Here is a 56747-nt window from a genome sequence, read left to right as displayed (position 1 = left end):
CCCCGCCGTCGGTGCTTTTGAGGAGGCCGTCGTCCGTCCCCACCCAGAGCGCGCCGGGCGTCGTGGCCACGGAGAGCACGTCCACGCCGGGGCGCAGCACGCGGTCGGGGTCGGCGCGGTCGCGGAAGTCGATGACGCTCACCCAGGTCTCGCCGCCGTCCTCGGAGAGGAAGAGGCCGTCCTCGCGTCCCGCCACATACACCGTCTCGCCCCGGAAGGCGAAGTCGATGGCGCGCACGCCCACCAGTTTTTGTTCGAACGTCTCGCCCCCGTCTCGTGTGACCGTGACGCCGAACTGCTGGTTTTCGCCCACCTCGCCCGCGTTCCAGGTAGCCATCCACACGGGGTTGCGCCCCGCCAGCGGCTGTTCTTCGATGGAGACGACCCAGCTTCCGGTGAGCGAATTCGCCGTGCCCTCGGCGCTGAAGCGTTGCCAGCTCACGCCGCCGTCGGTCGAGCGGTTGACGCCGCGCGGGGTGCCGGCCCACACCGTGCCCGTCTCGTCGACGAGGACCGCAAAGCCCATGTGGTTGAGGTTGCCCCGCCCCCCGCGCTGGGGTTCGAGGACGAAGTCGTAGGCGACGTCGGGCCGGATGGCGTCGAGATCGTCGGGGGGAAGGACGACGCGGCGCCACGTGCGCCCGCCGTCGTCGGAGCGCCGGATGCCGCTGGCCCACCCGGCCACCCACACCTGGTCGCGCACCGGGTCATAATCGATGTCGAAGGGCGGGCTCTGTTGGGGGACGATGACCGCGAGCGCGCCGAGCGTCGAGACGCCGTACTGTTCGAGCGTGTCGGTCGGGGCGTCGAGCTGGGGGAAGCGGTACGTGAAGGAGCGCCCGCCGTCGGTGGAGACGAGGAAGCCGCCCGCCGACTGCACGGCGTCGCCCGAGGAGTTGTCGTTGAAACCGAGGCCGACCCACACGACGTCGCCCTCCACGTCGATGGAGAAGACCCGGTTCGGGGTGCCGAAGAGCGAGTCCGTCGGCGCGTCGTGCCACGTCCGCCCGTCGTCGTCGGTCGTATTCAGAAAAGGGCCTACCCACAGGGTGTCGCCCTCGGCATGGAGGTTTGACACGCTGTTGCTCAGGATGGTCGGGAGCATCTCGGCCACCCGCTGCGCATCGGAGAGCTGCGCCTGCGCGCGGGGCGCGGCGAGCGTCAGAAGGAGCAGGGCCGAAGGGAGAAAAGATCGAGGCATTTATTCCACGGTGATCGTGCGCGTGACCGTTTCACTTTCGAGGCCCGCGCGGTCGATGGCGCGAAACTCGAAGGTCGTCTCGCCGGGCGCGTTCGAGCTGTCGAGCTGAATGGTGAGGGTGAAGCGTCCGTCGTCGGCCGTCTCGTCGCCGCTCGAGCCGAAGCCGGGGTTGCACGCGCCGTCGCCGCCGTCGTCGCACAGTTGAAGGACGATGCCGGCGGAGACCACCTCCATCTCCACCCGCGCGACGTTGGCGAGTCCGTCGGGATCGGAGACGGTGGCGACGATGGGGATGAGCACCGGATCTTCGCCCGGAGCGGGGCGCGTCACGCGTTCGGGCAGTTCCACGTCCTCGATGACGGGCGGCTCGCCCGTGGCCTCGAAGGCGAAGGCCCCGCGCGCCTGATTGCTCATCTGCCCGGCCCGGTCCACGGCGAAGACGATGACGGAATACACGCCCACGTCGCTCTTCGGGATCTCGACGGTGGCCGTCGCCGTGAAGCGCCCCTCGCCCGCCGGCGTCATCTCGCCCGCCGCCACGGTCTCCGTGCTGGAGAAAGGGGGCTGCACGAGGAACCGCACCGACTCGAGGTCGCCGTCGAGGTCGCGCGCGGCCACGCTCAGTTCGAGCGGCACCCGCACGAGATCGCCCGCGACCTGCTCGGGCGGGAGTTGTTCGAAGACCACGCTTCGGGGGGAGAAGTCGAAGTCAAAGAGGACGGGCGGGCGCTGGTCGGGCGAGGGCGGTCCGGGCGCGCTGTCGCACCCGGCGAGCACGCCGCCGAGAAGGCACAACCCCGCCGTGGCGAGGACGAAAAGCAGACGCATCAATACGAGCACAGGTGAAGAGAAGCGAAACCGTCAGAGACTGCCGGAAGTCACGTAGTCTGTCAACAAAAAGGGTTGTCAGTAGCAAACTACGGCCATATCGTGCTCGTTTGGAAGAAGTTTCGAAAAAAGCTTTTCCCGGACGCCGGCGCGCCGGATCGTGCGAAAAAGCGGAGCGTGAACGAAGATACACCTTCCGATGATCCCGAACAGGCCCATTTTCGTGCCCTTCGGATACGACCTCCCGACGGGCTTTCGTCCGGCCGTTACCGCGCGTTGTTTTGAAGGAAGTCGATGATCTTCCCGATGGTTTCGTCGCCGGGATCGGAGACATCCATCTCCTCCATGTGCCGCCGCATCCGGTCGACGACGGCGGGCCATTCCTCGGCGGTATGCTGGTCGGGACTCGGGAGCGCGTGACACCGGGCGCAGGTCTCACTGAAGGCCGCCGCCCCGGGGGCTTCTGCCGCCTCGGGCGGCAATTCGGCGAGCGGTTGGAGCGCGTTCGCCTGAAGATAAGCCAGCATGATCCGCTGCTCTGCGACGGTCGGCGCGGCGGCGCCGTGCATCCCGCGCGGGCCGTGCATCCAACGTCCCCGTCCCATCATCCGCCCCATGCGCGAGGAGTGCTCCATCCGCCGGACCATGCGCCGGAAGGTCGGAACCCACTCTTCGGCGCTGTGGCGCGCCGGGGAAGGGATGCCGTGACATTGTGAGCAATACTTCGCCACGAGTCGCGCGCCCTCCGAGTTCGGGTCGGGAAGCTCTTCCGCCGGAATGCCCGTCGGCATCACGAGCGTCTCGTTCCACCGCGCCGTGAACACTGCGTCATCCCCCTCCGCTCCACCGTTGTCCATACATCCGGGCGAGCACAGCGCGACGAAAGCCAGCGCCGCCAGCGCCGAAACGAAGTCATTTCTCTTGACAGGGTGCATGGGTTTGCCTCCCGTGAAAGGTGAACGGACGCTCAAACCGCAATCTTAAGGCGCTCCCGCTCCGGGAGCAACGGTGCTCAAACGAAATAGAGCGGCGTCAGGCTGAAGCACCCGAAAAAGATGGCGATGCACAGATAGCCGAGCACGCGGCGTCCCGGCGTGAGCGGCTCGGCATACAGCACCGGCGGATGTTCGACGCGGACCAGGAAGGCCAGCAACAGGGAGAAGACGAGCCAGCCGGTATAGCCGAACTGTTGCATCGGCGGGCCGACCCACTGACTCAGGGCGACCAGCAGGATGATGCCCAGCAACACCGGCGCGATGACGCGGTGCTCGCCCTTGAAGACGCGGTTCAGGTACACGAAGAGGATGGCCGAGAGGAGAAGCCACGTGAGCGCGGGGCCGCCCCACCCGTGGAGCCCTTCGAGAAGCGCGTCCTCGGTGTTCATGAAGCCGATGGCCCCGGAGACGAGCAACAGCATGAAGAAGCCGTGCGCCAACCGGCTATGCCACTTCGGCCCGACGAGCGCATAGAGCACGTGCCCGCCGTCGAGCTGACCCACGGGGAGCAGGTTCAGCGCCGTGAAGAAGAGTCCGAGCCAACCGGCAAAAAGCACCGGATAGTGGTACAGCTCGTACATCGGCGGGACATTGGCGAAGAACTGTGAGAGGAACCAGAAGAGCGGCGTTTGTCCCACCACCAGGCGCAATCCCTCCGTGCCGGGATCCGCCGGCAGGATGTGGTCCGGGAACGTGCCGTATTGCCGGATATATGCCTTGAGCCCTTCGTGCCCGCCCAGGTCAAAGATGTAGTCCGGCGGGGGGAGTGTCGCCAGGGCATAGAGGAGGATGCCGAGCGCCACCACGAAGCCGGCCAGCGGCCCCGCCGCGCCGATGTCGAAGAGCTTGCGGGTGCTCGGGATCGGCTCGCGGATGCGGATGACGGCCCCGAACGTGCCAATGCCGATGAACGGCGCAGGGATGTAGTAGGGCAGCGACGTGTCCACCCCGTGACGGCGCGCGGCAAAATAGTGTCCGAACTCGTGCACCGTGAGAAAGAGCAGCAGCGCAACGGCGAAGCGAAGCCCGTCGAGGATGAAAGCGCTGAGGCCCACTTCCTCATAGACGAGCGTGCGTCCGGCCCACGTTCCGCCCGCCTGCACGGTGGCCGCAAGGGTCAGGAAGAAGAGCAGGAGGTGCAGCCAGTACCGGTCGCGGGGCTTTTTCACCGGAGGCGTTTGATACCGGGCATAGCCGCCGCCGTTGGTCCGGAACAGGCGTTCGGAAGGAAGGGGGTCGGGTTCCACGTACACGCACTTATTTTGATGAGACGGAAGCGCCCGCCCGCAGCGGTGGAACGCCGCGCGGAAGCGTCCGGTCTCTACGCTTCCTCACGGGTTATGTTCACCCGCGCCGGGGCCTATGCTTCCTAAAGCGCCGGGATCAGCTCGTTGAGCAATTCGTCGTTCGAAGACGTTTTCTGGAGGTGCCGCAACAGGGCCTGCATCGCCTCGATGGGCGGGCGGCTGTTGAGCGCGCGGAAGAGGCGATTGTGCTGGTGCACCTTGTCTCCGAGAAGCAGTTCTTCGTTCCGCGTGCCGCTCTTGCGCAGGTTGACGGCCGGGAAGATGCGCTTGTTCGCCATCTCACGGTCGAGCACGATCTCGGCGTTGCCGGTGCCCTTGAACTCCTCGAAGATGACCTCGTCCATGCGGCTGCCCGTCTCGATGAGCGCCGTAGCGATGATCGTCAGCGAGCCGCCGCCCTCGATGTTGCGGGCCGCCCCGAAGATGCGCCGGGGGATCTGCATGGCGCGCGCGTCGAGACCGCCGGAGAGGGTGCGTCCGCTGCCTTCGGAATACAGGTTGAACGTGCGCCCGAGGCGCGTGAGCGAGTCGAGCAGAAGCACGACGTCGCGCCCCATCTCCACGAGCCGCTTCGCATATTCGAGCGCGATGGTGGAAACGCGGACGTGGTTGTCCTCCTCGCGGTCGTTCGAAGAGGCGAAGATGGTGGCGGGCGTGGAACGTTTGAAGTCCGTCACTTCCTCGGGACGTTCGTCCACCAGCAGGGCCACCAGTTCGACCTCGGGGTGGTTCTGCGCCATCGCCGCGGCCATTTGCTTGAGAATGTACGTCTTGCCCGTCCGGGGCGGCGCCACGATGAGCGCCCGTTGCCCTTTCCCGAGTGGAGCCGCCAGATCGATGACCCGCATCGTCCAGTCGTTCGGAGCGGTGACGATCTCCAGCTTCTCGTTCGGATACACGATCTGCCCCTGATCGAAATTGCGCATCTTCGCCCAGGTCTCGGGCGGAAGGCCCATGACCCGGTGCACGCGATGCACCTGCATATCGCCCTTGCGTCCCGGACGCAACGTGCCTTCGAGCAAGACGCCATCGCGCAGATTGTGCTTCCGAATCAAGGGTGGCGGCACGAAGGCGTCCTTCTTCCCTTTCGGGACGTCGTGACGAAATTCGCGGATAAAACCAAATTTTTTGTCTCCAATCATTTCGAGGAGACCAGTGAAAGGTTGCTCTGCCATAAAACCGTACTGGATGTTTGTTTACCGTATGCCCACCGTCCTGTCCCACCCCGGCGGATGCGCCTTTCGAAACGGCGCGCCCCGTCGAAAAGGGGCGAGGGAGGACACCGGGCGACTGTTCCGCATCTGTCGACGAGCGGCCTCTTGAGCCGCCTCTCGGAACGATTCCGGTGATGAATGAAAAGAATGCTTGCTGCGACGCCACCGAACGGGTCCAAGGACGCAGATCGGGAGGGACGTCAAGGTGAATGTTCGTTCTGCCAAATGGGTGAATCCCGGAGCCTCCGGGAATGCCTCCTTGCGACCGGGCGCCTCTGTTCAGAGCACGCCCTGCGCCGCTCACGTACGCTCGCCCCGGCTTCTGTGCCGCATCTCGCGAGGTTGGTTTTTGAAGGAACCGATCGGTTCACAACCACGGTTTGCCGACCCTCTCCCCTCGATGCAATCGCTGCCCGCTCGGGAACGACCTGCACGCGCGCCCACAGACGAGCATGCAAACTTTGCTCAAGCAGTGCCCTGACGCGGGAACGCTTCCAGAGCGCCCGAGCATGCGCAGGTGTCTCTTCATTCTCGGGATGACAACCGGACCATCAGGTGCGCCCGCCAAAACCGCATCCCCGCTCCACTACCGTGACGCAAGAAAAGCATCAAGAACGACGCTCGACCAACCTGAAATCGGTTCCGAAAAGAACTCGGGAACGACCAACACTTCGTCTGTCTTCCACACCGGGAGGGGGAGGCACGGGGGGAACTTTGTGACAAACGATCGAATATCGGCCGGGAGAGAAGCGCCGATTTCTGAGTTATTGGAACGACGGCCGGGCGGGATGGTTTCCGTCCCTGCCGCATGAACGGCCCATTTGCCTTATGAGCCGTTTTTCAACCCTTTCCCACCCACACCCATCCTTTCGGTATGCCCGACGTCGCTGCCTTCGGCCATGACCGGCTTCACCGCGAGACGAGCGGCCCCGAAGACGGGGAACCGGTGCTCCTGCTCCACGGCTGGGGTTCGAGCGCCGCGCTGATGCGTCCCATCGCGGAGGCGCTCTCCGACCGCTGGCGCGTGGTCAACGTGGACCTGCCCGGCCACGGCGCTTCCCCGCCGCCGCCCGAAGCCTGGGGCGTGCCCGAACACGCCGCTCTCGTCCGCACGCTCGTCGACGAAACCTTCGGCGCTCCGGTGACCATCGTCGGCCACTCGAACGGGGGGCGAATCGCGCTTTATCTCGCCTCCGACCCGGAATCCGCCGACCGCGTCCGCCGGCTCGTGCTCATCAGCCCTTCCGGCATCACCCCCCGGCGCACGTGGAAGTATCACGTCCGGAAACACCTCGCGAGAGCGCTCAAGCGGCCGTTCGAGCTCCTCCCCACCCCCCTCTCCGAACATGGCCTCGACTGGCTCCGGCACTCGCTCGTATGGAAAGCGCTCGGCTCCTCCGACTACCGCGCGCTCGACGGCGTCATGCGCGAGACGTTCGTCCGGACCGTCACGTGCCACCTCGACGACCGCGTGCACCGCATCACCGCGCCGACGCTTCTCTTCCGGGGCGAGCACGACACGGCCGTCTCCCGGGAACAGATGGCCGTCCTCGAGGCGCGGATCCCCGACGCCGGCCTCGTGACGCTCGAAGGCGCAGGCCATTACGGCTACCTCGACGACCCCGACACGTTCGTCGCCGCCACCCGTTATTTTCTCGAACATTCGTGATCGGATGCGCGCTGTCCTAATTTGAAGCTTTCATCCCCGCACGCCTTCCGGGGCGCATTCACGCCGGAACCCGACTTCCCCACATGGCTCTTCTGTACGTTCTCGCACTCTTCGCAACGCTTTTCGCCGGCTGGCGAATCTGGCGGAGGCTGAGGTATTTCCTTCACATCTTTCAACTCGAAGGCTACAAGTCCGGCGAGTTTGTCGCGTGGCTTCGCGCGCGGAAGGGCCGCGTCATCTTTCGCCGCTCGCACCTCGCGGGGCTCATGCTCCTGGCGCTCGGCGGCCTCGGAGTCCGGTTTTTTTCTCCTTTCTGGACCCTGTGCCTGGTGCTCCCCGCATGGGCGGTCGCGTTTGCGTCGTCGCGCTTGTACCGGAGCGCGCGGGTGAAGAAACCCCTCGTCTTCACGAACCGGATGCGTCGCCTGCTCGCCGCCGCCGTTGTCTTCGCGGCGATGCCGGTGGGCGCGGGGCTTGCGCTTGGTCTGCGTATGCACGGACCGGAAGGCTTTCTCCCGTACCTCGCGGGCCTCTTCGTCGCCGACCTCGGCGGTCCGCTGTGGGTGCTCCTGGCCGCTTTCGTCATGCGCCCCGTCGAAACCGCGCTGCAGAACGGCTTCAAGCGCGAGGCCCGCCGCCGCCTCGCAGCCCGCCCCGACCTCACGATCGTCGGCATCACGGGGTCGTATGGCAAGACGAGCGTCAAGTTCATCGTGGCCGAGATCCTCTCGCAACGCTTCCACGTGCTCGCCACGCCGGGCTCGTTCAACACGCCGATGGGCATCTGCCTCGTGGTGAACACCCGCCTTCGTCCCGAACATCAGGTGCTCGTGCTCGAATACGGCATGCGGCATCCGGGCGACATCCGGGAGTTGTGCGCCATCGCCGCGCCCGACGCGGCCGTGATCACGTCCGTCGGGGTGGCGCACCTGGAGACGATGGGCAGCGTGGAGAACATCGCGCGGGAGAAGCGTGAGTTGATTGCGTGCGCGAAGACGGGCAGTCCGGTGGTGCTCAACGTGGACGACCCGCGCGTGGCCGCGATGGCCGAGCACGCCGGCGGACGGGTGTGGCGCGTCTCCGCTGAAGGCCGCGCCGACGCCGACCTCATCGCCCGCGACGTCCGGTACGGCCCCGAAGGCGCGACGTTCGTCGTGCGCGACGAAACGGGCAACGAGGCGACGATCCGCACACGACTGCTCGGCAAGCACAACGTCCTCAACATCTTGCTCGGCCTGGCCGTCGGGCGCGCGCTCGGGCTCCGGCTCCGGCAGATGGCCCACGCCGTCGCCCGCATCGAGCCGGTCGCGCACCGGCTTCAGCTCCGCCGCGAAGGCCCCGTGACCATTATCGACGATGCGTTCAACTCGAACCCCGTAGGGGCGCGAAACGCCGTGGAGATCCTCGGCAGCTTCAAGACCGGCCGCCGGATCATCGTCACCCCCGGCATGATCGAACTGGGCGAGCGGCAGTGGGCGGAGAACCGCGCCTTTGGCGAACACATCGCGCGCCATGCCGATCTGGCCGTCCTCGTCGGCGAACGTCAGACCCGCCCCATCCGCGAAGGCCTCCGCGCCGCCGGCTTCCCGGACGACCGCGTGAAGGTAGTCGCCTCCCTCTTCGAGGCCCGCGACTACCTGAAGCCCCTCCTCCGCCCCGGCGACGTGGTCCTCTATGAGAACGACCTCCCGGATCAATACGACGAAGCCGCCTGATCCCCCGGTAAGACTCCTTCCGGACGAAACGGAGAAAGACGTGCGGGACCTCCGCGATGCCTTGCCAACATGCGCCACGAGATCCACACCCCGCTTTCGGTGATCCTCGTCGGCGCTTCGGTGCTCTAGGACAACGCGCTCCCCGAACAACTCGAACTCATCTCGGACATTCAGGACAACGGCAAGCGCCTGCTCGAAATGCTCGATTCCATCCTTCCGTTTGCACAGATCGAAGAAGGAAAGACCGAGCTTCACCCGGAGACGTTCGACGCCGATGAGCGCCGCCTCCGGCTCCACGTGCACGATACGGGCGTGGGCTTCTCCGCCGCTTTTCTCCCGCACGTCTTCGAGGCTTTCCGTCAGGAATCCTCGGGGATGCGCGCACCCACGAGGGCGCGGGGCCCGGTCTCACCCTCGCGAAACAGCTCGTCGATTTGATGGGCGGCGCGATCACCGTCGAGAGCAAGAGAGGCGTCGGCACGCTGTTCACCGAGACCCTCCCCCGCGCGTCCGCCCCCGCCGACCGGCCGGCCCTGAGACGACGGCGCAACGAACCACAGGGCGTTGAGCCGGTGAAACGTTGAACCCTCGCGCCCGCGGCGTATATTCAGAGCAGGAGAACCCCTGAGACGCGCCACGAGATACGGAGTCCGCACGCCCCTGATGCCGCCGACGCTTGAGACCGAAGAACTGCTGTGGGCCGAGGGCTATCGCCGCCTCGCCGGTGTGGATGAAGCCGGACGCGGATGCCTTGCCGGTCCGGTGGTGGCCGCCGCCGTCATCTTCCCGCCCGGCGTCACCGTCGGCGGCGTGCGCGACAGCAAGAAGATGAGCGCGGCGCGGCGCGAGGCCGTGCTCGCGGAGATCCGCGCGAAGGCCGAGGCCATCGGGGTGGGACTGTGCTCGCCGGAGGAGATCGACCGGCTGAACATCCTGTGGGCCGCGATGGAGGCGATGCGCCGGGCCGTCGAAGCCCTCGCCCCCGCGCCCGACTTTCTCCTCATCGACGGCGACCGGTGCTTCCCCGATCCGCCGTTCCCTTTTCGCACCCTCGTCCGGGGCGACGGGCGGAGCCACAGCATCGCGGCCGCGTCCATCGTCGCCAAGACCACACGGGATCATTTCATGCGCGACCTCCACGAAGCGCATCCGGAATACGGATGGGATCGCAACGTCGGCTATCCCACGCGCGAGCACTATGCCGCGCTCGCCGCACACGGCCCGACGCCGTATCATCGCCGCTCTTTCCGCCTTAGCTGAAGTCCCCGCCCGGCATGACGCCGAGGGCGCGAAGCACCTCCCGGACCACCGCTCGCGCGTCGCGCTCGCCCGCCTCGACGACGACGTGCGCGCGGCGATAGAACGGCTCCCGCCGCGCGAGCATCGTCTCGATCTTTTCCCGAAGCGCGGCCGGCGGGAGCGGCTTCCCCCGGCCGTCACAGAGGAGCGGGCGTCCGTGCTGACCCGCGCCGAGAAGCCGCGCCGCGAGCGTTTCCGGCGGGACGCGCAGGTACACGACGGTCCCGTTTCGAAGCGCCCACACGAGGTTCGCTTCCTCCGCGAGCGCCCCGCCGCCGAGCGCGACGACGACCCCCTCGCGCGTCCCCGTCTGCCGGAGCATCCGGGCCTCGCGGGCACGAAAAGCCGCCTCTCCTTCTCCACCGAAGATCGCCGCCACCGGCTTCCCGGCGTCGGCCGCAATGGCTTCGTCGAGATCCACGAAGGCATAGCCGAGCGCCGCCGCCACCTCCGGCCCGACGGTGCTTTTGCCGCTTCCCATGAAGCCGGTCAGATAGATGCGGGAGGCTTCGATCATCGCGAAAAGGGTGAGGAAAACGAAAGACGCCTGTGGTGAACCTGAGGGTCGCGTCCGGGTTTCAGGGGACGCCCGTTTCCCGAAAAAGCCCGACGCCTTGCCCACCTTTCGTCTTTTGATCGCCTACGACGGCACGGACTTCCACGGATGGCAGGCTCAGCCGGACCGTCCGACCGTTCAGGCTGCGCTCGAAGCGGCCGCGACGACGGCGCTCCGCACCCCCGTGACCATCGTCGGTTCGGGGCGGACCGATGCCGGCGTGCATGCGCGCGGACAGGTGGCCCACTTCACGACCCTCGCCGAGGTGAACCCGAGCCGCCTCCGGAACGCGCTCAACGGCATCCTCCCGAAGAGCATCGGCGTCCTCGACGTCGCCCGGGCGCCCGACGGCTTCCACGCCCGGTACGACGCGCGGCGGCGGCGGTACCACTATTACGTGTCTCTCGGGCCGCGTCCCCTCGAACGCCGCTGGCGGCGCCTCATGCATTCCGCGCCCGACTTCGATCGCATGAACGAGGCCGCGCATGCGCTGCTCGGCACGCGGGATTTCAGCGCTTTTTGCCGCACGAAGTCGGAAACGAAAAACCGCGTGTGCACGGTGGCGGAAGCGCGATGGGTGGCGGAGGAGCGGGAGGGCGACCGGCATTTCCGGATCGTCGCCGACCGGTTTTTGCACGGCATGGTGCGGGCCATCGTCGGCACCCTCATCGAGGTCGGGCAGGGCCGCCGTCCCGTGGACGATCTCTCACGCGTGCTCGCCTCGGGCGACCGCCGGGAAGCCGGACCTGCCGCCCCGGCGCACGGCCTCGTCCTCGAACACGTCGGCTATGAGTGACACGACCCGCCCGCCCATGAGGCCCCGACGCCTGCCGTTCCTCTCTGCGCTGCTCGGCGCGATCCTCCTCGCCGCGACCGCGTGCGAGCGTCCGTTCATCGAGGAGCGCGCGCCCACGATCGAGGTCGTCTCGCCGGACCTCTCGACGGTTTTCGTGAAGCCGGAGGCGACGCTCCGCGTGCGGGCCGTCTCGTTCCGTTCGGTGGAGCGGGTGACGGTCAACGACACTCCGATGCACTTCGCGCCGGAGCGTGGGACGTGGGAAGCCTCGGTCCGCTTCGAACGGGGGCTGAACGCGCTCGTCCTCTCCGCCGTGGACGCCGGGGACGTCGAGCGGCGGGACACGGTCTTCGCGGTCTATCTCCCCTTCCGCGTCAGTTCCGAAGCGCCCGCGCTCGAGGCGCCGCTTGCCGGGCATGCCGCCGTGCTCCTCTCCGACGGCAGCCTCCTGCTCACCGGAGGGGTCAGCCGCGCCGACGGCGAGGCGCGCCGGGACGCGTATCTGCTCCCGCCCGGCGCGGCGCGTTTCGAGCGGCTCGACGCCCGGATGGTGGAGCCGCGCACGGGTCACACGGCCACGCTCCTCCCCGACGGGCGCGTGCTCCTGCTCGGCGGAAGCCGCGCCGACAGCCTTTCCTCGACGGCATCGCTCGTCGAAGCCGCCGAGGTGTTCGATCCCGACGCGCGCGTCTTCGCTCCGGTCCCGGTCCTCGGCGAGCCGATCCGCCGGACGCATCACACCGCCGTCCCCCGCCCCGCCGCCGACGGCGTCCTCATCGACCTCTACGGCGGGCGCGGCGACGTCCGGTATCGACCGGAGCCCCGCCTGGGCATCCGCGACGACCTCCGGGGCTTCCTCTTCGCCCGCGACACGCTCTTCGCCCTGAGCCCCGCCCCCGGCCCGCTCATCGAGCCCGTGACCGGCCACACCGTCACCCCGCTCGACGCCGCCGACCCCATCGCCGCGCGGCGCTTCCTCGTCCTCGGCAGCTTCTTCGACGACGGTTTCGTCGAACAGACCCACTTCGTCTTCGACTACCGCCCCGGCGTCGGCATTCTCATCGACCGGGCCGCGCCCGCCGCGATCCCGCGCACGCTCCATGCCGCCGTCCACGTTGCGCCCGGCATGGTCCTGCTCCTTGGCGGACACCAGGGCACACCCGCCTCGGCGCTCGACGTCCCGGAAGTGTACGTGGAACCTGCCGGGCGTTCCTTCCGTTTTCCCGCCACCGAAGTTCTGCCGAGCAAGCGATTTGCCTTCACCGCAACAATTTTACCCTCGCGCCGAATACTTCTCACGGGTGGTTTCTCCTCCGACGGCATCCTCATCGAGTCGGAGTTCTTTGACCTCGATTTTTGACCCTGACCGTAGTTTACAACCATGGATCTTCAGCAAATCCTCCGCTGGATCGTGATCGCCATCGTATTGATGGTGGCGGTCGTCGTGCTCAGCCTCATTCTCAAGGTGGCGGGGTTCCTGCTTGGCTACGCGATCAAGGTCCTGCTCGTGCTCTTCCTCGTCGCCGTCGTCCTTCGCTTCATCGGCCTCCTTCAGCAACGACGGCGTTGATCGCCCCGCATCTCTTCGTTTCGTAACTTCCCGCCCGTTCCCCCCTTTGCCCCGGCTCCGCACAGACGTCTCGGCGGCGGACGCTCTCGCGGCAAACGTTCCGCTCCCTTTTCGACGATGAGCCTCTCCGCCCTCCTCTCTCCGGACCGACGCTGGATGAAGCGCGCCCTCAAGGAAGCCGAACGCGCCTTCGAGCTCGGCGAGACGCCCGTAGGCGCGGTGATCGTGCGCGAGGAGCAAATCATCGGGCGCGGGCACAACCTCGTGGAAAGGCTCAAGGATCCGACGGCCCACGCCGAGATGATCGCCATCACGGCCGCGTGCGAGACGCTCGGCTCGAAGTTTCTCGAAGGCTGCACGCTCTACGTCACGCTGGAGCCGTGCCCGATGTGCGCCGGAGCCATCGTCTGGGCCCGCCTCGAACGCCTCGTCTTCGGGGCTTTCGACGAGAAGGCGGGCAGCGCTTCCACCCTCTACAACATCCCGCAGGATGCGCGCCTGAACCACCGCGTCGAGGTCGTCTCGGGCATCGAAGCCGAGCGCTCCGCCGAACTGCTCCGCGCCTTCTTTCGGGAAAAGCGGAACCGGCGAAGGTGAGGCGGGAGCGCAACGCCCCACGATCTTCGCGGTTTTTTCCACCGTCTACGATTCGAGAACACTCGAAGCGCAGTTCGGCGCGAGGTGATCACGTCCGACGGTCCGAGCCGTCGCGCTCCTCCGGAGTTTCCAGGCGACGCCGGAGGAGTTCGGCGAGTTCGCGGACGTACGGCTCGTCGAGGAGCCGGTGTGGACCGGCGACGTCGTGCGTTTCGACGCCGCCCTGTGCGAGAGCGCTCCAGCCGAGGTCGGGCGACAGGTGGCGGAGGCGCTCGCTCCGGAAGACGACGATCCGGCCCGGATATGGCCCGCCCTCCCAGGCCCTCAGCAGCCGCCGGTTGGTCTCCATGATATAGGCGAATTTGAGCCGTTCGGGGACGGGCCGTCCGAGCGCCAGCCACGCCCGCGCTTCGAGCCACCGGCGGCGTTCCCACAGCCCGCCGAGACGCGCGCGCGCACCCGCGAGCTCTGCTCCCCGCGACGCCTGCGCGCTCAGGTGCCCCCCGTACACCGCCGCCCGCTCCGCCGAGCCTCCCCCCGGCGCAAGGGTCGGGCTGACGCCGTCGATGAAGGCAAGCAGTCCCACGCGCTCGCCCGCTTCCGTCAGGCGCTGCGCCATCGCGAGGGCCAGACGGCTGCCGAGACAGAAACTGAGCAGATGATACGGCCCCCCGGGCTGCACGCTCCGGATCTCTTCGACGTAGACCTCGGCCATCTCCGCCACGCTCCGGAACGTGATGCGGTCTCCTTCGAGCCCCTGCCCGCGCACGCCGTACACCGGCTGATCCGGGCCGAGGTGACGGGCAAGGCCGGCATAGAGCAGCACGGTGCTCCCGAGGTTGTGCACGCAGAAGAGCGGTGGGCGCGTCCCTTCCGGCTGCATCGGGACGAGGTGGCGATGCGTCGCGGGCACGGGCCCTCCCCGTTGAAGCAGCCGCGCCTGCGCCGCCACCGTCGGCGCTCCGAAGAGCGAGGCGAGCGGCATCCGCACACCGAAAGCAGCCTCGATCCCGGCGAAAAGCTCGATGGCGCGGAGCGAACGCCCCCCGAGATCGAAGAAGTCGTCCTCCACACCGATGCCCTCCACCCCGAGCACCCGTTCCCAGATCTCGACGAGACGTCGTTCGGCCCGGTCACGGGGAGGCGTGCTCGGGTCGCGGCGCACGCGCACCGGCGCTTCCTCGTCCCCCCCACACACCGGCGCCTCGACGAAGGCGGAGCGCTTCCGGTCCGGCGCCTCAAGCACCCCCGCGAGGACGGCGCGATACCTATCGATCATCGCCCGCACCTCCGAGCCGTCCCAGAGATCCGTACGATACCGAAACTTTCCGACAAGCCCCCCGGACGTCTCTTTCATCGTGAGCCCGAGGTCGAACTGTGTCCCGCCCGCATCAGCCTCCACACGCTCGACGCGGACGCCGGGCAGGCGGAGCGGCCGTGACGGCGTGTTCTGCCAGGCGAACATCGTTTCCATAGCCGCCCGGCCCGGCGCGCGTACGGGCGGGATGAGTTCCATGAGCACCTCGAAAGGCATTTCCCGGCGAGAGAAAGCCTCGACGGCGCTTGTCCGCACCCGGTCGAGCAGTTCGAGAAAGGACGGGTCGCCGGAGCAATCGACGCGGAGGGCGACGGGGTTGACGAAGGGGCCGATCAACCGCTCATACCGGCGCTCTTTCCGAGCCGCCACGGGCGTCCACACGAGCGCGTCCGGACGCCCCGTCAGGCCGAAGAGCACGAACTCGAAGGCAGCGAGAAGCGTCATGAAGGGCGTGACGCCGTGCCGGGCACAGAAGACCGTGAGGGCTTCGGACAGATCGGGCGGCAAGGTGAACGCCTCGACCGCCCCGGCGTCCGCCCGCATCCGCCGCGCCGGGACCGTGGGCGGCGTGTATCCGGCGAGCGCCCGCCGCCACCACGCGCGCATGTCCTCGAACGCGGCGCCTCGCATCCACGCGCGCTGCGCCCGCGCATAGTCTCCATACGACGCCGAGAGCGCGGGCAGTTCGGGCGCCCGCCCCTCCGTCCGCGCCGCGTAGGCCTTCCCGAGATCCTCCGCAAAGACGCCGAGCGACCCCCCGTCGGCAGCGAAGAGGTGGATGCTCACGTGTAGCGTATGGTCCTCGTCTCCACTTCGAAAGAGCCTTGCGCGGATGACCGGCCCCTTTTCGAGGTCGAACGGCCTCCGGGAAGCCTCCTGGAGCGCCGCGCGCAGCCGCCCGGTGTCCATGCTCCCGAGATCGACGGCTTCGAGCCCCGAAGCAGGCTCCTTCGCCGTCTCCGGGACGGGCTTCCCCCCGCGCACGGCGACGGTCGTGCGGAGCGTCTCGTGCCGCCGGACCACATCGGCGAAGCTTTCCGCAAGGGCGGCCGCGTCGAGCGGGCCGAGCAGCCGCCACGCCGCCGTCACGTGGTAGGCGGGATCACCGGGACGCAACTGATCGAGGAGCCACAGCCGCTCCTGTGCGAGCGAGAGCGGAGCCGGTCCGGGGAGCGCGCTTTCCGACGCTTCAGCCTCCCCCCGATGCCGGCGGAGCCGTTCTTCGAGGAGCGCTCGTCGTTCGGGCGAGAGCGTGGCGAGCCGCGCCCGGAGTTCGGGCGGCAACGCCTCGTCCGGAGCGGGCGGATCCGTGCCGTCGTTCGGGTGGTTCATTCAATCGAGCGGAAGGGCGAGTCCGCGTCCTTCGAGGCGGAGCCGCCGGGCGACGGCAAGCACCTCGGGCCATACGGCCGTCAGTTCCCCGAAGCGCCGGACGAGCCGCCGGAGCGTCGCGCGGGCCGCCGGAGCGTCGCGCCCCCGCCTCAGATCGAGGGGGACGTCGTACTCGGGTGCGTCCATCGCGCGCGCAAGCATGCTCCGGTATCGCCGGAGGTTTTCGGCCCAGAACGGCGCTTCGGGACCGTCTTCGCGGAGCCGTTCGTCGAGACGCCCGAGGAAGCGGATGTTCATGGCCCGGAGGCGCTCGCGCACGAAAGCGTCGAACTCCGGAAGCGGTCGTTGGCCGATCTCGACGAGGTGCGCGCCGAGCGCCCGCATCGCCGCGGTCGGGTCCGCCGCCTCGCCTGCGAAGCCGTCGAGACACGCCATCATCACTTTCGCTACGTCAACGCCCGCGGCCGTGCGAAAGATCTCGCCGGGCCAGAACCGCCGCTCTTCCACCGGACGATGGGGCAACACCCAGGGCAGATGCAGGAACGAGACGCCGGGCGCGCCCGCATCCACCATGCGTCCGAAGACGAGGTCCTGCCCGCGCGCCACGGGCAAAAACGGCGGCAGGTCGGCGCGGAGATCATACCCGGCAAAGGTGGTCATCGCGAGCGTGCCGTCGCTCACCGTCGGCCGCCGCACGGCGCGGATGAGGTTCCGGCTCGTGACGGCGGTGCGATACGCCGCTTCGGAGCGCACGAGCCGCCGGTGCGATTCGCCTTCGAGGAGGAGATACCCCATCGGCGCCCCCCAGCAACCGAACGGCGCGCCCCACCCACAGTCGCCCGCGAGACCGTTGAGGGTCACGCCCACCCGCGCGGCCCGCATCCGGCGAAGACGCGCTCCGGGCATCCCCGAGCGCACGGGCGCGTGGTCGTCGATCAGACGGGAAACGTCCGCACCGAGATAGGCTTCATGCAGCGCCAGGAGGTCCTTCTCGACGAACGTGACGGCCTCCATCGCCGCGTCGGCGTCGGGAAAAAACCAGTACGCGCTCGGATCGCGCCCGGCGCTCACGGCGAGGCCCTCGTCCCACTCCGGGGGGCGCGCGGGACGCCCGAGGGTGTCGTCGTCTACGCAGAGGAGTCCCGTCCCGGCGGCGTGGAGGAGCATCGCGTTCCGGTTGGCGCCCGGCGTATGGCCGACGCCCTCCTCATCGAAGAGCGCAAACCGCACCGCCTCCTCCGGCAGCCCCTCGGCGATGAGCGTCTTTGCATACCTCCGTTTCTCCTCGAAGCCCGCATAGTGCACCGGCACGCCGTGGGTTTTGCGGAACTCCCTGAGCATGGCCCGATACCGCTCACGCACGGCAGGCCGGATGGAGTCGTCGATCACGACCACGTCGGGCGTGCGTCCGAAGCGGCGGGCGTTTTCCACGTACGAGGTCAGGGCGCGGCGGGCGGCCGCCACCCGGTTGCGCGTGACGAGGCCGAGCGTCGTGAGGACGGCGGCGGAAGACGGCGAGGAGGCGGCGGAAGACGGCGACGAGGCGGCGGGCACGGGCGCAAGGACCCGAGCCGGCGGCGCACCCGCTAGCCCGTCGAGCTGAGCCTGCACCTCTTCTTCCGAGAGGGTTTCGATCTCGTCGAGGAGTTCGGAGAGGAGGGTCGCATCGGAGCTTCGAAGCGGGGCATTCCGGATCGCCCCGGCCACCTCCGCCACGGTCGGGTGACGGAAAAAGGTCTGGAAAGAGAGGTCTGCGCCAAAGCGCTCCCGGATGCGCGCCATGATCTGTGTGGCGGCGAGCGAATGGCCGCCGAGGGCGAAAAAGTTGTCGTGCACGCCCACGCGGTCGAGTCCGAGCACCGCGGCCCACATCGCCGCGACGTCGCGTTCGAGGGCGTCGCGGGGGGGCTCGTACGCCGCCGGTTGCGCAGGCCGTCGCCGGGCGGCGGCCGCCTCCACCTCCGCGCGGATGTCCGCCACGCGCCCTCCCGTGGCGGCCACGTGCAGCATGCGCATGGAGGGCGCCGCCCCGGTGGTCCGCCCCCCGCTGCGCTTCGTCTCCGCGGGGCGCTCCGCCGGACGCTCCACTTCGGGCGCATAGACCAGCTTCGTCATGGGCTCCGCCCGGAAGCAGAAGCCGTCGGGCTCCGGTTCGAGGTCGCTCGGGATGCTCCGGAGAAAATCCTCCACGGGCCGGTTGCGCCCCGAGCCTCGGAAGCGGACACGCACGAAACGGAGGCCGTTCGACCGGGCGTATGCGCCCAGCCACGCCATCATCCGATGCTCGACGCCGCGTCCGAGCACCCGGCAACTCACGAGAAACGTGTCCACGTCGAGCGTGTCGTGGTCGAGGCGCCACGTGAGCAAGCCGGTGCGCCCGTACGCGCCGAAGCGGTCGCGGACGGAGACGATGCGGCACGCCTCGCCCCGCGCCCGAAGTTCGCCCTCCGAGCGGGGCTTCGGCCACGCATTGAACTGGTTCGTCCTCCGGGTCAACTGCGCCGCGCGGGCCCAGGCCCCCTCCTCCGGCACGGCGATCTCCACTTCGAGCGCGAGCCCCTCGATGAAGTCGCGGAGGCTCGGGGCTGCGCTCATCGCCTCCGCCCGCCGCGCTTCCCGGCGATAATGTCCGGCGCGGAGGGCATCCTCGGCCGTTCTTTCCGGCGCATCGAACGCCCACACATGTTCGAGAAAGGCGGGAAGGTGGCGGGGATCCGAGGGGAGCGGGAGCACGAGCGTCTCCGGGCACCGGGCGGCCACCTCGGCACATTCGATGGGGTTGTCGTCGATAAAGATGAAGCTGTCGAGGCCGAGGTTGAGTTCGCGGGCCATCGCGCGGAGGTTCTCCGACTTCGGCCGCCAGTTGATGCGTCGAGCGTGGAAGTGCTCCATCCGGAGCGGCATCTCGGGATGCGCGTCGAAGACCGCCGCCACGTCCGCCGGATCGTTCTTCGTGCAGAGGGCCAGGAGCATGCCCGCCTCGCGTCGCTCCTTCATGAACGCCTGAAGCGCCCGGTGCGGTTCGTCGAGCACGACGTTCTCCGGCCCGTCTTCGCCGCACACGCCCCGCCAGAGCGTCTGATCGGCGTCGAGGACGATCACCTTGTACGGCTTCCGCCGGAGGGCGAGCATCCGCCGCGCCGCAAAGGTGCCGAGGGCCGTGAAGAAATCGGGGGTGAACGGGACGTGGCCGAGCGCGTCGGCATAGTCGTCGAAGATCGCCTCGACGGGATAGGCCGCCAGCACTTCGGCGGCGTCGGCGACGTGCACGGCCGGCATCGCCGCCGCCGCCGTTCGGATGCGCGCCTCCATCGAAGCGACCTCATCGGCGGCGGCGGCGGAGGGACAGAGGAAGACAAGGTGCGGGACCACCGCGCGCCCGGCGGCGGCGCGAAGGGCGTCGAGGAAAGCGTCCACGTTGGCCCGGAGCGCGGCGTCCGGACCTTCCGCGCCGTCCGGCTCTTCCGAGGAGTCCCGCCGCCAGTCGTCGAGGCGGACGAACACGAGGTTAAAGCCTGCCTCGTTCCGCCCGAGGAGGCTTTCGGGATCGAGGAGCTGCTGAAAAACCTGATGATACGGCGCGAAAGTGATCGCGTGCGACACTCCGAAGACGTCGAGCCAGTGCCCGAGCGTCGCGCCAAGCGGCTCCGCCGTGAACGTCGCCGCCACCGCGATCGTCTGTGTCTCTGTTTGCTCCATGTACACCCTTTCGCGCGCGGCTTCGTGAGGTCAGGTTTTCTCCCCCGAGAGGACGGCTCCGACGGGGGTGTTTACTTCAGGCACGCGGCATCGATACGTGATATTTCGGCGAATCGGGCGATGGGTTAATTCCCACGGGCAAAAGGTCAGGGGCGGGTCTTCACACGGGCAAAAGGTCAGGGGCGGGTCTTCACACGGGTGAGACGCTCGTACAGGTTCTCGCGCCAGTACGGGGAGCGCACGTGTTCGACGAGCGTCATGCGGTAGCGCCCGCTCGCCCCTTCGAGGCGGAGGAGGAGCCGGCCGGGCCCGACGCCGCGCCAGTACGTCTCCTCGCGATCCGTCTCCTCCCCGACCGGTGAGGGCACGCGTTCGTCATAGACGAGCGTGACCCGTTCCGCTTCGAGCGCGCCGCCGGGCAGTTCGAGCGTCTCTCTCCCCCCGAATCGGGCCACGACGCCGACGAACCGTCCGTCTTCGAGCGCCACGGTGAAGGCTCGCTGCGGCTGCGCCGTAAAGTCGAGCGCGCGCACGAGCATGGGCACGAGCGCCACCGGATAGGCGTTCGGACGATAGCGAAAGCGTCCCTCGCCGTTGCCGTAGTCGTCGCTCCGCCGGAGCATGGTCACCTCGCCGTCGGGATGGAAAGCCAGTTCACGGTACTGGTTCGAGCACCAGTCGAAGCTCGTGAACGAAGCCTTGAGCGGCATCAGGTCGGCCTGTGCGGCATTGGTCACGTAGCTCCGTTTGAACTGATACGAGCGACTTTCGAACTCATAAAACAGCGCGTATTTGAAGGCCGGGACCCGAACTTGTGCTTCGCGCCCCGCCTTGGCCATCGCTTCCGGGTCGAAGTCGTGCTTGACGAGGTACGAGCCGGCGAGAAAGCGCTGCGGCACGTCTTCGCCATACTGGTTCCGGGTGCGTTCGACCTCGTAAAACGCCACCTCCGCCTGCCCGTCGTTCCACAGGTCGGCGGTCAGGTAGGCGGCGTCGGTGATCGGCTCGGCGGCGGCGGGCGGTTCGGACGAAGCCGCGCACCCGGCCGCGAACCACCCCCCGGCCAGGAGGATCGACAGAAGAAAGAGTCGTTGCATGGCGGTTTCGATGCTGGAGAGGATGAACGAAAAGATACGACGGGCGTGGGGCTTCCCGCTCCTCTCCTGCTAATTCCGAAGCGGCGACGATGTTCACCATCGCCGCCCGCCGCACGGATCCTCCATACCCTTCCGGGCGTCCCATCGCCTGCCAGACGCGTGATCCACACATCCATACGAGCAATCCCATGACGGCAGAAGAACTCGCGACACAGGTGGAAAAAGAAGGGCTTGTGGTCTTGCCCGAAGCGACGTGGAACGCCCTCGCTCCCGCCTTCGAGGAGGTCGAGCGTCACCCTACGTTCATCGCGGGGGACCTCGTCCTCGTGCGCCTCGGCGAGACGCTCGCCGCGGTCGAGGAGCCGAAACCGGGCGAGCGCGTCATTCGTCGCCTCCCCGACACCGACGCCGCGCACGCCTTCGTCGAAGAACGCATGGCGACCTATGACCGCATGTGGGACGGCTGCGGCTGCCGCGTCGACTATTACGCCCCCCCCGATGCCGGGGAAGCTCCGGCCGTCTGCGAGATTCCGGCTCCTTCCGACGCGCGCTCATAAAAATGCGGGGAGCCCCGTCCGGAGCCCCCCGCATCGCCGAGAAAGGGGGCTTCGCTCCAAAGCTGCCTTCATGCGAGCCTGCAAGCGCGTGTACGGAGCCTCGCCCGACCAAACGCGCCGCGCACCCGGCTGAAGCAAACAAAAAAACCGCCGAGGCTCATTTGGAACCTCGGCGGCATTCGGGGCGCCCTCCCTCAAGGCTGGTTCTCCAAAGACGGCCACACATCCATAGCGAACCGTGCGTTCGAAGTCCGGAGGTAGTCAAAAGACTCCGGCCGCACCTACACCCCGATGTTTGAACTCCTTACGCAAAACGAGGCCGTTTGTGACGGGAAGGATGATTTTTTATCGAATGACCCGATCCGTTTCGCACAGGTTCATCGACTCAGCCAGTACGTGAGCTTGACCATGAAGATGTTGTCGGCCTTTGCGTTGAAGATCCGGCTCACGGAGCGGTTGAAATCGAACGCGCCCGTGTTCTCGAAGTCCGCCCGGTTCTGGGTCCACACGAGGAAGAGCGTCGAGCCGGGTTTGTATTCCCACCGAAGCACCGCCGTGCCGCGCAGCGAACTGAAGCTGAAATCCTGATCCGGAAGCCGGATCGCCGCCGCCGGACCGTCGCCGTCGGGATCGGCGGTGAGCGTCTCGGCATCGAAGGTCGTTCCCTGCTCGCCATAGTTGATAAAGTCATAGCTCCTGGCTCGCGCGAGCTCTTTATACGTGTCGTAGTCCCCCGAGGAGACGAACGGTTGTGCGAAGAGCTGGAAGCTGAGCGTCGGGGTGAAGGTCCAGTTCAAGCGGATGCTGGTGGAGACCGTCACCTGATCGAGTTCGGCGAAGACGTATCGCCGCCCGAAGGTGCGCGTGGCGAACGGATCATCGTACTGCCCGACGTATTGCGCGAACGTGCGGTTCAGGCGGAGCTGCGGGCTGACCCGAAGCGAGACGTTCGGCGCGGGGTTCCACTGCACGCTCGGCCCGATGTTGAAGCTGCCCTCGTCCCGCTGCCGGTACACGTTCCCCCCGAGCGAGAACACGAACGCTTTCCGGCTGTCCGTATTGAACTCGAGACCGAACTGAACGCCGGGCGGGTTGAGCGTCAGCGGCCCGCCGCGCGTCCGGCGGTTGTTCACCGTTTCCGGGTTGACGGCCACGTTCATCCATATGCCGTAATAGTTGAGGAACTGGAAGAACGCGCCCGTCCACAGCCCCGTCCACGTGGTGTTGCCGTCGAAGTCCAGGCTCCGGAAGGCCGCGGCATTCCAGAAAATGCTGCGATACCACGAGGTCGGATCGGTCCATCGATAGGAGGCGGCGAAGTGCCAGTTGATGACGTTCGTCTGCCACATGAAGCCGAGGTCGTTCACATCGAAGCCGGGGCTGATGAAGCCGAGCGCCGTGTTGATGGTGAGCTTGCCGCGCTGTTTGTTGAGCATCACGCGCCCGGAGAGACCCGAGAGCGAGGAGGCGCTGCTGTCCACGTCGGCGGCGTCGAAGTCGGGGCGCTGGAAATAGTGGAGCGAGCTGCGCTGAAGGTCGATCATGCGCTGCTCGGTACCTCGCACGTGCGTCCCTCCGAGCCATCCGGTAACCACCCACGTTTTCTCCCCGTCGAGGAACGTCCATCCATCCACGCCAAAGGTATACGCCTCACCGTTGATCTGATCTCTGAGCCTGTCCTCCCGGAAGTCCCGTCGGGTAATGGTGGACATGAAGCCGACCGCCTGCCGTCCCTCGTTGAATTCTTTCTGCCCCCGGAAGATGCCGTAATAAGCCAGCGGCTCCGCTTCCGCGCGAAAACGTTTGCCGTTGTATGCGAGATCGGCCATGCCGCGTTCGGTCAGCGCCTGAATGGCGCCCACGTTGATCGAGCCGATGCGCCCGGTGAGCTTCGTCGCGCCGAGGATGCGCACGCCTTCGCTGACGTCCGCATAATCGCTGTTCGGGAGCCGTCCCTGAGGCGCGCGCCCGATGCGACGGCTGTAGAAAAAGTTCGGGTTCCCCCAGTTGAAGCCCCAGTTATTGTTCGAGCCTCCACGCCCGAAACTGAAGACCGAAGCGCCCTCGATGAAGAACGGTCGTTTCTCGGGAAAGAACGTCTCGACGTCGCTCAGGTTGACCACGGCGGGGTCGACCTCCACCTGCCCGAAGTCGGGGTTGACGGTGGCGTTCAGGGTCAGGTTGCTCGTCAGCCCCACCTTCAGGTCCGCGCCGAAGCCCGGCGTGTATCGGGAGCCGTCGTTGAACGGGTTGCCCGGCGGCTGATCGGTAAACTCGGCGCGCGTCGTCACATACGGCATCAGTTCCACCTGCCGGTGCGGGCTGATCTGCTCCATCCCTACGAGATCCACGAACCGAGAGACGAAGCCGCTCTCCTTTCGCGGGGTATACACGAGATAGTCCCGCTCGTTCTTCCGCGAAATGTCTCTCCGGAAGTTGATCCCCCAGACGTACTCGTCGCTCTTCTGGAAACGAAGCTGCGAATACGGGATGCGCATCTCGACCGTCCACCCCTCGTCGTCGATCCGAGCCTTCCCCACCCACACGCCGTCCCACGAGTCGTCGTCCCAGTCGTCGTTCATGAGCACGCCGTCATACAGCGTTCCGGCGGCGTTGACGCCGAAATAATAACCGGTGCGTTTGTCGTGGAACGGATCGACGAAGAAGACAAAGGCGTCGGACTCGAGCTCGGCGTCGCGACGTCCCAGGCGGGCGACGATGGAATCCGGGGCGCTGTCGTACATCCGGGCGGAGACGTAGAGCGCCTCGTTGTCATACACCACCCGCACCTCCGTTCGCTCCGAAGGCGCGGCGCCCTCGTGCGGGTCCCGTTGCACGAAGTCGTCGATGACGGGCGCATTGCGCCAGTCGGCATCGGTGAGATGCCCGTCGATGGCCAGGTCCTGAAGGCGGCGTATGGTCGTCACGCGCCGGGGTCGTTCCCGAGACGGCGCGGCGCGCGGCGGACGGTCCGCCGAAGCGATCGTCTGCTCCTGCACGTGTGGCCGCGCCGTCGTGACGATGAAATGGTGCAATGACAGGTTGGATCGAACGGGATGACCGGATACCCCGCCCGCCCCTATCAGACCACAGAAAAGCAGCAGCATGACCCTCCTCATGGCGCGCTCTACCTCCGGGATTATTGTGATGGGATTTCTGAGAAAACACCGGCGCACAGGCACGTCGTTGCCCTGGTCTCCCGCGGCTCATGCCCTCCTTTTGCGCCGATTCGAGGCTACGCTAATTTTTTAGCAGTGTTGCGCACCGTTGAGAAAAAATATCGCGGGCCGCAGGCGACCGAGCACAGTTCGGCCCCAGTGCTCTCCCCCCGCACGCTTCGCATACCTCGATGACCGGCGTGATCGTCGTAAGGCCCCGCTGCTCTTGCGGTAGGCCGTCAAAATGCCTATCGTTCTTCATCACCGTGTCTCTCCCATCCTCTCGAGAACGCTCATGCCTGCGCCCCTTCGCACTGCTTTTCGGATCGCCTGCGTTCAGGCCAGCCCGGTATTTCTGAATCTGGAGGCCACCCTGGACAAAGCTTGCCGCCTCATCGAGGAAGCGGGGGCGGCAGGCGCCCGACTCGTGGTTTTCCCCGAATGTTACCTGCCGACGTATCCGGTCTGGGTCTGGTTTATTCCCCCCTATCGCACGAAGGATCTGAGAACCCTCTATACCGAACTCGTCCGCAATGCCGTCACGATTCCCGATGGGACCACCGACCGCCTGTGTACGGCGGCCCGGGAAGCCGGTGTGCACGTTGCCATCGGCGTCAATGAGGTCAACGCCGAAGCCAGCGGAACCACGCTCTATAACTCCATCCTCTTCATCGACGACGAAGGGCGCATCCTGGGCAAGCACCGGAAGCTGGTTCCCACCACGGGGGAGCGTCTCGTGCACGGCATGGGCGACGGCAGCACACTGGCCGTCTACGATACGCCGATCGGGCGACTGGGCGGCCTCACCTGTTGGGAGATGTACATGCCGCTCGCGAAGTATGCGATGTACACGTGGGGCGTAGAAATCCTCGTCGTCCCCACCTGGGACCGGGGCGAGCCGTGGATCTCGACGCTTCGTCATACCGCCAAAGAAGGCCGCACCTACGTGGTGGGGTGCTGTTCCACCCTGCACCGGGACGACATCCCGGATCACTTCTCCTTCAAATCGGACTTTCTCCCGGACGTGGAATGGCTCAATCCCGGCGACAGCACGATCATCGATCCCGACGGAAAGTTCATCGTCGAGCCGGTGCGTCACCGGGAGGAGATTTTATATGCGGACATCGAGCCGGATCATTTCATCGGCCCGCGCTTTCAGCTCGACGCAGCCGGCCATTATGCCCGACCGGACCTCTTTGATTTGACCCTCAACCGCACCCCGCGCCCGATGATGCGCGTCATCGAGGAGCACACGACCGAACCGTCCATCACAGAAGCGCTGCACCCCGCACCCGAGGAAGCCTGAACGAGCTTCAAAAGCGGAAGACCAGCGCGGCAGCGTTGGCCCCGAGTTCGATGCGCACCGGCCCGGTCGAACGCTGGTGACGCCGCGTGAGAAAGTAGGCTGTCGCGAAGCCGATGGCGCTCCCGGCCAGCACGTCCGTCATCCAGTGGACGTTGTACGCCAGACGCGAGAAGGCCGTCCCGCCGGCGAGCACAACGAGCGCGGAGGTTTGCAAACCCGGATAGTACAACAGCCACGGCGTCAGAAAGGCGAAAGCCGTGGCAGAGTGACCGGAGGGGAAGGAGGTGAAGCCGGGGGTGAAGGGGCGGAAATCGGAGGCGTCGCCCTGGGGAGGACGCGCCCGACCGACGGCGAATTTGAGGGCGTTGGCGAGCGCGCCGGCGAAGAGGATGGCCTCGAAAGAGGTGAAGGCCGCGTCCTGGAAGCGCTCGTTCCGGGTCAGGAGCGAACCGGCAAACAGCGCGAAAGCCGCCGCCGGCGCAACCGTGCGGTTGCCGAAGCGTTCGGCGAGGCGCATCGCGGAGCGATCGCCCCACCGGGAAGCGCGGTCCTCCACCTGCTCGTCGAAGACGCTCAGGGCGACCAGCCCGCCGCCTGCCCCGAGCGCATACAGCGTCGTCCGCGAGGGCACGACCCGGAGCATCTCCCACACATCCTCGTACATCCACCGGGCGAAGCGCCCCCGCCCGAGGTGAACCCGCGTCCCGGTCGCCGCGTCTCTTCCCGGATCAACCGCACGGGCGGACACGGAGTCGAGCCGCACCGAAAGCGAACCCGGCGCGTGACCGGCAGGCTGGGCCGGACTGGAGGCGCTCAGAAAAAGGGCGAAAACGACAAAGAAACCAAACTTCCTCACGGGCTTCTATCCTCCCGACAGACTGCTTGCTTGCGGGTGACGGCTCCGTCAAAGAATCGCCCCGCTCATGGGAGAGATTAACCCGATGCCCCCGATATTTTCTTCGAGCGCGCGTCCCCTCCCCGGAGAAGGGGGCGTGTTCGAGTCGTCGGGAGGGCCTTTCTTCTGCGAGGTATTTTAAGTACCATGGGCGTGTGATCCCTGCCGCGACCGTCCTCCGATCCTTCTTTCTTCCGCCATGTTTGCCCGGTTCTCGATGCGTCTGAGTATGATCTGCCTCGCCCTCTGGTGCATGCCCGCGCAGGCGCAATCGCCGGAGGGACGGGCGCGTTTCCTGCACTGGATGATGGACGACGCCTCGGCGCTCGCGCAGGACGTCGCCCCGCGCGCGCCAATCCTGCTGCTTTCCGGAGCCGCCGTGCTCTTCCCGATCTCTTTCACCGACGCATCCGTCAGCGAAGAGATGCAGGAGGCCTATCACGGCGCCTTCGGTGACTTCCTCGACGTCGCCAACGAGTTCGGGAGCCCGCGCATGAGCCTCTACGTCTCCGGCGTCTTCGCCGCTTCCCTGCTCACGCGAAACAGCCGGTTTCAGGATGCCGCCTTCACGTCGCTCCAGTCGCTGCTCTATGCCGGAGCGATCAGTTATGGGCTGAAGACGGCTTTCGGGAGGGAGCGTCCGTTCGAGTCGGACCAGGTCCACGAATTCGAGCCGTTCTCGGGACACTCCTCGTTCCCATCCGGACACGCGACGGCCGCCTTCGCCGCTCTGACTCCCTGGGTGCTCTATTACCCGCACCCGCTGACGTATGGCCTCTTCGCCCTCTCGACGGGCACGGCGATGGCCCGGCTCGCGCTTCAAAAGCACTGGACCACCGACGTGCTTGCCGGAAGCGCCATCGGCTTCGCCACGGCGTATTACCTCAGCCGTCGCCATCTTGGAGCCGGTAGCAACCTCGCGATCACGCCGGTCATGACGCCGGATGCCTTCGCGCTCTCCCTTCGCCTCAGCTTCTGACCTCGCCCGGCAGGGGGGCCGCCGTGTGGTGGTACATGTTCGGCGCCGGAGGGTGGAAGAGCCCCGCCGTGTTGTACGGCGCGATAGCGTTTTCCACGAACCGTTCGTACGCCGCCGCGCCCGCCTCGTCTCCCGCATCGATCCCGGCCAGGCGCTCCTGCGCTTCGGCCACGATGGCGTGCAGCCGCCGGTCATCCGCGCACAACACGTATCGTTCGCTCGCCCGCCCGCTCGCTCGCGCCTGCTCATAGGCGATCGTCGCGGCGAAATAGAGCATCGTCGAGGCCGAGAAGAGCCGAAAATCCGGCATCGAGGCATAGCACACGGCGACGAGCCGGTCGATGAGGGCGAGTTCGGCGAAGACGGCGCGCTCATAGACTTCGAGCGCCGGGCCGAAGGAGGGCCGCCCCCAGTCTCGCTCGAAGGCACGCATGAGCCGCTCGATGCCGGCGAGCGTGTGGGCGATGCCGGCGCTGTGGAGCGGATCGACGAACCCCGCCGCGTGCGGCAAGGCGGCCCATCGCGGCCCCACGGCCCGGGCGCGCCGCCGCTGAAGCCGCCCCGTCCGGATCCATCGCCCCGGGGGGTCGGCGAGACGGGCTTCGGCGAACTGGTCGGCGAGCGCCGGATACCGGGCCAGCCACCGCGCCCACTCGTCCCCCGGCGCGAGGCCCGGATCGAGCGGATGGCGGCGCGCATCGAAGACGAGCCCGGCGCTCACGAGGTCGTTTTCGAAACGGAGCATCCACATCCACGCGCCGTCGAGGACGTGGTGAAGGGCGGCGGCGTCGCACGGATACGGGTGGTCCGTCAGGCGCCCGCCCCGCGCGGTCATCATCGCGTCCCACCGCCGGACACCCCGGAAGTGGGCGTAGAGCGCGCGCGAATGCGTGTGCAGCCCCGCGCCCTCGTCGGGGACTCCGAGCGCCTCCGCCACCGCGCCCGCCGCGCCCGTCGCATCGAGGACGAACGCTGCGCGGACCCGCACCGGCTCGCCCGCGCGCCTTCCTTCGAGCCGCCACCCGCGCCCCGCGCCCTGGAGCGCAACCTCCGTCCGGTCGAGCAAGGGAACGCCCGCCCGGCGCACCTCGTCCGCAAAAAAGGCGTCCACGTCGGCGCGGAGCCAGTGGGTATCGCTCAGGGCATCCTCACGGCTTGCCGCCACGAGAAGTTCGTTCGCATGATCCGCACGGGGCGTGAAATCCTCGCCGGGGCGATGGTGGAAATAGCTGAAGCCGCGTTTGAGTCCGTTGACGAGATCGGGGTATGCGGCCCGCCACGAGCCGTACTTCCACAGCGGCAGGATGCGGGGCAGCTCGTACCGGAGCGCGAGCTCCCGAAGGATCATGTCCGCCACGGGCGTCGACGACTCGCCGATGGCGAAACGCGGATGGGCGTCCCGGTCGAGGAGGACCACCCGGAGGCCGAGACGGTCGAGGATAAGGGCGCACAGGCTGCCGCCGAAGCCGGAGCCGAGCACCGCCACGTCTGCGTCGTGTTCACGCATGGCCTTCCTCCCGGCACGCGCACACCACCGGCGGCGCGAGGGACTGCGTGCGGTTCATCCGGTCGAGTCGTGCCCGGCGCGCCGGTCCGCATCGCGGGCAGTCGAAGAACGCCTCGATGCCCCAGAGATCCATGAACACGCGCCCGCGCCCCATCCGAAGCCCCGCCTCCATCGTGGCTTCGACCGACGCGAGCGACGGCGGCAGGAACCATCCGTCGCGACGCAGCCGCTCCATGATCCCGTTGCCCCCGCGCGTCGGCACCACGGAACAGCACTGCACGCCCGCTTCGAACGCGAAGGCCATCGACCGCACGGCCCATGCCACCCCCTCGGCTTCCGACAAGAACGGCGGGCGAAGAAGGATGAAGGTGCGCACGTCGACGTCGTTTTTGCGAAGGAACGCCACGGCCCGGCGGAAGTCGGCAAGCGTCATGCGTTTGTTCAGCCGCTCGAGCACCTCCGGATGGACCGTTTCGAGGCCGAGCGCCACTTCGAGGCGACCGTCGAGGCGATCGCGGAAACGCAGGCAGGCGTCACCGGTGAGCTTCGGATGGTTCTCGACGATCACCGTCTCGAAGCCGCGCACGCGCGCGGCGACGGCGGCATGGTCCTCGGCCGGGACGGCTTTCCGGTCGAAAAAATTGCCGTTGTTGTACAGCTTCACGTGTCGGGTGCGGGGCAGCCGTTCGAGCGCGTGATCGATCTGCGCCGGGATCATGCCGGGCGCCACCGGAGCATCGGTGGTGTGCCGCCAGAGGTCGCACATCAGGCACCGGAACGGGCACTCACGATTCGTGAGGAAGATCGTCGCCACGTCCTCCACGCGTCCGGCGGCAGTACGTTCGGGCTCGACGAAGAAGGCATACGGACGGCTCGGATCGACGGCGGCTTTCGGGCCGCGCGCCGCCGTGACGTCGGCGTCGGAGAAACGCGGCCATGCGCCCACGGCGTATCTCATTCGAAGAGGTCTCGGAAGGCGGCCCGGTACGCGGCTTCGCCCTCGGGGAAGAGCGCCTCGAAAGCATCTCGCTCGAGGGCGCCGTGCTGAAACCGCCGTTTTTCGAAGACCGGCATATCAAGGCCGGTGACGGCTTTGACGCCGCGCCGCACGACCTCCCCTTTGAGCGCATACAGCCGTTCGTGATCCCACTGCGTCAGTTCGACGAACGGAATCCCCTCTGCCACGGCGATGACGTTCGGGAGCGCGTACGGGCTGAAGCCCCGGAAGCCGAGCGCGCGGCCCGGTGCGTACGAGCGGACGTGCCCCCGGCTCTGCCCGCCGGAATACGTGAGCGAATGCTTGATCGCATGGACCCCCCACCCTTCCTGATAAAGCATGAGGTTGTTGAGGACGCTCCGGATCGTCAGTTCGGGGTTCTCCTCGATGGGGTAATCCTTGAGGTTTTCGTCGCCGCCGTCTCCGTCGACGAGGTAGGTCCAGTCGGGATAGCGCGCCCGGATGCCCCGGCAGAGCGCGAGCGTCATCGCGGCGGCCTGCACGTCGAGGGGCTTATAGTCCTCCACCACCTGGATAGCGGCCCGATAGTCCACATCCTCCATGGCCGCCTCCACGACTTCGAGAAACATGGTGAGTCCGAGGCTGTCGAGGAAGCGGTGGGCCTGTTCGGCGTCCGGTCCGCCCTGTACGGAGAGGGTGAACGCCTTGAGCCGCGTCGGCGCCTCACCGCGCGTCAGGAGCAGGTGATAGAGGACGAGGAACACCGCCCCGCTGTCGATGCCGCCCGAGAAGAGCACGCCGATGGGCGCGCGCGCGTCGATGCGGGCGAGCCACCGGTCGCACTCATGCGCGAGCGCGCCGACGTATGCGCGACCGATCTCGTCGAGGTCCGCGGGCAGGCGATTGCGCTCCGGCGTGAAGAAGCGCGTGTACGCCGGGTTCGGATCGGGGCATCCGACGAGTTCGATCTCGACGAGGTGATGCGCGGGGACCATGCGCGAGTACGACGGATGGAACTGGTCGCCAAGCCCCTCGGCATCGAGGAACGCCCGAAGTTCATCGATGCGCTCGGCCACGACGAGGCACGGCCCCTCGCTCCGCTTTGCCAGGAAATAGCGCATCGGCCGCCCGATAGAGCGCGCCATGCGCACCTTCCTGCCTACTTTTTGCACGAGGGCGAACTGCCCGTCGAGGGCGCGCACCCGATCCGGATCCCCCGAGGCCACGGCGGCGGCGGCTTCTTCGGGCGTGACGTTCAAAAAAACGTTCGCTTCCGGATCGAGCAGATCCACGAGGCGCTCGATGTACGTCAGGTGAGGCATGGAAAAGCACCGTTTCGAGGATGAAAAGGATGGGGGGGAATCATGCGGCGTGCGCATCCCGGGAGGACCGGCGGGACTCCCTAACTTACGAAATACGCGCGGTGAATCCTCACGACCGGTCCGGCGAACACACGTCTTTGAACGCGTCCCCGGTCGTATCTCCGTCGAGGGTCATTCCGCTCATCGTGCAGGTGAAGCTCTGCCCCTCGCACGTGGCTCCGATCGTGCCGTCGAGCGTGACGGTGGCCGTGCGACTGAGGGTGTTCGTGGTCACCTGTTCGCTGAAGTCGCTGAACTCGAGGACGCACCCGTCGGAGACCGAGCCGTCGAGCAGAAAGTCGAAGGTGCTCTGATTTTGCGCAATCGAGCCGTTGCCCGAGACCGCGAGCATCCCATCGATGCCGTTGCACCCGTCGAAGGTCACGTCGAGATCGAACGTGAGTTCGGGGCCGCTTCCGAAGTCGCCGGTGACGTCGAGTTGCCCGCCCTGCGGGCAGGGCACGACCTCTTCGGGCGAGAGGGTCGCGGCGGAACGCGCGGCGGGGACGTCGGCCTTCCCGACCCGGGTGACGGCCAGCGTGAGCGCGTCGAAAACGTCCCCCAGCATCGTGGAGAAGGTGTTCAGGGCCGAATCGCTGATCTCTCCATCCTTATCGCCGCCGCTGTCGCACGCGGAGAGTGCGGGGAGGAAGAGCAAAACGATCACAAGAATGGCGGGAGAACGACGGGCTGCTTTCATCTGAGGGTTCCATTTCGTGCAATTTTCAGGGATTCAGGGAAGTCATTTTTCGATCATCGTAGTCCGGAGGCGGGGCCTCCTTTCGCACTTTCTATTTCACTCCCGAGAACCCCGAGGTTCCACATGCTTTTCCCGACCGCAGAAAGATGGGAGCTTTTTTCCGCCCGCCCTGCTTCGTTTACCGGCCGAACGCGTGTGGGAGCTTGTATTGGCGCAAGGCGTCGACGGCACACCCTTTGCCCGAGAGTCCGCATCGCATCCCGGCCGTACCTTTTTCCCTTCGATTGTCATGCGCACCCCTGTCGCCGGACTTCTCGCGCTCATCCTCTTCCTTCCTGCCGCCCATCCTCCGGACGACGTGCCCGAACGCCTCCGTCGGCTCACGCCCATCGAGATGGATGAAGTGCTCTGGCTGGCGCGGTGCATCTATTCCGAGAGCGACCGGCCCGAGGAACAGCGGCTTGTGGCCTGGGTCGTCCGCAACCGAAAAGAGACCGGCTATCGCGGCGACACGTACCGGGAGGTGGTGCTCGAACCCCGGCAGTTCAGCGCCTTCAACGAGCCGTCGGCCCGCCGCGCGTACATCCTCGGCCTCAACCAGAACGCCGATGCGCCCGGCTGGCGTGAGGCCCTCGGCATCGCGCTCGACGTCTTTCAGGCTCCCCCGAAGGACCGCCCCTTCCCCGTCACCGTACGGCATTTTTACAGCCCGATCTCGATGGAGGGCCACACCCCGCCGCGATGGGCCCGCTTCGCCGAGCCGCTCGACCCCGCGCCGACCGGCATCGACCCCGAGCGCTTTCTTTTCTTCGACGGCATCGACGAGGCCCTCGACCCTCCCGGTGCGACCGTGACGGAGCACATCGAGCAGAGGCATGCCACCGGCAGGGCAAAGGTGGGCCGTCTCCGGGAACGGATGCGCTCGCGGCTGAGCGGGCGGGTCCGGCGACCGGCGCGCCCGCGCGTGGGTCGCCTCGGGAGGAACTGACGTCGGCCGACGGAACCCACACCGGCGACGGGGATACGAGGTCTATCGTTCCACGTCTTTCCTCCGACCCGCGCCATGCTCCGCATCCTGCTTCGGCTGCCCCGTCTGCTCCTCATCGGGCTGGTGCGTTTCTATCAGCTCGCCGTCTCCCCGTATTTCCCGTCGAGTTGCCGCTATACGCCGACGTGTTCGAGCTATGCTCTGGAGGCGCTCCGGAAGTACGGCGCGGTGAAGGGGACGATCCTGGCGATCCACCGCATCGGGCGGTGCCATCCGTGGGGCGGACACGGCTACGACCCGCCGCGCTGGTTCGGCGAGCCGCTCCCCGGCGACGTTGAGGCCCCCGCCGCGCACGAGGACGCCGCGCACGAACACGAGCACCCGCATGAGCTACGCAGCGCATAAACGCCTCGCGCGCGAGCAGCCCGTACGCTGCGCCGTGCTGACCGTGAGCGACACCCGCACCGAGGCCACGGACCGGAGCGGCGCGCTCATGAAAAGCCGCCTTGCGGAGGCCGGACACGAGGTCATCGCCTACCGCATCCTCCCCGACGAGCCGGAACGCATCACGGCGCTGCTCGAGGAGTGGGCCGACGTCGCCGAGGCGATCCTCATCAACGGAGGCACGGGCATCAGCCGGCGGGACACCACCTACGAGGCCGTCGCCGCCCGGCTCGAAAAAACCCTTCCCGGCTTCGGCGAGCTCTTCCGGATGCTCTCCTACGAAGAGATCGGCGCGGGCGCGATGCTCTCGCGCGCCATCGCAGGCGTCTACCGCGACACGCTCATCTTCTCCACGCCCGGCTCCACGGGCGCGGTCCGCCTCGCCCTCGACCGCCTCATCCTCTCCGAACTGAACCACCTCGTCTGGGAGATCGTGCGGCAATAGAGTGCGTTAGCGCGGTTGACCGTTTAAACGCTGCTCGCACCGGATAAACGCTACTCGTACCGGAGGGCCTCGATGGGATTGAGGCGCGCCGCCTTTCGGGCGGGATAGAAGCCGAAGAAGATCCCGACGGCGGCCGAGAAGAAGAGCGCGAGCATCACGGTGTCCATCGAGATGGCCGTGCTCCATCCCGTCAGACGCCCGAGGATCTCCGTCCCCCCGAAGCCGACGAGGATGCCGACGAGCCCGCCGAGGACACTCATGACGATGCTCTCGACGAGGAACTGCGTCAGCACGTCGGAGCCGCGCGCGCCGATGGCCATACGGATGCCGATCTCTCGCGTGCGCTCGGTGACGGAGACGAGCATGATGTTCATGATGCCGATGCCGCCGACGAGCAGCGAAATCGAAGCAATGGCAAAGAGGAGCATCGTCATCACCTCGGTCGTGCCCTGAGCGGCTTCGGCGAGGTCGGTCTGGTTCCGGATGGTGAAGTCGTCATTCGCCCATTCCGCCAGGTCGTGCGACTCCCTCATGATAAGCCGCATCTCCTCCTGTGCCGCCGGGATGTCCGCAGGCGTAGACGTGCTGGCGAGGATCTGGAAGATGCGGCTCCAGCCGCTCAGCCGGTTCTGGACCGTCGTGTACGGGGCCAGGATGACGTCGTCCTGGTCCGTCCCGCCGGCCGTCTGTCCTTTCTCGGACAACACGCCGATGATGCGGAAAGGCACGTTGCGGATCCGGATCTGTTGCCCGACCGGGTCCTCGCCCGGAAAGAGGTTCTCCGCCACGGTCTTCCCGAGCACGGCCACTTTGCGCATCGACCGCACTTCGCTCTGATCGAAGAAGCGCCCGGAGACGACGGGCCAGTCCCGGATCAGTTGAAAATCCGTGTCGACGCCGTTGATGGTCGTGCGCCAGTTGCCCTGCCCTCCGATGACCTGACTGCGGGTGAACACGACCGGTGAGACGGCCGAGAGATACACGCTCTCTCGTTTGAGCTTCTTTGCATCGTCGACCGTCAGGCGGTTGAACGTTCCGGCCCCCTGACTGACGCCGCCCTGACTGCTCGATCCCGGCGTGATGACGATCATGTTCGTCCCCAGGCTGTTGATCTGGCGCTGGATCTGCTCCTGCGCACCCTCGCCGATGGCGACCATCATGATGACCGCTCCAACGCCGATGATAATGCCGAGCATCGTCAGGAGCGTCCGCATCTTGTTCTTCCGGATGCTCTGTCCGGCCACTTTGACGAGCGTCATCGCTTTCATAGGACTTCCTCCTCAAGAGAGGTCAACTGTTCGAGGTCTTCGGCGGCCCTCCGACGGTCGGTGACGGGATGATCGCGGATCACCAGCCCGTCCCGGAGTTCGACGATGCGTTTCGTGTACTGCGCGATGTCGTGTTCGTGTGTGACGAGCAAAATGGTGATGCCCTGTTCGTTGAGCGCCTGAAACAGCGCGAGCACTTCCACGGAGGTGCGGCTGTCGAGGTTGCCCGTGGGTTCGTCGGCGAGGAGGATGGCCGGGTTGCCGACGAGCGCCCGTGCGATGGCCACGCGCTGTTGCTGTCCGCCCGAGAGTTCGCTCGGTTCGTGGTCGAGCCGGTCGCCGAGGCCGACGCGTTCGAGCGCCGCCCGCGCCATCTCCTTCGTATTCAATTTGCGCCCGGAGCGGTCGTAGAGCAACGGCAGTTCCACGTTTTCGAGCGCCGTCGTGCGGGCCAGCAGGTTGAACCCCTGAAAGACGAAGCCGATTTTCCGGTTCCGAATGTCGGCGAGCTGGTTTTTGGTCAGGCCTTCGACGCGGATCCCGTCGAGGTCGTACGTCCCGGCCGTGGGGTAGTCGAGGCAGCCGATGATGTTCATCAACGTCGATTTGCCGGATCCGGAAGCGCCCATGATGGCGATCATCTCTCCGCGCTCGATGCTCAGGTTGATGCCGCGCAGGGCGTGCACGTGGGTCTTGCCCATCGTGTAGACCTTCGTCACGCCCTCGACGTGGATGACCGTGTCGACGGTCCGTTCGGCTTCGTTCACAATGCTCTCCATGCTTACTTTCGACGCGATCAGAAGCCGCCGGGACGGCGACGGGTGGTGTTGCTCTGGAAGGGGTTGGCGGTTCCGGCGGAGGCGCCCGTCTGTGTGACGCCGGCGATGACCTGCATGCCGGGCTCCAGGTTGCGCCCGCGCACCTCGGTCATCTGCCCGTCCGTGATGCCGGTGCGTACGCGCACGGCGTTCACGTGGCCGTCTTCATCGAGGTACCACAGCATGGCCACGTTCGAGGGCCGCCTCCCCGCACCGGAGAAGCCACCGGAGCCGCCGCCCGGGCGCTGACCGGCAAAGCGGCTGCGCACGGAGTCCGGGGCATTCGCCCGCATCTGCGCCATGCGCTCACGGAAAGCCGTCATCATGGCCTCCGTGGGTCGGAATCGGAGCGCCGCGTTGGGCGCCTTCAAGACGTCGCTCGCCTGCTCGATGATGAAATCCACCGTGGCCGTCATGCCGGGCAGCAAAAGTCCATCCTGGTTGTTCACGTCGACGACGACCGTATAGTTGACCACGTTCTCCTGCGTCTGAGACTGGAGCCGCACCTGCCGGACCGTTCCGGTAAACGTCCGGTCGTCGTACGCCTGCACGGTGAAGCGCGCCTCCTGCCCTTCCTTGATCAGCCCGATGTCGCTCTCGTCCACGGAAGCCAGGATCTGCATCTGCGAGAGATCCTTGGCGATGAGGAACAGCTGGGGCGCGGAGAAGCTGGCCGCGACGGTCTGCCCCACGTCCACGTTGCGTTCGATGACGACGCCCGAGATCGGCGCGCGGATCGTGGCATAGGCAAGGTTCCGGCGGGCCCGTTCGAGGTTGACCTGCGCCGACTGGGCCGAGGCGCGCGCCACGTCGTAATTGTACTTCGCCGTGTTGTATTCGACCTCTGTGCTGAAGTTTTTCTCGAACAGATCGCGGATGCGTTCGAACTCCTGGCGGGCAAAGGCGAGCTGCGCCTGGTTCCGTTCGAGGTTCGCCTGAGCGTCGCGCACCGCGCTGACGAGCAGTGTCGTGTCGATCAGCGCGATGACCTGCCCTTTTCGCACCCGGTCGTTGAAGTCGGCGTAGATCTTGGAGACGATCCCCGAGACCTGCGTGCCCACCTGCACCGTGACGACGGCTTCGAGGTTGCCCGTGCTCGAGACCACCGACTCCAGATCCCCCCGCTCGAGGGTGACGAAACGGTACGGGCTCTTCACTTCTTCCCCGTTCCTTGCAAAGTACCACCAGCCCGCGCCACCGAGTACGACCACGAGCAGGAGGGGAATAATTTTTTTCATAGCGGCAATGAGCGCTTGGGTTATCATGAGAAAACTACGAACCGGAAAGAACGCATCTTTCCTTTCGCAGCAGCCAATTTAGGGTCAGAAGTTCGAAAATCCCGTGTCATTCCTCCTGCCTCACCAACAAAGGTCATCGTTCCGGCAGGGAATCCGGCGGGGGCGCCGGGGGATGGGCCCGGTCGACACCGGGACGTCTTCGCCACCGTCTGGTCTTCAACCGCTCCCGGTCGCGTGAAAACCAGGCTTCGAGGCGTTGTCGTTGCTCCGGGGTGAGGATGGGGTCGAGGCGTGTCCGCGTCGAGTCGATGATCGCCTTGAGTTCGGTGAAATGGGAGCGGCGCAGTTCGGCCATGCGCGCGCCGGCCTCCTCCAGAATGGCGCGGATCTGTTCGCGCTGCGCCTCATCTTGCGGCCGGATCACCCGTTCGAGCATCAGAGAGAAGCCGGTCGGTCGTCTCAATTCGGCCAGTTGCTCCATCCGGTGGTTGATGACGGCGCTCGTCGCCAGCGAGCCGATGAGGATGCCGACGGCCAGCGTGACGAGGAGGATGAGGGCAGATTTCGTCCGCGCAGTCATGGTTTTTCCGAAAGGGTTTCGTAAGCGGGATCGTAGGCCGCGTCGAAGGCCGTCGCCACAGTCAGCGGGGGCAGCCCCAGCACCGCTTCCGTGGTCGACGGCTCGACCTCATACGCATAGGACGAAACGTTGTAGCCGACGAGCATCGCGATGATGAGCAAGCCCGCGAGCGCCACCGGACGGAAAAAGGCGGCGAGCGAGGTCGCGAACGCCTCGGCGCGGGCGGCTGCCGGGGGCCTGAGCCGGCGCATGAGGCGATCGGTGAAGAAGGGCCGGAGCGCCTCTTCCGCATCCTCGCGCACGGTGGTCCGAAGCACCCCCTGAAGAGCGCGCCACTCGTCGCGTTGTGCGCGGAGTTCGGGCGAGGCGGCCACGCGGCGGTCCCACCGCTCGGCTTCCTCCGGCGTCATCCGACCCTCCAGGCGGCGAAGCATCTGTTCCGTGTCTTCGTGTTTCATGGTTCCATCTCCGTATCCGGCTCCCTCCGGGGAGCCTCTGACGGCGGGTTTTCGAGATAAGGTTCGAGGACGGTCTTGAGCCTGGCGCGCGCCCGGTTCAGCCGCGAGAGGACGGTCCCGTAGGCGACGCCGAGTATCTCGGCGGTCTCCTCGGTCGAGTAGCCTTCGATGAGGCGGAGCACGACGACGGCGCGGTGTTTCGGCGGCAGCGACCCGATGGCGCGATGCACGAGGACCCGGCGCTCGCGTCGTTCCACCTCGTCGTCCCCTTCCACCCCCGGCTCCGGCACGGATGCCGAAGCATCGTCGCGGCTGAGGAAGCGGGCGAGCATCCGTTTGCGCTTCCGCAGTTCGTCGAGCGAGCGGTTGATGGCGATGCGTTTGAGATAGGTGCTCACCTTTGCCTCCCCCCGAAACTGCGGGAGCGCCTCGTAAAAGCGAATGAACACCTCCTGCACCACGTCGTCCACCGCCGCGCCCGGGCCGAGCATCGCCACCACCGTGGCGGCAACGTCGCGTTCGAAGCGTTCAACGAGTGTCCGGAAGGCCTGCCGGTCCCCGGCGCTCGCACGAGCAACCAGCACCCGCTCCGCCCCGTCATCCGGCGGATGCGTACCCGTCATCGTGCTTTCCTTGCGAGACACCGGGAGGCCCGTTCCGTGTTTCGTATGACCGTTTCTTTGCCGCTCCCCTCCTGCGCGCGTTCGGGGAAGGCAACATACGAAAGAGGAAGCGCCGAAGCCCGACGCTTCCTCTTTCGCACGTCGCGTCGCGTCATCCACCGTTCCGTCGGCCGGGGCGGTGTTGTTGCCGGAGGCTGCCCTCGCCAGCCCCCCGGCGTTTCGTCATCACCTTGGCCGCGAGGATGCGATGCAGTCGGACGATCTCCTCCTGCCGGTCCGTCAGCACGTCGGCCATCTCTGCCCGCTGCGCGGCGCGCAACTCGGCGAGCGCGGCGCGGATCTCTTCACGGTCGCGCTCACCGGCTTTGGCCTCCTCCATGAACGCCTTCATGGCGGCGCGATGGGTCTCCCGCAGTTCACGGAGCTTCGCCTGCTGTTCGGGCGTCAGTTCGAGCGCCTCGGCCATCGCCTCCAGCCGCTCCCCCGCGCGGGCGCGTCGCGCTTGCCGACCCTCGTCGCGACGGGCTTCGAGCGCCGCCTTCTGCTCATCCGTGAGCAACGCCCCCACCTCGGCCTTCATGCTTTCATTCAGGCTCCTCATCTGTTCGCGAAAATCCTCGGGTGCGAGCGTTCCTTCCCGCTTCTGGTCGATCAAGGCGCGCATCGCTTCCCGATGACGGGCCCGCAGTTCTTCGAAGGCCGTCTGCTGTTCTTCCGTCAGCCGTTCGGCGAGCGGTCCCTCCAGGGCTCCCCGGATGAAGCCTCCGGCGCGGCGCATCCGCCCCTTTCCGTTCATGCGTCCGGGCGCGCCTTCGGCCCTACGCGCTCGGAACGCGTCACGTCGCTCGGCGGCCCGCGCGAAGAGGCTCGCTTTCTGCTCTTCCGTCAACTGCTCTTGAAGCTCCGCCGCGACGAACCACAACGCACCCGCCTCTTCGCCTTCATGCGTGGCCAGGACCCCGTTTATCTCCTGCGCCTGCGCCGCGCTCAGGTCAAGTTCCGTCTGCAACGCCTCCGCCACGGCCTGAAGGGTCTCGTCTTCGACGGCGGCTTCCTGCGCTTCGGGCGTCGCCGTATCGCACGCGCTGATGAGAAAAAGGGCGAGCACGAAAAAAACGCCGTGACGCCATAGGCTCCCCTCTCGATACTCCTTATATGTTTTCATGGCTCTGTCCGTCTACAGGTTCGTGGTGTCGAAGTACGCATCGGCCCGATGTCGTCGCCGGATTGGGATGCCCCGGCAGGACGCCTGCCGGCCCCGATCCCTCGCAGGAGTCGGCGGCCTTCCCCGGCTTTCGGACATTAGACGCCTGCTCCCGGCGCCCCATTCCATTCCCCTCATCTATCCCCGGGCACAATGGGCGATTTTCCTATTCAATTCCGCGCCCCTGCGCCGATGATAACCAGAGAGAAAGGGAGCCCGATTGGACTTTTTTCGGGAATAGAGGAGGAATCGCTATGACCAGGCTGTCACTGACCGAGATGATTCGGTCCTGCCTCCTTGAAATCGATGCGCTCGTACGAGCGCTCAGCGCGCATGATCTGGAAGATTCCGGGCAATGCCACGAAGCGATCGAAGAGATCACCCAACTCTATGCTTCCGTGGCGCTGTGCCGGTCCATGCTCGGACAACTGGAAACCCTGCACAAGGAGGCCGAAGGCAATCTCCGGCGAAAGGGGCCGAGCGCTTTTGCCATGCCTGTCTGAAGAAAAACGAAAGCCCGACGTATCGTTTTACGCCGGGCTTTCGTCCATGCATCCGGGAGGTAAACATCACGCTTACCACCGGCCCGAGAAACGCAGGCTCCCCTCCGAGGTTGCCCGTCTGCTTCACGCCCCCCCCTCTTTCCACAAAATCAGGACAATTTCACCATTAAAAATTAAACGTTCGGCCCAGGGAGATCTGGAATCGCCAGCCGCGCGACCCGTCGTGACCGTCGAGCGGCGCGTAGGTGTCGAGGTTGGTTCCATAGCTGAACTCGACGAGGCCGAGGATGGGCAGGCGCACCCGCATTCCGATGCCGGCGGCGCTGAAGAGGTCGGTCGGCCGGTAGTCGTCGAAGCCGCGCCAGGCGTTGGCGGCATCGAAAAAGAGATACGGCATCACGGTCAGCTGTGGTTTCTGCACCGCTCTCCATCCGAGTTCGAGCGAATACTTGTTCAGCACCCGTCCGCCGGCGGCGCTCCCGTCTGCCTCGCGCGGGCCGATGACCCGCGAGGGATACCCGCGCATGTAGACGATGTCCTGGCCGAAGAACGGCTCGAAGCCCTGCGCGTCTATGGGCGAGCCTCCGACGAGGAAGCGCTGAAACCCGACGTCCTCGCCCGTGAGGGAGCCCGTATAGCCCCAGTCTGCCGAGAGGCCGAGGCCGATCGTCTTCGTGAGCGGGATCTGCCATTTGCCCCGTAGCCGCCATTTGTGGTATTGCACATTGCTCAACGGCGGGGCCACCTCCACGCTCAGCTGGGCCATCGTGCCCCGATGCGGGAAGAGCGGATGATCGAGCGTGCTCCGGGTGAAACTCTGAGCAAATACGAGTTCGAGGCTGGAGCCCTCGGGCAGAAGGGTCGTCCACCCCCTGTTGTCGTACGAGCGCAGCCGGAGCCCCGTCGACATCGAGAAGCGGCGGCCGAGTTGGCGGTCGTGGAAGGTGCGGACCGACCAGGAGTCGAGCGAGCCGCCCAGGTCTTCGTCTGAGCGAAAACCGTCGGCGATGTGCGCGAAGGAGGCGGAGAAGCCGAGCGGGTTGGGCTTTCCCCGAAACCACGGCTCGGTGAAATCGAGGCTGTACACCTGAAAGTCGGCGCCGCCCGTCTGCACCCCGAGGGAGAAGCGCTGCCCGTCGCCCGTCGGCAGGGGGTTCCATCGGGAAGGGCGGACGAGATTGCGGAGAGAGAAGTTGTTCAGGTTCAGCCCGACCTGAAGGAGCAGACCGCCCGAATAGCTCCCGCCGAAGCTGACGGGGTTCTTGTGCGCTTCTTCCACGCGATAGATCAGATCCACCGTTTTGCGCTCGTCGTCCACACGGATCTCCGGCCCGGCGGCGAGCGCTTCGGGGCTGAAATAGCCGGTCTGCATCAGCCGCATGAGTGATTCCTGAATGGCCGCGCGGCTGAACGGCCGGCCCGGGAGCGTCGCCAATTCGCGGCGCACGACGTGCTCGTTCACCCCCCGGTTCCCCGCGATTTCGATGACGCCGAAGGTGTACACCTCGCCCTCGAAAAGGTCGAAGTGGAGATCGAGCGAGTCGCCTTCGACCACGCGGACGTCGGGCGTGACGTTGAAGCGGAGGCGTCCCTGATTCAGGTATCGGCTCGCCACGTCCGTGCCCGCCTCGTTGAAGTAGAGGTTCTCTTCCAGTTTCCGACCGTTGTACGGATCGCCGGGGTGGAGCCCGAGCGTCTCGGTGAGTTCCGCATCCGAAAGCACCGTATTGCCCGTCCATTCGACGCGGCGAACGTGATAGCGCGGCCCCTCTTCCACTTCGACCTCGATCACCATCTCCGGGTCGCGTTCATCGTTGTGGACGAAGCTCGTATCCCGCACGATGCGGGCGTCATAATAGCCCTGCTCATTGTAGTAGGCGACGATGCGGTCGAGGTCGGCGCGATAGGTGGCCGGATCGAACGTGGCTTTCCGCCAGAACCGCCACCAACGGCGGGGTTTCGTGGCCATTCGTTTGCGCAGGGCGTCGTCCGAGAGCGCCTCGTTGCCCGTGATCTCGATGTCCGCCACCTCTACCCGCGGTCCCCGCTTCACCACGAAGACGAGCGTGACCCCGCCCGCCTTTGCCGCCGTCTGCCGCGTGGTCACCGCGGCCAGCGGATAGCCCCCGGCGCGGAGCATCCGTCGCACCGTCTGCCTCGCCCGCTCCACGTCGGCGGGCCGGAGGATGCTCCCGGGAAAGAGCATCAGTTCCCTTTCGAGCGCGCGCGCGTCTTTCTCTTTCAATCCCTCGAACGTATAGCCGGCCAGACGCGGGGCTTCCGTCACCCGGAGGATCAGCCGGAGATCCCGACCCTCACGCGCGGCTTCGAGGATCTTCACGTCGGAGAAAAGACCGACCCGGTAGAGGGCGCGCACGGCTTCGGCGATCGCGACGTCGTGGGGCATCTCGACCTCCTGTCCGACTCGCAGGCCGCTCACCTTTTTCACGAATGCCCGAATCGGGCCGTCCTCCACCCCTTCCACCGCAAGGTCTGCGATGATGAAGGGGCGCGGACGCTCGGTGGCCGTGAAGCCGGACGGCGAGACCTCGGGCGGCCGCGTGGACTGCGCAAACCCGGACGCGACGTTGCCGAAGATCAGTCCAAAAAACAAAAGCAGGCGAACAGACATAGGGTATTTTTCAGGCAAGACGGGCCTTCTTCGAGGATCGCCCTGCGGGTATGGTCACACGTCGTACGTTTTCGTCTGAATCAATAACGCCCGTTCTGTCCGTTTATTTCGCCTGCGATGCGGCATCTCCCCGCATCGGCGTATGGTGAGGTGCATGGTGTTTTTGAGCAGGGATCAAACTCTCCCGGGACGCGCCTGTTTCCACGGGGGATCGGCGGAGAGGCAAACCAGGTCCCGAGGGCTCCAATGCCTTGTCTCCGTCTGCCCCTCCCGTCCGTCGAAGCGGCGTCCGGCTGAGGGGAGCGTCACTGTCCTCTCCGGGGGCCGCCTCGCCGGGAGGCCCGCTTCTCAGCGACGATTTCCCGGTACTGCTCCATCTGTTCTTCGGAAAGCACGCTCGCCAGTTCCGAGGCTGTTTCCTGCTCCAGTGCCATCATCTGCTCACGCATGGCTCCTCTTGCGCCCCGGTTTCCCTCGCCCTGCTTCCGCATCTTGCGCGCTTCCTGAAAGAGCGCCAGGCGCTTCTCGATGCCGGCCGCGAGGATCGTGCGCACCTTTGCCGTCGTCTCCTCGTCGAGGCCGAGCCGGGCGAGCGTGTCTTCCATCTCGGCGGTCATGCGCTCTTTCATCTGCTCGGGCGAGAGCATGCCGCGCTGGGCATGCGCGGGGGCGGCCAGGCCGACGCCGAGAACAAGCGCCGCCCCGAACAGGAGACCGAAGATCTTTGAATGCTTTTTCATGTGGATCTTTTTTTTTGAAGGGAAACCGTATCGGGCGTTTAACCCGCGGCGTCGTCGGGCGAGGCGAGGCGCACGGTGGCCCACACGTCGAGCCGGTCCGGGGTGGCCGGACGCAGCCGGCCCGCCTGACCACGCGCGCCGCGTCCGCCGAGACCGTCGCCGAAGCCGCCGCGCCTGCCGCGCCTCCGGCTCCCGTCGTCGAGGTCAGCGCGCGGCTCCCGGCGTTCGATCTCGGGCGTCTCCAGCCCGACGGCCACCGTCTGCCCGGGCGTCACGCCGAGCGCATAAGCGCGCCCTTCTCCCCCGGCGAGCGGAACCTTGAGTTCGTACACGAGCAGCCCGTCGACATACGACATCGAGACCATGATGTCTTCGGAGGAGACCCGGAGCCGTCGTTCGAGCGGCTCCCCGTCCGAGGCGACGATCTCGAACGCCTTCATCTCCGCCTCGATGCGCGGCCACCGCTCTTCGAGGTCGCCGCCGTCGCGACGGGCACGCTGGAGCAACTTAGCGCCGCGCCCTTCCATGCCGAGCGGAAAGCGGATGCCGATTTTTTTCGACTTGTCGCCGCCGGGGGCGAGCCAGACGGTGAAACCACGCCCGAGCATTTGCGCCTGCAGGGCGCGGTCGCGCGTCTCCACACGGACGTAGAGGTTCGCATCGTCGTTGACCGCACTGAGCAACACCTTTTTATCCTTCAACGGAAGGCGATGCGCCGACCACTCCTCGTCGTGCCCGTCCACCACTACCGGGCGTTCGGGCCACGAACTCTCGAGCGTTTTCGTGCTTCCACAACCGCTCACCGCCAAGGCGACGAGCGCCAGAAGTCCCGCCGTGAGGGACCGGAGTCGAGAAACTGTGATGTTCATTTGCTTACCGGGCTGGGGAGATTAGACGACGAACCGGACCGCGCCATTCCACCGGCAGGCGCACACCGCTCGTCTCGTTCGAAAAAATACGCGTCTGTTTCTTAATTCTCTCTGAATGTCACGCCCGGACTGCAGGATGCGGCACATCCAAGTCCGGCGCTGGTTATACTCCGCACGCCGAGACGCTTTCGGCTCCGTCACGGAACCAACCGCCAGCGACATGAACTCCGAGAAAACCTTTCGGTTGTACAATACCCTCACGAAGACGGTCGAGCCGGTGATCACGAACGAGCCGGAGCACCTTCGGTTCTATTCGTGTGGGCCGACGGTGTATTCCTATGCCCACATCGGCAACTTCCGCTCGTTTCTCACCTCCGACCTCATCCTCCGCACGGCGCAGGCCATCGGCTGGCGGACGACGTACGTGACGAACATCACCGACGTGGGGCATCTCACCGAAGACGATCTCTCCGACCCGAGCGGAGAGGATCGCATGGTGAAGGCGCTTCGCTCGAAGGAGGGCCGGCGTTTTGCCAATATATGGGATCTGGCGCGGTATTATGCGAACGTCCTCATCGAAGACTGGCACACGCTCAACCTGCGCGAACCGGACGTACGCCCCCGCGCCACCGAACACGTGCGCCAACAGATCCTCGCCGTCGAGAAGCTCATAGCGAACGGACACGCATACGAGACCTCGCAGGGGGTCTATTTCTCGGTCGAGAGCTTTCCGGAATACGGTAAACTCTCCGGCAACCGGGAAGCGGCGGAGCTCGAGCAGACCGTCCGCGACGTGGTGGTCGATCCCGAAAAACGGGATCCGCGCGACTTCGCCCTGTGGAAGAAGGACGAGAAGCACCTCATGCAATGGTACAGCCCCTGGGGATGGGGCTTTCCCGGCTGGCACATCGAGTGCTCCGTGATGTCGATGGAATACCTCGGCGAACAACTCGACCTTCACGCGGGCGGCGAGGACCTCATCTTCCCGCACCACGAATGCGAGATCGCGCAGTCGGAGAGCCTCACGGGCAGGAAGCCGTTTGCCCGGCACTGGGTGCACACCCGTTTCCTTCAGGTCGAGGGAGAGAAGATGTCGAAGCGGCTGGGGAATTTTCTCACGGTACGGAGCCTCGTCCTTCCCGAGAGCGAGGGCGGCAAAGGGGTCGATCCGCTGGCGTTGCGGATGACGCTCCTCTCCGGATATTACCGGAAGCCGTTCAACTTCACCCTCAAGACCCTCAAGGCCAACATCCGGCACGTGACGCGCTTCCGTGAGGCGGCCGCGCACGTGGCGGCGGCCCTGGTCGCCGGCGCTCCGGGTGAGGACCGCCTCGGCCCGCGCCTCGACGCGCTCTACGAGGCCGCGCTCGACGCCATGCTCGACGATCTCAACACCCCGGAGGCGCTCGCGAAGACGCTCGAAGGGGTGCGTCTGATCCTCGGCTTCAAGGCCAACCTCAACGAAGCCTCGGCCCGAAGCGCGCAGACGTGGCTGGACCGGATGAACGCGCTCCTGGGCATCCTTGCCCCCGAAGGCGAAGCCCCCGCGCCCCTCGCTCCGGCCGCCGACCCGCTCGCGGAGAAGGTCGAAGCGCTCCTCGCCGAGCGGCAGGCCGCCCGCAAGGCCCGCGATTTCGCCCGCGCCGACGCCATCCGCGAAGAACTCACGGCCCTCGGCATCGAGGTGATGGATACGCCCGAAGGCCCGAAATGGAGAAAGATGATCCGGGTCTGAACGTTTGAGCCTCGGACCGGAACGATTGTGTCCCGCCCCCTTTCACCCAGGATAAACCCCATGCCTCCTCTCGACGTCCCCCCGCTCGACTACAGCCACTTCGACGGCGGCCTCGTTCGCATGCTCAACCGGTACCACACCGAAGGCGTCCTCACCGGAGACCCCGAGGCCGACCAGTACCTCCGCGACGATCCGAACGCGGCGCTCCTCGGGCTTCTCTATGACCAGCGCGTCCGCGCCGAATACGCCTTCACCGGTCCGCTTCGCCTCCGCAACCGCCTCGGCCACCTCGACGTGAAGAAAATCGCCGCGATGGATCCCGACGAGCTTCGGGAGCGCTTCTCGGAAAAGCCCGCCGTGCACCGCTTCACCAACGTCATGGCCGACTATACGCACGCCATCGCAAGGATGCTCACGGAAACGTACGACGGCAACGCGGCCAACCTGTGGAACGACGGGGCGGATTTCCCCGAGATCGAGCAGCGCGTCCTGGCCCTGCCCGGCTTCGGCAAGCAGAAAGCCATGAAGCTCAAGTACGTCCTTCACTACTTCGGACACCGGGATTTCAGCGACGATTGACCCGGCTTCCGCACCCCGTCCCGCTCAGGCCGCCTTCGCCAGCGCCCGCGTCAGCGGTTCCATGCACAGGCGAAAGACGATCATCCCGTCGTGGCTGAACACGTCGAGGGCCGGGCGTTCGAGCGCGCCGGAAGGCATCAGCCGATCCCACGCGATGTCGACGGCGGCGTCAACGAGCGACACCGGCTCGAAAACGGTGACCTCCGTAAAGGCGAGCCGTTCCCAGGCGATGCTGTCGTTCGAGATCCAGCGGAGATGTTTTTCCAGGTATTCTCGGGCTTTCATGGCTCATATACTGGTTAATCGCTCTCGTGGGACCGGTTCGGGTTCATCGGGGATGCCGAGCACGGCGTTGATATGGCGGGTGATTCGGCTCGCCTCGACCGCCCCGATGACGCGTTCGCCCCGGCCCCGCTCTTTGAGCAGAATCTCTCCGGTGAGCGAATAAGTGACGACGATCTCACAGACGCCGTGCCGCCGAAGCACCTGGCGGGTCTGTCCGAGCGCATCGAGGTAGGTGAGCAGGGTATAACTGTTGGCGTCGTTGTGTTGCACGGAGACGAGATCGTCGCGTTCATAGGTACGAACGACGTCGGTCGCGGCGCATGCACTCAACACAAAAGACATCACGATCCATATGATGGCATGGCGTTTCATGGCTCCAACCTCTGAATAAACTTTGCCTGTCGCAGCGAACGCTCCGGCCTCGCGAAGAGGGCCCATCCTTCATCTGTACTCTTCTGAGCCGATGAGGCCTCACTCGGGGTTCATCACCCAACCCGACGTCGGATCGGTCGCTATATCTGGTTTCGACAATTTTTCATCCGCTTAAACCCTCTCATTGATTTTTATGCATTTAGAGAGGACGTCCGGGGATGCTTTCGGAACGGAGGGAGGGAGAATGCTTGCCCGCTCCGTTGCGGTGCGCACAGACAAGATATGCTTCTTTTCCGCCGCGCAAGCCCCTCGAGACGCCCCTTTCGGCGGTCGGAAAGGCCCGTTTTTCGGGGGCTCGGGTTCCTACGGGCGATAGGAGAGACGACGCATCGCCCACGCCTGCCCGGCCGCCTCACCGCCGCCAGAAGGCGGGCACGAAAAGGATGAGCACCGTGAAGATCTCGAGCCGTCCCGCGATCATGAGCACCGCAAGCACCCACTTCCCGAGCGCAGGCACGTGGGCGTAGTTCTCGGCGGGTCCAAAGGCGCCGAAGGCCGGCCCGATGTTGCCGATGCACGAGATCGTCGCGCCGAAGGCGCTGAGCAGATCCATGCCCAGCAATCCCATCGCCAGGGTGCCGAAGACGACGAGGCCGAAATAGAGCACCATAAACGAGAGCACGTTGCGCATCACGCCCTGAGGCACGACGCGTTCCCCGAGGCGCACCGGCATGATGGCCTGCGGGTGGATGAGTTGCTTGACTTCCTTGAAGGAGTTTTTGAAGAGGAGCACGTGCCGCACCACCTTCACGCCGCCGCCGGTGGAGCCGGCCATGCCGCCCACGAAGAAGAGCGCGAAGAGCACGCCCACGGCCAGCGGCGGCCAGATCTCGTAGTCTGCCGTGGCAAAGCCGGTGGTGGTGATGATGGAAGAGGCCTGAAACGCCGCAAACCGCAGGGCTTCTCCGAAGGACGTAAACCCTTCGAAGCCCGCCGAAGCCGGGTCTTCATTCGGCAGAAGCGCCATCGTGGGCGCCCACAGGCTCAGCGTGATGACCGCCGTCGCCGCCAGAATGATGCCCAGATAGACCTGAAGTTCGGTGTCCCGGATGACGGTGATCGCCTCGCCGCGAAGGAGCCGGTAGTGGAGCGCGAAGTTCATCCCGGCGAAGATCATAAAGACCGTGACGACCCAGTCGACGTACGCGGAGCCGTACTGTCCCACGGAGCCGTTTTCCGTCGAGAAGCCGCCCGTGGCCATGGTGGCGAAGGCGTGGTTGACGGCGTCGAAGAAGCTCATGGCGGGCAGGAGCAGGAGCACCTCCACCACGGTGATGCCGACGTAGATGAGCCAGAGGCGGCGGGCCGTCTCCCGCACGCGCGGCGTCAGCTTGTCGGCCGACGGGCCGGGGACCTCGGCCTTATAGAGCTGCATCCCCCCTACGCCGAGGATGGGTAAGATGGCGAGCGTGAGCACGATGATGCCCATGCCGCCGAGCCAGTGCGCAAGGCTGCGCCAGAAGAGAAACGCGTTCGGCAGCGCCTCGATCGCCGGCGTATGGCCGCCCCCGAGGATCGTCGCCCCCGTCGTCGTGAAGCCGCTGATGGTCTCGAAGAAGGCATCGGAATACGAGTCGAGGACGCCGCCGAAGACGAACGGCAACGCGCCGACGAGCGCCAGCACGAACCACGCCAGCGCCACGATGGCGAACCCTTCCCGCACGCGCAGGTCCTCGGCCTCGCTCTTCATGGAACGCCAGCCCAGCGCGCCGACCGTGAGGCTGATCAGCGCCGTCAGGCCGAAGCTCCACCAGGCCCGCTCTCCATAGAACAACCCCACCGCCATCGGAAGCAGGAGCGCGATGCCGAGAAAAAAGAGCAACGCGCCGAGGGTGCTCAGGACCGCCTTGACGTTGACGACTTTCATAGCGAAAAAACCCGGGAGTCTGTGCGGCGTCCTGCCACGCGGGAAAGTCGGGAGGGCCGGGCAGGCTCTCCCTCATCTCGAAAACAGCTTCTCGACCTTGTCCACGACGTCCGGAAGCACGAACACGAAGGCGCGTTCTCCCGGTTCGATCTTCGTCGTGCCGGTGGCGATTTCCAGATGCTTTCCGGACGTGACCGCGCCGATCAGGAGGCCGCGCGGCAGCTTCAGATCCTTGAGCGGCGCCCGTGTGATCGGCGAGCCGGGGTCCGCTTCCATCTCCAGGATCTCGGCGTCCATGCCGTGCACGGTCGCCACGCTGAGCACGTGCTTGCCCCGAAGAAAACGCATGATCTCGCGCGAGACGGCCAGCTTGACGCTCACCGCGGCATCGAGGCCGATGGACTGGCTGATGGGGATGTAGGCGGCCTTCGAAAGCAACGCCACCGTCTTCTTCACGCGCAGGTGCTTCGCCAGCAGGCACGTGACGAGGTTGGACTCTTCGTCCTCGGTCACGGCCACGAAGGCGTCCATGTCGCTCAGCCCTTCGGTCACGAGGAGGTCGATGTCGGTGGCGTTGCCGTGGAGCACGAGGCAGTTCGGGAGGGCCTCGGCCAGACGCTCGGCGCGTTCACGGCCCGGCTCGATGAGTTTCACGCGCAAGCCTTTGACCCCGCTCAAGAGCTGCGCCACCTTTGCCCCGACCTTGGTTCCGCCGAGGATCATGATGTCCTCCAGCCGGCGCTCGCTCTTCCCCATCATCTTGATGATCGGCGGCAGGTACTTCGGCAGCGAGAGCACGAAGACCTGGTCGTTTTTGCGCAGCACCTCTCGGCCGCCCGGCAGGATGGTGCGGATGCCGCGCACGACGGCCATGATGCGGAACCGGACGTGCGGCGCGCGGGCGGCCAACTCCTGCATGGACATCCCGATCACGGGCGCGTCGGCGTCGAGGCGGATGCCGACGAGGTGGAGCCGCCCGTCGGCGAAGGTGAGCATGTCGGTGGCGCTGGCGCGACGGATGAGGCGCGCCACTTCGGCCGCGGCGCTCTCCTCGGGATGAATGACCACGTCGATGCCGAGATCCTGTGCCGAGAGCACCGTCTCTTCTCCTTTGAGCTCCTCCGAGCGGATGCGCGCCACGGTCGTCCCCACCCCCAGGCGGTCGGCCATCATGCAGGCGATGATGTTCACCTCGTCGATGGTCGTGACGGCGATCAGCAGGTCGGCTTCCCGGATGCCGGCTTCACTGAGCACCGTCGCCGAGGTGCCGTTGCCCTGGATCGTCATCACGTCCAGGCGCTCCCGCACGTGTTCGAGCGCCTCGGCGTCGACGTCGACGACCACCACGTCGTGCTGCCCCATTTCCAGGAGCCGCGCCACGTCAAATCCGACTTCGCCTGCTCCGACGACGACAACCTTCATCCGATTCCAGATTGACCCGGGCTCCGGCGGCGTGCGCCTGCCCGTACGGGTGTGCATACGATGCTGTTCGAGCCGGAAGATAGGCTGGCGATCTTCCCCATTCAATCCTTCGCATACCCCCACGATGAATCATTTCCGGGGGAAGATGCCGGAAAGGTCCGGCGCATCCCGTTTGCGCCCTAATCCTTGAGCGGGAGACGGATCCAGAACGTCGTTCCGACCCCCACTTCCGTTTCGAAGCCGATTTCACCGTTGAGCGCCTCGACGCTCTTCTTCACGATGGCCAGGCCGAGACCCGTGCCGCTCGTTTTCGTCGAGAAGTTCGGTTCGAAGATCCGGCTGTGCAATTCGGGCGGGATGCCGACGCCGGTGTCGGTCACGGTGCTGTACGCATAGGCGCGTCCGTTCTCGACCTGCTTCTCCGTCGCGATTTCGAGGTGGCGTGAAGCGCCGGGCGGGATGGCCTGGATCGCATTTTTGATGAGGTTGATGAAGATGCGGCGCAGCTCTTCGCGGTCGGCCTCCAGCACGAGCGGAGCCGGATGCAGGTCGAGCACGATCTCGACGTCGGCCTCTTCCTGCATGAGCGCCACGGCCTCCCGAATGACGGCGTTGAGGTCGAGCGGTTCCATCATGCGCGTAGGCATACGGGCGAAGGTGGAGAACTCGTCGGCGATGCGTTTGAGCGCGTTGACCTGTTCGAAGAGCGTGCCGGTGATGCGTTCGAAGATGCCCCGGAAGCGCTTCAGCTTTTCCGGATCGGAGTCCTTTGCGAGCAGGTCGTCATAGGCCCGGAGCAGATGTTGGACCGAGAGTTTCATGGGGGTGAGCGGGTTTTTGATCTCATGGGCCACCTGCCGCGCCATCTCGCTCCAGGCCAGTTGCCGCTCCTGTTGCGCCAGCTTGCGGCGGCTCTCGGCCAGCTGTTCCTGCATCGCGTTGAACGTCTCGACCAGCTCGCCGATCTCGTCGCGGGAGCCGATGGGGCGAATGCGTTCGAACCGTCCCTGCGCGACGGCCTCCAGCCCTTCCCTGAGCCGCGCGATGGGCCGCGCCAGCGCGTTCGCCAGCAGCCCGGCCGTGAGCACGACCACGAGCACGAGCAACAGCAGCGCTCCGAAGAGATAGGCCACCGTCCGCGCCCGCTCCTCCTCCAGGCGCTCCTGTTCGGGAAGCGTAGGCACCGAGATCACGTAGCGGGGCGCTCCCCGCTCGTCCGCAAGCGCGCGAAAGCCGGCGGTGAAGGTGAAGCTTCCCACCTCTTCTTCGGTGAAAGAGAAGCGGAATCCGTCGAAATAGAGGTCCTGATAGGCTGAGATGGGAAGACGGCGGTCGAGGAGCCGATCGTGGATGAGTTGCGGCCGGCTCGTCGCCACCAGGCGCGCGTCCTGATAGATGTTCAGATCGAGCCCCACCAGCAGGGCGAGCGAATCGACGTGGGTGCGTGCGAGGACGCGATACGGCAGTTCATCCCCGCGCGCCTGCCGCGCCAGCGTCTCTTCGACCCGTTCCAGGTGCTGCTGCAACCAGCTCTGAACGGCGCGTTCGTTCTCGCCGGTGACTACCTGCAGCCCCGCGAAGCCCATCGCCGCAGCGGTGATGATGCCGACGGCAAAGAAAGCATTGAGCACCTTGTCTCGGAAATGGACGCGGGGGGCGGGCAGGAGCCCGGTCCGTCGGCGCCAGTAGAGACCGAAGAGGTACACCGGAAGGGCCAGAAAGAGTCCCGCGACGGTCAGGCGGAGGAGATAGTACAGATGGTCGAAAGTGTTGATAGAGGCCGTGCGCACCGCCACGATGGTCGTGCGCACGCCGGGAGGGCCGCCGCCCGGGGAAGCCGTCTCCTCGTCCGAGATCCGGACGTAGTACGTCAGGAACCGCTGTTCGCGCACGGTCTCCTGCCGCCAGAGGGCCGGTTGCGTGCCCAGTTCACGGATCACCTCTTCCGGAAGCCGGTACCGGCCGAAGATGCGCCCGAGGCTGCGCACGAGCACGCCGTTGCGAAACTCGGCAAGCGCCAGGTCGGCGTATTCGTTGCCGTAATAGCCCTCCGGCAAAAGCACCTGCGGGAAAGGGGTGTGCTCCTCCCGAAACTGCGGCTGCGGCTCCGCCCGCACGAAAAGCCATCCCGCCGTCGAGTCGCCCTGCAACGGCGCCGGAGCAAAGCCGATGTACTGGAAACGATCCCGCCGCCGCCGCCCCGTCACGCGCTCGATGAAGGGGCCGTTTGCGCTGCTGTCGGCAACCATCTCACGAAGCAAGGCAAACTCCTCCGCGTCGATCTCGTCGAGTGTGGCGCGGCTGAAACGCTGCTGTGAGATGATGAAGCGTCCCCGGGGCGTCCGGTCTCGATCGAAGAGGGTCAGGCCCACCTCGTAGCCGCCGAGCGAAGTGAGCAGGGAGCCTTGCAACAGGGTGCGCGCGAGGGAGTCGAGCCGGCCGTCGTCGCCCCTTTCCGCCGCCAGCGCTTCCGCCAGATCGGAGGAGTCGGCTTTCCGAAGCACCTCCTCGATGGCGAAACGTACACGCGGGTCGTCCCCCTCCTCAAACGTCTCCGCTGCGTCGCGCATCCAGAGCCGGCGTTGCGCATCGAGGCCGTCGTAGACGAGCGGGTAGAGCAAAACCGCGAGCACAAACGCCTGGAAGAGCACACTCCGCAGCGTCAGCAAGCCCGGCAGAGACACCTTCCGAAGCGTGACGAAGGCCGCCCCCCCTCCCCCCATCGCGAGGAAAACCAGCGTGACGACCCATGGCGCGAGGCGCTCCGCCCCGGAGATCAGATACACGACCCCCACCGGCAACGCGACCCCGAACGCAGCCGCCATCACCCACACACGCACCGAACCGGCGATGGGACCTCCCCGGCGCAACACCCCCAGCGCCAGCCTCACGAGCCCGACGGCGAGGAGGGCCACCGCCAGCGTCATCAGCAAGAGCGCGCCGTAGACGAGCAATACGAGGTTTTCCGGCCAGAGCCCCGTGCGCGCGAAGTAGTTGAGGGTGCTGTCGAGGATCGCCCGTTTCGTGATCAGCCCCAGCAACGTCGCCAACCCGACGATGAGCAGCGAGGTCATGGCCGTCACGAGGAAGAGCCGCGCCGTTGAACTGCGCTCCATCCTGCGTCGAAAGACGCGATCCCGGAGTTTCCGGCGGATGAGCGCGCCGGAGGGCACGCGCATCGAAAGGTGCAGGAACGCCGCCGCGAAGCAGACCGCAAAGAGCGCCGTAAGGAACAAGTCGCCCGTGGAACGCATCAGCCCGCCGCCGAACGTAGAAGCGAGATGCTGCGGGTCGAACAGGGGCGCGAAGGGAGCTTTCCCCGTCTGCCACCGTGCAGGAACGTTCAGTGCGAGGAGGGCGAAGCGCAGCCCTACCCATGCCGCCGCCGCCAGAGCAAAACGGCCCGGCATCGGACCGAGGGGCGCCTGATCATTTATCGCCTGCATACCCTTCCGACGCCACCGCCACAGACCGGCCATGAGCCAGCACCCGAGCAGGGTTGCCCAGAGCGCCATCACGTCATCGAAACGGGTGCGCTCGGCCGCGATGATGTCTTCCGGAGCAGGCGGCTCCACGTAGACCCGCGCGAGCGACCTGCCGTCGGTCCCCTGAAGCAAACGCGTGGTCCCCGGACGCCGGGGTTCCGCCGACACCTCGTCAAAATCGACGTGGATGGGGAGATGCGTCATGCGCGTCCACACCTCGTCGAGGCTGTAGTCGCGCAGGTACCGGTTGCGTACGGGTGCGTCGAAGTAGAGGAGGCGCATCACCCGCACGGCGCCGAGCACCCGGGCGCCCTCCCGCACCGGCCACCAGACGGCCAGCGCCACCCGTTTGTCCCCGTCGCGGACGATGGCCGTCTGCACCTCTTCCAGGAATCGGGGCGCGCTCGGCGCGGCGTCCGGGGGCATGCTGAACCCGTTCCACGCGATGAGGCGCGGCGTCGGATCGTAGAGTTCCATCCCGATCCGGGGAGGCTTTTCGAGGGCCGCCACGTACCGGACGAGTGCCTCCGTGGCGACAAAGCCGTCTCCACCCCGGTATTCCCGCAGGTTCCGCAGCACTTCGGGCGCCTCGGCCACCGCGTGCGCGACCGACAACAATTGCCCCTGCATCTCGGCAAAATCCCGCTCCACCCGCGAGAGCGCCAATTGCATCGCCGCCGCCTGCCGCCGTTCCACCGAAGCCGACACCCGCGCAAGCTGCCACGTCCGCGCGCCCCACGTCATCAGCAACATCGCCCCGAGAAACACCGCCACACCGGCATATGCCCGAACCGGCCCTTCTCTGACCACCTTTTCCTTGAAACTGGAGATCATACGCGTCGGCGCAACAATGAAGCGCACGTCATGAAAACGGTGGCGGGACGATGGAAGGCGAAAGCGGAGGCGGTCTCATTCACGGGGCTGCTGCTCGACCAGAAGCTCGCGCAGTTCCCAGCGATCCCGCCACCATCGGAGCCGAAGATAGACGCGAAGCGGCCTCTCGCCGCGTTCGTACCAGAAATCACCTTCGGCGAACCACCCGCCCTGCGTTTTATAATAATTCCGAAGCACGAACCGGCGAGGCGGATGCTCCGCGAAAAAGGTCTTGAGCACGTAGCGGGCCTGCCCTCGGCTATAATAACGATTGGCTTCGAAGAGGGTGATGCCGATACGCTCCGAAGCGTGATCCAGGAGCGCATCCACATCCCCGCTCGCGAGGGCGTGTTCCAGTTGCAAAACGACGCCCGAAACCGTCTCCTGCGCCGCCGCACGATGCCCCGGCGTCAACGCCAGCGCGCCGATCAACACTCCTCCCAGCGTGAGCACCTTCAATCGCATCGTCTCCCTGTTTGAACGTGAGACGGATACCTTATCCCTCCCGGACACCGCCGCCTCGGTGACGCGGGCCAAATTAGCAAAAAACGAACCGCGCCACACCATACGGACGATCATCCTGTTTCCGGGCTCGATTGTCACCATTTCTGGACGCCGGGTGTATGCTCGCGACGGATGCGTTCC

Annotated in this window: 50 protein-coding genes (1 of these 50 running past the window's edge); 19 read left to right on the top strand and 31 right to left on the bottom strand. The window is 66.2% G+C overall.

What is annotated here, in order from left to right; all coding sequences use genetic code 11:
- The 5 genes from AC1HIY_RS06360 to rho all read right to left on the bottom strand — a co-directional run.
- On the bottom strand, positions 1–1201 hold the 5' portion of the coding sequence (locus tag AC1HIY_RS06360; RefSeq protein WP_479575879.1) for a FlgD immunoglobulin-like domain containing protein. Its footprint begins 350 nt before the window's first position; 1201 of the gene's 1551 nt are visible here — the first part of the coding sequence; it begins with the start codon at positions 1199–1201; the stop codon falls past the left edge of the window.
- Complete coding sequence (locus AC1HIY_RS06355) at positions 1202–2029, bottom strand: hypothetical protein (protein WP_479575878.1); 828 nt, start codon at positions 2027–2029, stop codon at positions 1202–1204.
- A gap of 266 nt (positions 2030–2295) precedes the next feature.
- Entirely contained in the window at positions 2296–2964 is a 669-nt protein-coding gene (locus AC1HIY_RS06350) for a hypothetical protein (RefSeq protein WP_479575877.1), read from the bottom strand.
- A gap of 77 nt (positions 2965–3041) precedes the next feature.
- Positions 3042–4271, bottom strand: a complete 1230-nt coding sequence (locus AC1HIY_RS06345; RefSeq protein WP_479575876.1) for a site-2 protease family protein — start codon at positions 4269–4271, stop codon at positions 3042–3044.
- A gap of 122 nt (positions 4272–4393) precedes the next feature.
- Entirely contained in the window at positions 4394–5506 is a 1113-nt protein-coding gene (rho, locus tag AC1HIY_RS06340) for a transcription termination factor Rho (RefSeq protein ID WP_479575875.1), read from the bottom strand.
- Between the two features lie 913 nt (positions 5507–6419).
- Here rho and AC1HIY_RS06335 point away from each other — a divergent pair.
- The 5 genes from AC1HIY_RS06335 (at position 6420) to AC1HIY_RS06315 (ending at position 10189) form a co-directional block, all read left to right on the top strand.
- Positions 6420–7214, top strand: a complete 795-nt coding sequence (locus AC1HIY_RS06335) for an alpha/beta fold hydrolase (protein ID WP_479575874.1) — start codon at positions 6420–6422, stop codon at positions 7212–7214.
- Positions 7215–7297: 83 nt separating this feature from the next.
- The gene (locus tag AC1HIY_RS06330) at positions 7298–8929 is read left to right on the top strand and encodes a UDP-N-acetylmuramoyl-tripeptide--D-alanyl-D-alanine ligase (protein WP_479575873.1); all 1632 of its coding nucleotides are present in this window, start codon (positions 7298–7300) and stop codon (positions 8927–8929) included.
- Between the two features lie 198 nt (positions 8930–9127).
- On the top strand, positions 9128–9367 hold the full coding sequence (locus tag AC1HIY_RS06325; protein WP_479575872.1) for an ATP-binding protein: 240 nt from the start codon (positions 9128–9130) through the stop codon (positions 9365–9367).
- Positions 9295–9513 carry an ATP-binding protein gene (locus tag AC1HIY_RS06320; RefSeq protein WP_479575897.1) on the top strand — a complete coding sequence of 73 codons (219 nt, stop codon included), beginning with the start codon at positions 9295–9297 and terminating at the stop codon, positions 9511–9513. Before AC1HIY_RS06325 ends, AC1HIY_RS06320 begins: the two co-directional genes overlap by 73 nt.
- Before the next feature lie 79 nt (positions 9514–9592).
- Positions 9593–10189: a ribonuclease HII gene (locus AC1HIY_RS06315; RefSeq protein WP_479575871.1), complete on the top strand. Its 597-nt coding sequence runs from the start codon at positions 9593–9595 to the stop codon at positions 10187–10189.
- Here AC1HIY_RS06315 and AC1HIY_RS06310 read toward each other — a convergent pair.
- Positions 10182–10745 carry a shikimate kinase gene (locus AC1HIY_RS06310; RefSeq protein WP_479575870.1) on the bottom strand — a complete coding sequence of 188 codons (564 nt, stop codon included), beginning with the start codon at positions 10743–10745 and terminating at the stop codon, positions 10182–10184. The genes AC1HIY_RS06315 and AC1HIY_RS06310 overlap by 8 nt on opposite strands.
- A 97-nt stretch (positions 10746–10842) precedes the next feature.
- Here AC1HIY_RS06310 and truA point away from each other — a divergent pair, with 97 nt between their 5' ends.
- The 4 genes from truA (at position 10843) to tadA (ending at position 13747) form a co-directional block, all read left to right on the top strand.
- Positions 10843–11580, top strand: a complete 738-nt coding sequence (truA, locus tag AC1HIY_RS06305) for a tRNA pseudouridine(38-40) synthase TruA (protein ID WP_479575869.1) — start codon at positions 10843–10845, stop codon at positions 11578–11580.
- Positions 11573–12940: a Kelch repeat-containing protein gene (locus AC1HIY_RS06300; RefSeq protein ID WP_479575868.1), complete on the top strand. Its 1368-nt coding sequence runs from the start codon at positions 11573–11575 to the stop codon at positions 12938–12940. The genes truA and AC1HIY_RS06300 overlap by 8 nt, the downstream gene beginning before the upstream one ends.
- A 21-nt stretch (positions 12941–12961) precedes the next feature.
- Positions 12962–13150, top strand: a complete 189-nt coding sequence (locus tag AC1HIY_RS06295) for a hypothetical protein (protein ID WP_479575867.1) — start codon at positions 12962–12964, stop codon at positions 13148–13150.
- Between the two features lie 117 nt (positions 13151–13267).
- Entirely contained in the window at positions 13268–13747 is a 480-nt protein-coding gene (gene tadA / locus AC1HIY_RS06290) for a tRNA adenosine(34) deaminase TadA (protein WP_479575866.1), read from the top strand.
- An 88-nt stretch (positions 13748–13835) separates the two neighbouring features.
- Here the strand turns inward: tadA and AC1HIY_RS06285 are convergent, their stop codons facing one another.
- From AC1HIY_RS06285 to AC1HIY_RS06275, 3 genes are all read right to left on the bottom strand, one after another.
- Positions 13836–16397 carry a condensation domain-containing protein gene (locus AC1HIY_RS06285; protein ID WP_479575865.1) on the bottom strand — a complete coding sequence of 854 codons (2562 nt, stop codon included), beginning with the start codon at positions 16395–16397 and terminating at the stop codon, positions 13836–13838.
- A complete protein-coding gene (locus tag AC1HIY_RS06280; RefSeq protein WP_479575864.1) occupies positions 16398–20096 on the bottom strand; it encodes an HAD-IIIC family phosphatase in 3699 nt (1232 codons plus the stop codon).
- Between the two features lie 176 nt (positions 20097–20272).
- Positions 20273–21193, bottom strand: coding sequence for a DUF3108 domain-containing protein (locus tag AC1HIY_RS06275; protein WP_479575863.1), 921 nt, complete (start codon positions 21191–21193; stop codon positions 20273–20275).
- A 188-nt stretch (positions 21194–21381) separates the two neighbouring features.
- Between AC1HIY_RS06275 and AC1HIY_RS06270 the strand changes: the two genes are divergently transcribed.
- Positions 21382–21750 (top strand): hypothetical protein, encoded by a 369-nt coding sequence (locus tag AC1HIY_RS06270; RefSeq protein ID WP_479575862.1) that lies wholly within the window; start codon positions 21382–21384, stop codon positions 21748–21750.
- Positions 21751–22127: 377 nt separating this feature from the next.
- Here AC1HIY_RS06270 and AC1HIY_RS06265 read toward each other — a convergent pair whose 3' ends face one another.
- On the bottom strand, positions 22128–24785 hold the full coding sequence (locus AC1HIY_RS06265; protein WP_479575861.1) for a DUF5916 domain-containing protein: 2658 nt from the start codon (positions 24783–24785) through the stop codon (positions 22128–22130).
- 418 nt (positions 24786–25203) lie between these two features.
- On the opposite strand from AC1HIY_RS06265, the gene AC1HIY_RS06260 reads away from it, so the two are divergent.
- Complete coding sequence (locus AC1HIY_RS06260; protein ID WP_479575860.1) at positions 25204–26214, top strand: carbon-nitrogen hydrolase family protein; 1011 nt, start codon at positions 25204–25206, stop codon at positions 26212–26214.
- Positions 26215–26221: 7 nt separating this feature from the next.
- Here the strand turns inward: AC1HIY_RS06260 and AC1HIY_RS06255 are convergent, their stop codons facing one another.
- Entirely contained in the window at positions 26222–27070 is an 849-nt protein-coding gene (locus AC1HIY_RS06255) for a phosphatase PAP2 family protein (RefSeq protein WP_479575859.1), read from the bottom strand.
- A 238-nt stretch (positions 27071–27308) separates the two neighbouring features.
- Here AC1HIY_RS06255 and AC1HIY_RS06250 point away from each other — a divergent pair, with 238 nt between their 5' ends.
- Complete coding sequence (locus tag AC1HIY_RS06250; protein WP_479575858.1) at positions 27309–28088, top strand: phosphatase PAP2 family protein; 780 nt, start codon at positions 27309–27311, stop codon at positions 28086–28088.
- Here AC1HIY_RS06250 and AC1HIY_RS06245 read toward each other — a convergent pair.
- From AC1HIY_RS06245 to AC1HIY_RS06230, 4 genes are all read right to left on the bottom strand, one after another.
- Entirely contained in the window at positions 28078–29595 is a 1518-nt protein-coding gene (locus tag AC1HIY_RS06245) for an NAD(P)/FAD-dependent oxidoreductase (protein ID WP_479575857.1), read from the bottom strand. The two genes, AC1HIY_RS06250 and AC1HIY_RS06245, sit on opposite strands and share 11 nt — an antisense overlap.
- The gene (locus AC1HIY_RS06240; RefSeq protein WP_479575856.1) at positions 29588–30553 is read right to left on the bottom strand and encodes an archaeosine biosynthesis radical SAM protein RaSEA; all 966 of its coding nucleotides are present in this window, start codon (positions 30551–30553) and stop codon (positions 29588–29590) included. The genes AC1HIY_RS06245 and AC1HIY_RS06240 overlap by 8 nt, the downstream gene beginning before the upstream one ends.
- On the bottom strand, positions 30550–31875 hold the full coding sequence (locus tag AC1HIY_RS06235; RefSeq protein ID WP_479575855.1) for an asparagine synthase-related protein: 1326 nt from the start codon (positions 31873–31875) through the stop codon (positions 30550–30552). Before AC1HIY_RS06235 ends, AC1HIY_RS06240 begins: the two co-directional genes overlap by 4 nt.
- A 109-nt stretch (positions 31876–31984) precedes the next feature.
- Positions 31985–32614 carry a hypothetical protein gene (locus AC1HIY_RS06230; RefSeq protein ID WP_479575854.1) on the bottom strand — a complete coding sequence of 210 codons (630 nt, stop codon included), beginning with the start codon at positions 32612–32614 and terminating at the stop codon, positions 31985–31987.
- A 289-nt stretch (positions 32615–32903) separates the two neighbouring features.
- On the opposite strand from AC1HIY_RS06230, the gene AC1HIY_RS06225 reads away from it, so the two are divergent.
- The 3 genes from AC1HIY_RS06225 to AC1HIY_RS06215 all read left to right on the top strand — a co-directional run bounded on the left by AC1HIY_RS06225 (position 32904) and on the right by AC1HIY_RS06215 (position 34491).
- A complete protein-coding gene (locus AC1HIY_RS06225; protein ID WP_479575853.1) occupies positions 32904–33602 on the top strand; it encodes a cell wall hydrolase in 699 nt (232 codons plus the stop codon).
- Positions 33603–33677: 75 nt separating this feature from the next.
- Complete coding sequence (gene yidD / locus AC1HIY_RS06220; protein ID WP_479575852.1) at positions 33678–34007, top strand: membrane protein insertion efficiency factor YidD; 330 nt, start codon at positions 33678–33680, stop codon at positions 34005–34007.
- Positions 33988–34491 (top strand): MogA/MoaB family molybdenum cofactor biosynthesis protein, encoded by a 504-nt coding sequence (locus AC1HIY_RS06215; protein ID WP_479575851.1) that lies wholly within the window; start codon positions 33988–33990, stop codon positions 34489–34491. Before yidD ends, AC1HIY_RS06215 begins: the two co-directional genes overlap by 20 nt.
- 50 nt (positions 34492–34541) lie before the next feature.
- On the opposite strand, the gene AC1HIY_RS06210 is transcribed toward AC1HIY_RS06215, so the two are convergent.
- The 7 genes from AC1HIY_RS06210 to AC1HIY_RS06180 all read right to left on the bottom strand — a co-directional run bounded on the left by AC1HIY_RS06210 (position 34542) and on the right by AC1HIY_RS06180 (position 40641).
- Complete coding sequence (locus AC1HIY_RS06210) at positions 34542–35759, bottom strand: ABC transporter permease (RefSeq protein WP_479575850.1); 1218 nt, start codon at positions 35757–35759, stop codon at positions 34542–34544.
- Positions 35756–36538 carry an ABC transporter ATP-binding protein gene (locus AC1HIY_RS06205; RefSeq protein ID WP_479575849.1) on the bottom strand — a complete coding sequence of 261 codons (783 nt, stop codon included), beginning with the start codon at positions 36536–36538 and terminating at the stop codon, positions 35756–35758. Before AC1HIY_RS06205 ends, AC1HIY_RS06210 begins: the two co-directional genes overlap by 4 nt.
- A gap of 17 nt (positions 36539–36555) precedes the next feature.
- Positions 36556–37815, bottom strand: coding sequence for an efflux RND transporter periplasmic adaptor subunit (locus tag AC1HIY_RS06200; protein ID WP_479575848.1), 1260 nt, complete (start codon positions 37813–37815; stop codon positions 36556–36558).
- Between the two features lie 133 nt (positions 37816–37948).
- Positions 37949–38395: a hypothetical protein gene (locus AC1HIY_RS06195; RefSeq protein ID WP_479575847.1), complete on the bottom strand. Its 447-nt coding sequence runs from the start codon at positions 38393–38395 to the stop codon at positions 37949–37951.
- Positions 38392–38853, bottom strand: coding sequence for a hypothetical protein (locus tag AC1HIY_RS06190; RefSeq protein ID WP_479575846.1), 462 nt, complete (start codon positions 38851–38853; stop codon positions 38392–38394). The genes AC1HIY_RS06195 and AC1HIY_RS06190 overlap by 4 nt, the downstream gene beginning before the upstream one ends.
- Positions 38850–39476: an RNA polymerase sigma factor gene (locus AC1HIY_RS06185; protein WP_479575845.1), complete on the bottom strand. Its 627-nt coding sequence runs from the start codon at positions 39474–39476 to the stop codon at positions 38850–38852. Before AC1HIY_RS06185 ends, AC1HIY_RS06190 begins: the two co-directional genes overlap by 4 nt.
- 151 nt (positions 39477–39627) lie before the next feature.
- Positions 39628–40641, bottom strand: coding sequence for a Spy/CpxP family protein refolding chaperone (locus AC1HIY_RS06180; RefSeq protein WP_479575844.1), 1014 nt, complete (start codon positions 40639–40641; stop codon positions 39628–39630).
- 293 nt (positions 40642–40934) lie between these two features.
- Between AC1HIY_RS06180 and AC1HIY_RS06175 the strand changes: the two genes are divergently transcribed.
- Positions 40935–41183, top strand: coding sequence for a hypothetical protein (locus tag AC1HIY_RS06175; protein WP_479575843.1), 249 nt, complete (start codon positions 40935–40937; stop codon positions 41181–41183).
- Positions 41184–41349: 166 nt separating this feature from the next.
- Here AC1HIY_RS06175 and bamA read toward each other — a convergent pair whose 3' ends face one another.
- From bamA to AC1HIY_RS06160, 3 genes are all read right to left on the bottom strand, one after another.
- Complete coding sequence (gene bamA / locus AC1HIY_RS06170; protein ID WP_479575842.1) at positions 41350–43815, bottom strand: outer membrane protein assembly factor BamA; 2466 nt, start codon at positions 43813–43815, stop codon at positions 41350–41352.
- 305 nt (positions 43816–44120) lie between these two features.
- Positions 44121–44555, bottom strand: a complete 435-nt coding sequence (locus AC1HIY_RS06165; protein WP_479575841.1) for a hypothetical protein — start codon at positions 44553–44555, stop codon at positions 44121–44123.
- A 38-nt stretch (positions 44556–44593) separates the two neighbouring features.
- Positions 44594–45424 (bottom strand): hypothetical protein, encoded by an 831-nt coding sequence (locus AC1HIY_RS06160; protein ID WP_479575840.1) that lies wholly within the window; start codon positions 45422–45424, stop codon positions 44594–44596.
- 220 nt (positions 45425–45644) lie between these two features.
- Between AC1HIY_RS06160 and cysS the strand changes: the two genes are divergently transcribed.
- The gene (cysS, locus tag AC1HIY_RS06155) at positions 45645–47159 is read left to right on the top strand and encodes a cysteine--tRNA ligase (RefSeq protein WP_479575839.1); all 1515 of its coding nucleotides are present in this window, start codon (positions 45645–45647) and stop codon (positions 47157–47159) included.
- Between the two features lie 60 nt (positions 47160–47219).
- A complete protein-coding gene (locus tag AC1HIY_RS06150) occupies positions 47220–47738 on the top strand; it encodes an HhH-GPD-type base excision DNA repair protein (RefSeq protein WP_479575838.1) in 519 nt (172 codons plus the stop codon).
- A gap of 24 nt (positions 47739–47762) precedes the next feature.
- Here AC1HIY_RS06150 and AC1HIY_RS06145 read toward each other — a convergent pair whose 3' ends face one another.
- The 6 genes from AC1HIY_RS06145 to AC1HIY_RS06120 form a co-directional block, all read right to left on the bottom strand.
- Complete coding sequence (locus AC1HIY_RS06145; protein WP_479575837.1) at positions 47763–48023, bottom strand: hypothetical protein; 261 nt, start codon at positions 48021–48023, stop codon at positions 47763–47765.
- 3 nt (positions 48024–48026) lie between these two features.
- Positions 48027–48395, bottom strand: coding sequence for a hypothetical protein (locus tag AC1HIY_RS06140; RefSeq protein WP_479575836.1), 369 nt, complete (start codon positions 48393–48395; stop codon positions 48027–48029).
- A 412-nt stretch (positions 48396–48807) separates the two neighbouring features.
- The gene (locus tag AC1HIY_RS06135) at positions 48808–50322 is read right to left on the bottom strand and encodes a TrkH family potassium uptake protein (RefSeq protein ID WP_479575835.1); all 1515 of its coding nucleotides are present in this window, start codon (positions 50320–50322) and stop codon (positions 48808–48810) included.
- A gap of 72 nt (positions 50323–50394) precedes the next feature.
- On the bottom strand, positions 50395–51744 hold the full coding sequence (trkA, locus tag AC1HIY_RS06130; protein WP_479575834.1) for a Trk system potassium transporter TrkA: 1350 nt from the start codon (positions 51742–51744) through the stop codon (positions 50395–50397).
- 179 nt (positions 51745–51923) lie between these two features.
- The gene (locus AC1HIY_RS06125) at positions 51924–56063 is read right to left on the bottom strand and encodes a sensor histidine kinase (protein WP_479575833.1); all 4140 of its coding nucleotides are present in this window, start codon (positions 56061–56063) and stop codon (positions 51924–51926) included.
- A 75-nt stretch (positions 56064–56138) separates the two neighbouring features.
- Entirely contained in the window at positions 56139–56567 is a 429-nt protein-coding gene (locus AC1HIY_RS06120; protein WP_479575832.1) for a DUF4783 domain-containing protein, read from the bottom strand.
- Between AC1HIY_RS06120 and AC1HIY_RS06115 the strand changes: the two genes are divergently transcribed.
- Positions 56548–56747, top strand: a 200-nt coding sequence (locus AC1HIY_RS06115; protein ID WP_479575831.1) for a hypothetical protein, incomplete at its 3' end; no start/stop codon positions are given. The genes AC1HIY_RS06120 and AC1HIY_RS06115 overlap by 20 nt on opposite strands.

This window comes from Rhodocaloribacter sp. (assembly GCF_056451265.1).
Note: the sequence above shows the minus strand (reverse complement) of the source record. Positions and strands in the feature narration are given on the sequence as shown.

Excerpts from the sequence above, each read along its gene's own strand:
- AC1HIY_RS06355 (WP_479575878.1), bottom strand. The coding sequence starts at position 2,029 with ATGCGTCTGCTTTTCGTCCTCGCCACGGCGGGGTTGTGCCTTCTCGGC.
- AC1HIY_RS06295 (WP_479575867.1), top strand. The coding sequence starts at position 12,962 with ATGGATCTTCAGCAAATCCTCCGCTGGATCGTGATCGCCATCGTATTG.
- AC1HIY_RS06325 (WP_479575872.1), top strand. The coding sequence starts at position 9,128 with ATGCTCGATTCCATCCTTCCGTTTGCACAGATCGAAGAAGGAAAGACC.
- AC1HIY_RS06275 (WP_479575863.1), bottom strand. The coding sequence starts at position 21,193 with ATGCAACGACTCTTTCTTCTGTCGATCCTCCTGGCCGGGGGGTGGTTC.
- rho (WP_479575875.1), bottom strand. The coding sequence starts at position 5,506 with ATGGCAGAGCAACCTTTCACTGGTCTCCTCGAAATGATTGGAGACAAA.
- AC1HIY_RS06145 (WP_479575837.1), bottom strand. The coding sequence starts at position 48,023 with ATGAAAGCCCGAGAATACCTGGAAAAACATCTCCGCTGGATCTCGAAC.
- AC1HIY_RS06180 (WP_479575844.1), bottom strand. The coding sequence starts at position 40,641 with ATGAAAACATATAAGGAGTATCGAGAGGGGAGCCTATGGCGTCACGGC.
- AC1HIY_RS06280 (WP_479575864.1), bottom strand. The coding sequence starts at position 20,096 with ATGGAGCAAACAGAGACACAGACGATCGCGGTGGCGGCGACGTTCACG.
- AC1HIY_RS06150 (WP_479575838.1), top strand. The coding sequence starts at position 47,220 with ATGCCTCCTCTCGACGTCCCCCCGCTCGACTACAGCCACTTCGACGGC.
- AC1HIY_RS06285 (WP_479575865.1), bottom strand. The coding sequence starts at position 16,397 with ATGAACCACCCGAACGACGGCACGGATCCGCCCGCTCCGGACGAGGCG.
- AC1HIY_RS06230 (WP_479575854.1), bottom strand. The coding sequence starts at position 32,614 with ATGAAAGCAGCCCGTCGTTCTCCCGCCATTCTTGTGATCGTTTTGCTC.
- AC1HIY_RS06245 (WP_479575857.1), bottom strand. The coding sequence starts at position 29,595 with ATGCGTGAACACGACGCAGACGTGGCGGTGCTCGGCTCCGGCTTCGGC.
- AC1HIY_RS06210 (WP_479575850.1), bottom strand. The coding sequence starts at position 35,759 with ATGAAAGCGATGACGCTCGTCAAAGTGGCCGGACAGAGCATCCGGAAG.
- AC1HIY_RS06315 (WP_479575871.1), top strand. The coding sequence starts at position 9,593 with ATGCCGCCGACGCTTGAGACCGAAGAACTGCTGTGGGCCGAGGGCTAT.
- AC1HIY_RS06205 (WP_479575849.1), bottom strand. The coding sequence starts at position 36,538 with ATGGAGAGCATTGTGAACGAAGCCGAACGGACCGTCGACACGGTCATC.
- AC1HIY_RS06260 (WP_479575860.1), top strand. The coding sequence starts at position 25,204 with ATGCCTGCGCCCCTTCGCACTGCTTTTCGGATCGCCTGCGTTCAGGCC.
- AC1HIY_RS06120 (WP_479575832.1), bottom strand. The coding sequence starts at position 56,567 with ATGCGATTGAAGGTGCTCACGCTGGGAGGAGTGTTGATCGGCGCGCTG.
- trkA (WP_479575834.1), bottom strand. The coding sequence starts at position 51,744 with ATGAAGGTTGTCGTCGTCGGAGCAGGCGAAGTCGGATTTGACGTGGCG.
- bamA (WP_479575842.1), bottom strand. The coding sequence starts at position 43,815 with ATGTCTGTTCGCCTGCTTTTGTTTTTTGGACTGATCTTCGGCAACGTC.
- AC1HIY_RS06185 (WP_479575845.1), bottom strand. The coding sequence starts at position 39,476 with ATGACGGGTACGCATCCGCCGGATGACGGGGCGGAGCGGGTGCTGGTT.
- AC1HIY_RS06350 (WP_479575877.1), bottom strand. The coding sequence starts at position 2,964 with ATGCACCCTGTCAAGAGAAATGACTTCGTTTCGGCGCTGGCGGCGCTG.
- AC1HIY_RS06125 (WP_479575833.1), bottom strand. The coding sequence starts at position 56,063 with ATGATCTCCAGTTTCAAGGAAAAGGTGGTCAGAGAAGGGCCGGTTCGG.
- yidD (WP_479575852.1), top strand. The coding sequence starts at position 33,678 with ATGCTCCGCATCCTGCTTCGGCTGCCCCGTCTGCTCCTCATCGGGCTG.
- AC1HIY_RS06240 (WP_479575856.1), bottom strand. The coding sequence starts at position 30,553 with ATGAGATACGCCGTGGGCGCATGGCCGCGTTTCTCCGACGCCGACGTC.
- AC1HIY_RS06250 (WP_479575858.1), top strand. The coding sequence starts at position 27,309 with ATGTTTGCCCGGTTCTCGATGCGTCTGAGTATGATCTGCCTCGCCCTC.
- AC1HIY_RS06140 (WP_479575836.1), bottom strand. The coding sequence starts at position 48,395 with ATGAAACGCCATGCCATCATATGGATCGTGATGTCTTTTGTGTTGAGT.
- AC1HIY_RS06135 (WP_479575835.1), bottom strand. The coding sequence starts at position 50,322 with ATGAAAGTCGTCAACGTCAAGGCGGTCCTGAGCACCCTCGGCGCGTTG.
- AC1HIY_RS06235 (WP_479575855.1), bottom strand. The coding sequence starts at position 31,875 with ATGCCTCACCTGACGTACATCGAGCGCCTCGTGGATCTGCTCGATCCG.
- cysS (WP_479575839.1), top strand. The coding sequence starts at position 45,645 with ATGAACTCCGAGAAAACCTTTCGGTTGTACAATACCCTCACGAAGACG.
- AC1HIY_RS06300 (WP_479575868.1), top strand. The coding sequence starts at position 11,573 with ATGAGTGACACGACCCGCCCGCCCATGAGGCCCCGACGCCTGCCGTTC.
- AC1HIY_RS06215 (WP_479575851.1), top strand. The coding sequence starts at position 33,988 with ATGAGCTACGCAGCGCATAAACGCCTCGCGCGCGAGCAGCCCGTACGC.
- AC1HIY_RS06225 (WP_479575853.1), top strand. The coding sequence starts at position 32,904 with ATGCGCACCCCTGTCGCCGGACTTCTCGCGCTCATCCTCTTCCTTCCT.
- AC1HIY_RS06200 (WP_479575848.1), bottom strand. The coding sequence starts at position 37,815 with ATGAAAAAAATTATTCCCCTCCTGCTCGTGGTCGTACTCGGTGGCGCG.
- tadA (WP_479575866.1), top strand. The coding sequence starts at position 13,268 with ATGAGCCTCTCCGCCCTCCTCTCTCCGGACCGACGCTGGATGAAGCGC.
- AC1HIY_RS06330 (WP_479575873.1), top strand. The coding sequence starts at position 7,298 with ATGGCTCTTCTGTACGTTCTCGCACTCTTCGCAACGCTTTTCGCCGGC.
- AC1HIY_RS06175 (WP_479575843.1), top strand. The coding sequence starts at position 40,935 with ATGACCAGGCTGTCACTGACCGAGATGATTCGGTCCTGCCTCCTTGAA.
- AC1HIY_RS06310 (WP_479575870.1), bottom strand. The coding sequence starts at position 10,745 with ATGATCGAAGCCTCCCGCATCTATCTGACCGGCTTCATGGGAAGCGGC.
- AC1HIY_RS06160 (WP_479575840.1), bottom strand. The coding sequence starts at position 45,424 with ATGAACATCACAGTTTCTCGACTCCGGTCCCTCACGGCGGGACTTCTG.
- AC1HIY_RS06195 (WP_479575847.1), bottom strand. The coding sequence starts at position 38,395 with ATGACTGCGCGGACGAAATCTGCCCTCATCCTCCTCGTCACGCTGGCC.
- AC1HIY_RS06335 (WP_479575874.1), top strand. The coding sequence starts at position 6,420 with ATGCCCGACGTCGCTGCCTTCGGCCATGACCGGCTTCACCGCGAGACG.
- AC1HIY_RS06190 (WP_479575846.1), bottom strand. The coding sequence starts at position 38,853 with ATGAAACACGAAGACACGGAACAGATGCTTCGCCGCCTGGAGGGTCGG.
- AC1HIY_RS06270 (WP_479575862.1), top strand. The coding sequence starts at position 21,382 with ATGACGGCAGAAGAACTCGCGACACAGGTGGAAAAAGAAGGGCTTGTG.
- AC1HIY_RS06165 (WP_479575841.1), bottom strand. The coding sequence starts at position 44,555 with ATGAAAAAGCATTCAAAGATCTTCGGTCTCCTGTTCGGGGCGGCGCTT.